Consider the following 56033-nt stretch of genomic DNA (forward strand, 5'->3'; position numbering starts at 1 on the left):
AAGCGCGGAACGGGGTTGCACTGCGCGATAGCTGAGCTGTTCCGCTCAGCTCGATGTCGGGAAATGACAGGCCACCTTGCGGCCGGGTCGGCGCTCCTCAAGCACGGGCCGCTCGGTGCGGCACCTTTCTGCCGCGACCGGACATGTGGCGCGCAACCGACGATGTCAGCGTCTCCGACGGCCCAAGCCACAGCAAGGCCAACGTGTCAGGGTCCTGTGCGTGCCGGCCGTCCTTCGTGTCAGCGCGATGCGCTTTAAGAACACCAGCAAAAAAGGCGGCGGCTACTCGAGCCACCGCCTTTCTCAATTTCCGAACGAAGAATCAGCCCTTGATGGAGGCCGTCAGCTCGTCATAGGCCTTGCAGGCGTCGGCCGGCGTGGTGGCGCCCTGATATTTGGTCGTCACAGCCTGCACCTTGGCGGTCAGGTCGGCGGCCTTGGTCGGATCCTTGGTGATCGCTTCCTGCAGCGCGGCGGTCATTTCCTGCGCCTTCTTGGCCGCGATTTCCTGCGTGCATTCAGGCGCCTTCGAACAGGCCGATGCGGCAAGCATGGCGACACCCACGCCGACGAGCAAAAACTTCTTCATGTCAGTCATTCTCCTCACGAAGGCAGAACTTGATCGTCGCTGCCTTCCAACGGCCGAAGCCTGGCGTCCCATAGCCGCCGATTGCGGCAAAACGCAACGTGTGCGGCGCATAAACCTGTGCAGCGCTGCTGCAACGGCGCGGACGGCCTGATTGAGGCCGCCCGTGTCAGACGAAGCGAGGTTTCAGCCACGAGGCTGCAGCAGCGCCAGTGCGGCCGTCGCCGCGGCAAGGACGGCGGTTAGGGTCAAAGGTCCCGTAGCGCCATAGGTGTCCACGACATAGCCGCCGACAACCGCACCGACGGTGATGGCAACCTGGAAGGAAGTGACCATCAGGCTGCCTGCTGCTTCCAGCGCATCAGGTGCCGCGCGAGACATATTGGTCGGCAGCACCACCGGCGCCATGCCGAAGGCGAAGCCCCACAGCGTAGCAAAGCCGAAGGCAACGCCGGTTTGCGCGCCCCAAAGCACCAAAGCGAGTGCCGCAAACGCCATCAACGCGGCGGTTACTGCGAGGGCCATGTGGATGTTGGTGTCGGCCAGGCGACCACCGGCAATATTGCCGATCACAGCGGCGATGCCGAACCCGAGCAGCGCCAGGGCAATCGGCCCGGTTGTGAGGAGCGTCACCTGTTCGAGGAACGGGCGCACATAGACCGAGCCGGCAAAATGCCCGGTCATCAGCAGAACAATGGCAAGCATGCCGAGTTGGATGCCACGCCGCCGTGTCAGCCGAAAGACGTCTGCAAGGCTGTTGCTTGCCGCCGCAGGCAAGGTCGGCAGGCTGAGAAGCTGCAGCAGCAGGGCAAGCGCGGCCAGCCCCGCCGTCATGGCCATGGCGCTGCGCCATCCCAGCCAGTCACTGATCAACGCACCCATCGACGGCGCGGCAATGGTGGCGAGTGAGACGCCGAGGGTCACGATCGCCATGCCGCGACCTGTCGCATTGGCGCCAACCAGCCGCGCCACGACGGCAACGGAAAGTGCCCAGAAAGCGCTAAGAGCGATCCCCAACCCGGCCCGGCCCAGCAACAGCAGCCAGAAATTGGGCGCCAGCGCCGCAAGAATATTGGAACCGACCGCCAGGGCCATGAGGCCAACCAGCACCGCCTTGCGGTTCAATCGACCGATGAGAACATTGCTCAACATGGCCGTCACGGCGCCAACGGAAGCGGTGGCGGTGACGACCTGTCCGGCCGTTCCCTCGCTGATGCCGAGATCGCGCGCCATCGGCGTCAACAGACCTGCCGGCAAGAATTCGGCAGACACCAGGGCAAAGCTGGTGGCCGCCAATGAAAGGACCGCGAACCAGGTGGCCGCGCTCCACGCGGCTGGTGCATCGGCATCAAGGCCAATGGCGGCGTCTTCAAGCTGTAATGTTGTGTCAGTCACGGGAAGATCTCCACAGTTTGGAGATCTTAGATAGGCGAGTCCGCCCGGATGTTATGTACCTTAAAATCCGAAATTCATATCCATTCGTCCGGGAATTGTGCGGCGCACAACGCCTGGCGAGACATTGGTGATGCGCTTGAACGCGCGGGCGAAGGACGCCTCGGAATCATAGCCCAAACGGGTAGCGACTTCGGCAACAGACAAGCCGTTTTGGCCCAGCAATTCGCGGGCAAGCTGCATGCGCAGGCGGGCGAGATAATGTGCGGCGCCCTCCCCCAATACCGCGCTGAAGCGCTCGGCGAAAATCGAACGCGATTGGCCTGCCACGCCGGCCAGGCTTCCCAGCGTCCAGCTGTGGCCGGGGTCGCGATGCATGGCCGCCAGAGCGCGCCCTATATGGGGGTCGCGGATGGCTGCAAGCCAACCGATGGTCGAGGCGCCGTTGCAATTGACCCAGCAGCGTATGAGCCTGGCTGTCAGCAAATCCGCCATACGCGACAGGATGGTGGCGCTGCCCATCTGCGGTTGCGCGGCCTCCACCGTCATGGCCGCCAGCAAAGGGCCGACCATCGGGTCATTGCCGGCCACGTCGCAACCCTTGATGAGAGGCGGCATCAACGTGATCAACGGATTGAGCGCATAGGAGCCGAGAGACATGGAGCCGCAGAAAAGGGTGCTTGTCGCGCCCGTTCCCTGCCGTATCACTTCGCAAACGTTGCCGCCCAACTTGATCACCTGGCAGCCCTCGAGCGAATCGCCCACCACGTCCGGCGCACTCGCCAGCCGATGGGCGATGCCTTGCGGCAGCAGCACCAGATCGCCATCGCGCAACTCCTGCCAGCCTTGCGCTTCGGTGTGAATCCAGCATGGACCCTGGCCGACAAAGTGAAAACGAAGCAGTTGTTGTTGCGGAAAGTCTATGCTCCATGGGTGCCGGAGTTCGCAGCGGCCATAGTTGACGCCACTCAAGCGAAAGTCTTGCAGAACTTCGCTGAGCGCATCCATCGGGATATGTGGCAGCGGCGACGGCCGGGACGAATAATCAGGCATTTGCCAGATATAGATACCGGCCGTCCGACAGGCAAGCGCAGACTGTTGTTCCACCGGGGAATCGCTGCCACGGCACCCTACCCATTCTGGCAGGCTTCCCGCCCTTGCCTCCCGCTCCCAGTGCATGCAAGGAGTGCTGTCGGACACAGGGACAAGAGGCATGGCAGCGGAAGCATCGGGCAGCGATCTCATTCAGGTGGTAGCGCTGCTTGCCGCAGGCGTCGTCGCCGTTCCGATCTTCAAACGCATGGGGCTGGGCTCGATCCTCGGCTATCTCGCCGCGGGCGTGGTCATCGGCCCGTTCGGTATTGGCATTTTTTCCGAATCGGAAGCCATCCTGCATGTCGCCGAACTCGGCGTGGTCATGTTCCTGTTCATCATCGGGCTGGAGATGCAGCCGTCGCGGCTATGGGGCCTGCGCCGCGAGATTTTCGGCCTCGGCGCGCTGCAGGTCGGCGTCTGCGCATTGCTGCTTACCGGTGTTGGTCTCGCCGGCGGCTTTCCGATCGCGCAATCCTTCGTTGCCGGCGCCGGCTTCGTCCTGACCTCGACGGCGATCGTCATGCAGCTTCTCGAAGAGCGTGGCGAGATGGCCAGCCCCAAGGGCCAGCGCATCGTGTCCATCCTGCTGCTCGAGGATCTGGCAATCGTGCCGCTTCTGGCGCTGGTCGCCTTCCTGGCGCCGGGCGGCGCCGAGATGACCCTGCAGCAGAGGCTGGCCGAAATCGGCATCGGTCTTGGCGCCATCGTCGGGCTGGTGGTGGCCGGCCGCTATCTGCTCAACCCGTTCTTCCGCATCCTGGCCGACGCCAAGGCGCGCGAAGTCATGACGGCGGCAGCACTTCTGGTCGTGCTGGGGTCGGCGCTGGTTATGCAGCTTTCCGGCCTCTCGATGGCGATGGGCGCCTTCCTGGCCGGCGTGCTGTTGTCGGAATCGACCTTCCGCCACCAGTTGGAGGCCGACGTCGAGCCATTCCGCGGCATCCTGCTTGGCCTGTTCTTCCTCGCCGTCGGCATGTCGCTCGACCTGCATGTGGTGGCCGACAACTGGCGGCTGATCGCCGTCTATGTCGTCGCCTACATGGCGATGAATGCGCTCGGCATCTATCTCGTCGCCCGCATGCTGAAGAGCGGTCATCGTGAAGCGCTGGAACGCGCCGTGATCATGGCGCAAGGCGGCGAATTCGCCTTCGTCCTCTATTCGGCCGCGGCGGCGGTTGGCATCATCGACAGCCGGGCCAACGCAACGCTGACCGCTATCATCATCATCTCCATGGTGCTGACGCCGCTGGCCATCATTGCGCTCAAATATTTGACGCCGCGCGACGAGCAGTCGCTTGAAGGCGTCGACATCGCCGACGGCCTTACCGGCAGCGTGCTGGTCATCGGCTTCGGCCGTTTCGGCCAGATCGCGAGCCAGCCGCTTTTGTTGCGCGGCATCGATGTGTCGATCATCGACAATGATGTCGAAATGATACAGGCGGCCGCCGATTTCGGCTTCAAGGTCTACTATGGCGACGGCACGCGGCTCGACATTCTGCGCGCCGCAGGTGCAGGCCGCGCGCGCGCCGTGCTGATCTGCGTCGACAAGCCGGACGCCACGGTGCGCATGGCGGAACTGATCAAGGCGGAGTTCCCGTTGCTGACTGTCCTGGCGCGTGCCTTCGATCGCGGCACCGCCCTGTCGCTCATCCGCGCCGGGGTCGACTTCCAGCTGCGCGAGACCTTCGAATCGGCCCTCGTCTTCGGCGGTTCCGCGCTCGAGGTTTTGGGCGTCGAGCCGGAAGATGTCGCCGATGTCATCGAGGATGTGCGACGGCGCGACAATGCCCGACTGGAGACGCAGCTGGCCGAAGGCGTCCGCGCCGGGCAACGTTTCCTCAGGGGCAATACCGGCACGCCGATCCCGACGCCGCTGACGCAACCGCGCCGGCCCGGCCAGGCGCTGAACGAAGAGACGGCCGGCGTGCTGCACAAGCCCGAGCCCGCCGATCAGGGGGAAAGCTGATGACCGCATCGGATGAGCGCGCGCTCGCCGTCACCAAATTCTGGCGCGAGGCCGGCGAAGACGCGTGGTTCGAGAAGAACGACGTCTTCGACGCGGATTTCCGCAGCAGGTTTCTCGACCTGCACTTTGCCGCCGCGCGGCGCGAGTGCGACGCATGGTCGGAGCATGCCGAGGGTTCGCTGGCGCTGATGATCCTGCTCGACCAGTTTCCGCGCAACTGCTTTCGCGGCTCAGGCCATATGTACGCCACCGATCCGCTGGCACGGCACTTTGCCGCCAAGGCGATTGCGGCCGGCCATGACCTTTCGCTGGAAGAAAACCTGCGCGTCTTCCTGTACCTGCCCTACGAACATTCGGAACTGCCCGCCGACCAGGACAGATCGGTCGAGCTCACCACCGCCAGGGCGCCGGAGTATGTGAAATACGCCATCGAGCACCGCGACATCATCCAGCGCTTCGGCCGCTTTCCGCACAGGAACAAGATGCTTGGCCGCGAGACGACGGCGGACGAACAGGCATTTCTCGATGGCGGCGGCTTCTCCGGTTAACCCAGCCACCAATCGCGGCCGGAAGCCAGCCGCTCTATGCCTGACGTATCGACGGCGCTGAGCCGCTCGGTCACGCTCCTGCCGCCCACCGCCAGATCCGGCGCGATCTCTGCCAAGGGCGCCAGCACGAAGGCGCGCTCCACCATTCGGGGATGCGGCACCTCCAGCCCGGTTTCGTGGATTGTGCGGTCGCCGAACACCAATATGTCGATGTCGATCAGGCGCGGACCCCAGCGCTCCTCGCGCACCCGCTTCAGCTTGCGCTCGGCCTCGAGGCAGAGGTCGAGCAGCGCCCTTGGCGCCAGCGAGGTCGAGATTTCGGCAGCGGCGTTGAGGAAATCCGGCTGGTCGAGCTTGCCCCAGGGCGGCGTGCGGTAAAGTGAGGAGACGGCGACGACGCGCGTGCTCTCGTCGGCGTCGAGCAGGCGCAGCGCCGCCGCCATCGAGGCCGAGGGATCGCCGAGATTGCCGCCAAGGCTGAGATAGACCGTGTTATTGTTACTCTGGCCAGACAACGGTCACCTCGACGTAATCGAGCACGCCGGGCACCGGTGCGTTGGGTTTGCGCACGGTGATCTCGGCCTTCCTGATCTGCGGGAACCGTGAAGTCAGCGCCTTCGCCACTTCGAGCGCCAGCGCCTCGATCAGGAAGCGGCGATGTCCAGTGACGATCTTTTCAATCACCGTGAAGGCGATGCCGTAATTGACGGTGTCCTCGATGGAATCATCCTCCAGCGGGCGGCTGGGCTCGACCGTCAACTCGGCATCGACATAAAAACGCTGGCCAAGCGCCTCTTCCTCATCCAGCACGCCGTGCCGGGCAAAGAAGGCGCAGTTCTTCATGCGGATGACGTACATTTCTTACTGTCCTGGGCTCAGCGTCCTGGCTTTTCGCGCGCCAGCATAGCATCGCCGACCGCCAGTGCGTCCACGTTGATTGCGACATCGTGGACGCGAAACAGATCGGCGCCCTTCAGCCTCAGAATGACACTGGTGGCTGCCGTCCCGGCGGCGCGCGCGCCGGCTTCGCGGCCGGTGACGGTGCCGATGAAGCGTTTTCTGGAGGTGCCGGCCATCAAGGGAAAACCGAGCTCCTTAAGCTCGGAAAACCGCGCCATCAGGTCGAGGTTTTCCTCAGCCGTCTCCTTGGCGAAGCCGAAGCCGGCATCGAGTACGATATGATCGTCCGCAACGCCGCTGCGCCTGGCGACTTCCAGCGAAGCCTTGAGGAACAAAAACTGGTCGGCGATGACGTCGGGCAGTTTTTGCCGCCCGCGCCCGGTATGCATGATGACCAGTCCGGCGCCGGTCTCGGCGGCGACGCGGGCGATGCCGGGTTCACGCTGCAAGCCCCAGACATCGTTGACGATATGCGCGCCGGCGGCGACGGCGAGGCGCGCGGTTTCCTCGCGATAGGTGTCGACCGAAATCAGGGCTTCGCCTGAACTGGCGAGCGCGGCGATGACCGGCAGGATGCGGGCCTGCTCTTCTTCAGGCGTCACGGGCGAGGCGCCGGGGCGCGTCGATTCCCCGCCGATATCGACGACGGCGGCGCCTTCTTCCACCATGCGGTGCGCCTGCGCCACCGCCTGGTCAGGCGTGATGAACAGTCCTCCATCCGAAAAACTGTCGGGCGTGACGTTGAGAATGCCGACCACAATGGCTTTCTCGCCAAGGTCGAGATGGCACTTATGCGCCAGTTGCCATCGCCTTGTCGTCATTGTCCTTCAACCATGTGTCTCATTGGCATGTGGCTCATTGGCATGTGGCTCATCGAGCGCTTGCAATCCATCAACGATGCGTGATCGGTGGAAGATCAATTCCGTTGCGCCGGCAACGGCCGTAAAGCAAGGTGAGTGAAGAGGCAACATGATGAAACGACCCCTGCTCTGCGCCCTGATGCTGGCTTTGACCGTCCTGCCGGCGAATGCTGCCAATCTGGTGAAGACTTACAGCTATTTTGCCATCGGCGGCAGCACGCTCGATGACATCGAGACGCAATTGTCGAAGCATGGACCCGAGGTGAAAAGCACCGGGATGCGGCATCCAGGCGCCACCCAGATGGCGTTCACCACCCGCATCGGCTACGCGCAAACCGCAGACACCTGCCGCATCGCCAAGGCCGCCGTTACCGTCAAGGTCAAGGTCATCCTTCCGGAGTGGCGCAGGCCGCGCAAGGCCGATCCCGATGTCAGACTGTTCTGGGACACGCTGTCGGCCGACATCAAGCGCCATGAGGAGCGTCATGTCGAGATCGCCAAGAACCACGGCCGTCTGCTCGAAGACGCGCTGAACGCGAGCTTTGCGCAAAAGACCTGCGCCGGGGCAAAGGCGAAGGCGGCGCAGATCACCGCGGCCGAACTCGCCAGGCATGACCAGGACCAATTGCGCTTCGACCGCGTGGAAGGCGTGAATTTCGAAAGCCGCATCCTGCGGCTGCTGCGCTACCGCATGCAGCGCGTCGAGAAGGGCCAGCTTCCGCCCGGCTGAAACACGGACTGATACCAAGCCAATTCTGCCGAAACATGAGGCCAGCCCCAGAAAATTTTCGGGCATAGGTCGAAATCGGCCTATACGGGACGACATATGTCAGGCTCGCAAGATATGTCAGGCTGGCAAGGCGCGAGCTTCGAAACACCAGATCAAGACCAATTGAGGCGGCGCGTAGCGGAGCGGCCATTTGGCGCCGCGCAATCGCTCTCAAACTTTATGGATGAAATGATATGGACCAAGCTGTCGACAAGCCGGCTAGGCTGCCTCCCGCCGCACCGCTGACGGAAAGCGAGAAGAACGTCATCATCGCCGGCATCCTTTTGTCGATGCTGTTGGCGGCGCTCGACCAAACAATCGTCGCGCCGGCCATGCCGACCATCGGGCGTTCGCTCGGCCATGCCGACTACCTGCCGTGGATCGTGACCGGCTATCTCCTGACGGCGACGGCCATGGCGCCGCTCTACGGCAAGATTTCCGACGTCTATGGCCGCCGGCCGACCGTCTATGCGGCGATCCTGATCTTCCTTCTGGGATCGCTGGTCAGCGCCATGGCCCCCAACATGTTCGTGTTGGTTGTCGGCCGGGCGATCCAGGGTGCGGGCGGCGGCGGCCTGTTCGCCCTGGCGCAGATCGTCATCGGCGACCTGGTGCCGCCGCGTGAACGCGCGCGTTATGCCGCCTGGATTTCGGGCACCTGGGCTGTCGCCAGCATCGCCGGGCCTTTGCTCGGCGGCGGATTTGCCGAACATCTGCATTGGTCGCTGATCTTCTGGATCAATATCCCGCTCGGCATCTTGGCCATGGCCATCATCAACAAGCCGCTGCGCAAACTGCCGGTCGCCGCAAAGCGGCATCGCATCGACGCGCTGGGCGCGCTGCTTCTGGTGGTGGCGACGGCATTGCTGCTTTTGGCCCTCAATTGGGGCGGCAGCGCCTATCCATGGGTCTCCCGCGAGATCGTCGGCCTGCTCGCCTGTTCGGCGGTCTTCTGGGGTGCGTTCGCGCTCAGGCTGATGCGTGCGGCCGAGCCGCTGATTTCGCTTGAAGTGCTGAGCAATCCGATCGTGCTTGCCGGCACGGCGTCGATGTTTCTGCTGCAGGCGGCCAATATCGGCCTGTCGGTGTACCTGCCGGTCTATCTGCAGTCGATCATCGGCCTGTCGGTCAGCCAGTCGGGCCTTGCCATGCTCGGCCTGCTGCTCGGAACGGTCGCCGGCGCGACGTTCAGCGGCCGCACGATACCGCGCTTCTTCCACTACAAGCGTATCGCCATGGTCGGCGTTCTCTTCGCCATTATCTGTCTTGGCGTGCTCAGCCTGGTCGCCGGCCGCGCCTCGCTGCTGGTGGTCGAGCTCTTGACCATCTGCATCGGCCTTGGAAGCGGCACCACCTTCCCGGTCGCCACCGTATCGGTGCAGAACGCCGTCGACCGCGCGCATCTCGGCGTTGCCACCGGCGCGCTGACCTTCCTGCGTTCGCTGGGCAGCGCGCTCGGTGTCGCCATGCTCGGCGCCGTCGCGCTCGGCTATGGCCTGCCGCTTGCCGGCGAAGGCGCGCCGGCTGCCGGACAGATCGTCTCGGCGACGCCCTTCATGATGATCTTCCTTGCCGCGGCCGTCACGCTCGTGCTGGCGCTGATCACGCTGGCGCTGATGCCGGAGAAGTCACTGCGCGGCCGCGACGACGCCGAGGCGCCGGTCGTTCTGGTGGAGTGATCCGGAAAGCCCTGTAGGACCTACTCCACGACGCCGAGCTTCTTCTGCAGGCTCGTCGACGACGTCGTGTACTGGAAGACGATGCGTTCGCCGGGGCTGATGATGCGCTTGGCGGCCTGCGCCATCAGCGCCACCTCGTGAAAACCCGACAGGATCAGCTTCAGCTTGCCTGGGTACCAGTTGATGTCGCCGACGGCAAAGATGCCTGGCACCGAAGTCTGGAATTTCTCGGTATCGACCGGAATGAGGTTCTCATGAAGGTTGAGCCCCCATTCGGCGATCGGGCCGAGCTTCATGGTCAGGCCGAAGAACGGCAGCATGCGCGTGCACGGCACCTCGATGTCGCCGTCAGGCCCGCCCTTGATGGTAGCAGAGGCCAGCTCGCCGTCGGCGCCGGTCAGGCCGCTCACCTGGCCGACCCGGAACTCCAGCTGCTTCATCTCCTGCATGGCATACATCTTGTTGACGCTGTCGGGCGCCGCCCTGAATTCCGCGCGCCGGTGGACCAGTGTCACGCTTTTTGCCACCGGCTGCAGGTTCAGCGTCCAGTCGAGTGCGGAATCGCCGCCGCCGACGATGACGAGGTCGTGGCCGCGGAATTCCTCCATACGGCGCACCGAATAGAAGACGCTCCTGCCCTCATAGGCCTCGATGCCGGGAATGGGCGGCCGTTTGGGCTGGAACGAGCCGCCACCGGCGGCGATCACCACCACCTTGGCTTCGAACACCTCGTTCTCGTCGGTGGTGACCCGAAATGAGCCGTCGTCCAGCTTTTCCAGGCTGGAGACCATGCGGTTGAAGGTAAAATCCGGCTTGAACGGGTGAATCTGCTCCAGCAGTCTGTCGACCAGCCCTTGCGCCGAGATCGAGGGCCAGCCTGGAATGTCGTAGATCGGCTTTTCCGGATAGAGTTCGGCGCATTGGCCGCCGGGCCGGTCGAGGATATCGATCAGATGGCACTTCATGTCGAAGAGGCCGAGTTCGAACACCGCGAACAGGCCGACCGGCCCCGCCCCGACGATGAGTGCGTCCGTCTTGATTACATCGGTCATGCCAGGCGAGCCTCATTGTCAGACTGGGGCGAAACTGGCGCGAGACTGCATGAGCATTGGCCCGCTGCCAAGCGGCGGCGGGAAAAATCAGATGCTACGGGAGATCAACCCTGGCGAGCCGGCACGCGCACGACGAGGCCGTCAAGCGCGTCGCGCACCTTGATCTGGCAGGACAGGCGCGAGTTCGGCTGGACGTCATAGGCAAAGTCCAGCATGTCCTCTTCCATCGCCTCCGGCTCGCCGACCTCGGCCGTCCAGGCTTCGTCGACATAGACATGGCAGGTCGCGCAGGCGCAGGCGCCGCCGCATTCTGCCTCGATGCCCGGCACCGCGTTGCGGATCGCATTCTCCATGACGGTCGAGCCGTTTTCGGCCTCGACATCGAAAGGAGTGCCGTCATGGGCAATGAAGGTCAGCTTGGTCATTTGTCACCTGAAGGGAGTCCCAGCCGAGATAATCACTCCGCCGGACAAGTCAACTGCCGCGCGAAAGCGCCGCTTTGTGACGTTTTTTCGGAAAGGTGGCCAAAGCACGCCCTGGCCCCGTCGATTCATCCCGGTGGCCGCTGCCGAGCGGCAGCCATTACCGGCTGATGGCGGCGATGAAATCGCGCACTTCCTCGATCAGGGCGCCGAGGCGCTTGAGGATGCGCGCATCTTCCGGCTGCTGTTCGATCGAGGTGGCGCAGTCGGCGATGGCAAAGGCGCCGACCCCGCGCGCCGAACCTTTCAGCCCATGCGCCAGAAGCAGTCGCTCCCTGACGTCGGCATCGACTATTCTGTCCCGGACGGAAAGCGCCTGCTGTACGAACAGTGCCAATACCTCCTGTTCGAGGGCGCGATCGCCCATTGTCTGACGGGCCAGGTGGGCCAGATCCACTGGGCGCGAACGGGCCGGTCCCGACGCATCGCCGCCCGGCATTGAGAAGGCAATGCCGCTTTCACCGCGTACCAATTTGAAACTCCTTGTGCCGATCGCCGAAAAAACTAAGCGATTTCCGTCGCCAACGCGTTAATGAATGGGCTGGAAAATTGTTGCCGCTGAGGCGGTTAGATCACGTTGTCGTTAACCTTATATTTAAAGTTTTACGTATCTCGCGGAATGCATGTTTTCTTTACCCCTGTGTGTCATTACGATACGAAGGTCCATTTTTAGCCTCCTGCGTGGGATAAGACGAGCCAGAATCAGGCAAAAATAAGAAGTCCCTCGGCAGCTAGTACAGGGTAGCGAAGGCATGGCGAAGAAACCAACGACGACCAGAACTCTCGACAGCGACGTAGCCAGGGAACTCGAAAAGGCACTAGACCTCGATCTCAGCGGAGACGGCAGCGGCGATCTCGATATCGCGGCGTCGATGGAAGATCTGGAAGCGCAGATATCGCAGGCCGCGGACGAACTGGCGCGCGAAGGCCGCCCCCAGAAGCCCGCCCCCGCTCAAAACGCGCCCGTCCAACAAAACCAGAGTGCGAAGCCGGCAGCCAAGCCCGCCGAGCTGCGCCCGGTCGAATCGCGCAACAGCGCTCAGCCAGCCGGCTTCAAGCCGGCAAACGATGACCGCCAAAAAGATTACAAGACGCTGCTGCACAGCCTCAACCGGCGCGCGTCTAGCACGATCTATTGGGTCGTGGCGTTCGTGTCGCTGGCCTGGATCGCCGGCGCCGGCGGCCTTGCCAATTTGCTGTTTGGCCCCAGCATCTGGAAAATTCGTACATTCGATCAAATCCTGGCCCGCCCTGAACTGATCGGCCTGGCGATCGCGGCAATCATACCGGTCGTCCTGTTTTGGGCCTTCGCGGCGATGATCCGCCGCGCGCAGGAAATGCGCATTGCCGCGCAGTCGATGACGGAAGTGGCTTTCCGTCTGGCGGAGCCGGAAAACCTCGCCCAGGATCGCGTGATGATGATCGGCCAGGCCGTTCGCCGTGAAGTGGCGGCGATGGGCGAAGGCATCGAGCGCACGCTGGCGCGCGCCGTCGAACTCGAAACGCTGGTCCACAGCGAGGTCAACCAGATCGAACGCTCCTATTCGGAGAATGAATCGCGCATCCGGTCGCTGGTCGACGGGCTGGGCAGCGAGCGCGAAGCCGTCGTCACTCATGCCGAGCGCGTGCGCGCCTCGATCACCGGCGCGCATGAAACGCTGAAGGACGAGATCGGCGCGGCCTCCGACATTATTCGCGACTCTATCCTCAACGCGTCGACCAAGCTGTCGATGACGATCACGAATTCCGGCGACACGCTGATCGACCGCATCAATGAAAGCTCGATGTCGATCTTCGATTCCGTCGAAACCCGGCTGGATTCGATCACCGACAGGCTGTCGACATCGGGCGAAGCCTTTGCTTCGCTGCTCGACACCCGCATCGCCAAGCTGACGGACACCACAGACGGCCTGACCCGGTCGCTGACCGACCTGCTCGACGACCGCACCACCGGTATGGTGTCGCTGCTCGGCGGCGCCGCCCGCACCCTGAGCTCGGAATTCGAGTCCAGCCTGAACGGCATCGAGCGGACGCTGGCCGAGCGCGGCCAGGCGCTGATCAGCGAATTCCAGACCCGCGCCGAAGCACTCGATACCGGCACGCAGAAGCTCAACGCCGCGCTCGAGGCGCGCGCCCGCCAGATCAACGAAACGCTGGTCGAGCGCGCCCGCGAGATCGCCCACACCTTTGCCGAGAGCAAGGATCATTTGTCGGCCATGATCGATCAGGGCAAGACCCAGATCGGCGCCGACATGGCCGACATCGTCTCGTCGACCTCGTCGATGCTCGAAGCCCGCGCCAGCGATTTCGCCGGCCGGATGGAAGCCGCCCGCCATGTCGTGTCGCGCTCATTCGACACCGACATCCAGCGTCTTGCCGATGCCCGTGTCGGCATCGAGGACGCCGTCGAAAACCACAGCCGCAAGCTGTCCGAAAGCCGCGAACGCATGGCGGCTGCCATGCAGGCGGACCTGGCGAAGTTCGCCGAGGGCCGCGCCGGCATCGATGCGGCCGTAACGAACCAGGTGCAGAAGCTGGCCGAAGGCCGCAACCTGATCTCGCGCGCCCTGGAAGAGGATCTGCGCAAGGTCAACGAGTCGCGCGCCGCCATCGACGCGTCGCTGGGCAGCCATCTCGAGCGGCTTGAAGAAGGCCGCAACCGGCTCAACCAGGCTTTGCATGAAGACTCCGGAAAACTTGTGCAAGCCCGTACGATCATTGACGAAATGGTCGCCGGGCATGTCGGTAAGCTGGCCGAAGGCCGCAACATTCTGTCGCGCGCCCTGGAAGCCGATCTCGGCAAGCTCGCCGACAGCCGCGCCTCGATTGACGGGCTGGTCGCCGGCCAGGTTGAAAAGATCGCCGAAGGCCGCGCCATCCTGACCAAGGCGCTCGAAAACGACATTATCGGCATCAAGGGCGTGATCGAGAACCACTCTGCGAAACTGGCCGAGGATCGCACCGAACTCAGCAAGGCGCTGGAGAACGACCTGTCCGGCATCAGAGGCCTGCTCTCCGACCATTCGAGCCGGCTTGCCGACGATCGTGGCCTGTTGTCACAGACGCTCGAGGCCGACCTCGCCAAGCTCGCCGAGAGCCGGTCGAGCATCGACGGGCTGGTCGCCGGCCAGGTCGAGAAGCTGGCCGAGGGCCGCGATATCCTCAAGCGCGCGCTCGAAGCCGACCTCAACACCATCAAGGGCGCCATCGCGGGTCATTCCGACAAGGTGGCGGAAGAGCGCGGTCAGCTTTCCAAGGCACTGGAGGCCGATCTGCAGAATGTGAACAGCCTGATCGCCGACCACTCGAACCGGCTTGTTCAGGATCGTTCGACGCTATCCCAGGCGCTTAAGGATGACCTTCAGAATGTGAACAGCCTGATCACCGACCACTCGAGCCGGCTTGTCCAGGATCGTTCGACGCTATCCCAGGCGCTTCAGGACGATTTGCACAATGTCAGCGGCATCATGGCCGATCATCAAAACAGGCTCGTCCAGGACCGTTCGGCGCTCTCAAAGGCACTGGAAGACGACATCGCCAAGCTGGCGGAGAGCCGCTCCAACATCGATGGGCTGGTCGCCGGACAGGTCGAGAAGCTCGCCGAGGGCCGAGACATCCTCACACGGGCGCTCGAAGCCGATCTCAATGCGATCAGGAGCGCCATTGCCGACCAGTCGCAGAAGCTGAGCGAAAACCGTGGCGAGTTCGCACGGGTGCTGGAAGCGGATTTGGAAAATGTCAACAGCCTGATCGAGGGTCACAGCGACAAGCTCGTCCGGGATCGCGCGACGCTGTCGAAGGCTCTCGAGGACGACCTCGCCAAGCTGGCCGAGAGCCGGTCGAGCATCGACGGACTGGTCGCAGGCCAGGTCGAGAAGCTGGCCGAGGGCCGAGACATCCTGAAACGTGCGCTGGAAGCCGACCTGCAGAAGCTGTCGGCAAGCCGCGGTGAGGTCGACGACATCATCGCCGGCCATGTCGGCAAGTTGGCCGAAGGCCGCAACATGTTGACCCAGGCGCTGGAAGACGATCTGGCAAAGCTCGCCGACATACGTAAGGATGTCGACCGCTCGCTGTCGGGCCATATCGACCAGATTGCCGGCAGAAGCACCGATATCTCGGCGGCAATCGCTGCCGATGTCGAGAAGATCGAGCAGGCCTTCAGCAAGCAGACCGGCATCATCGAAGAGCGCGCCGGAACCATGGAGCGCGCGTTGTCGGTGGGTGTCGACAATGTCCGCAGCGTGCTTGAAAAGAGCGCCGTCTTCGTTGCCGGCGCGCTCCGCGAGAAGGTCATGGAAGTCACCAGCGCGCTGCACGAACAGGCCGGTGCTGCCTTCAGCGACGCAGACCGCAAGATCGCCGAGCGTGCCGAGCAGACCTCGGCCGCCCTTTTGGCCCGGGCCGAGGACATCGCCCGCACCTTCGAGGACGCGGATCGCCGTCTGCACGCACGTGCCGAGGACACATCGAGCGCCCTGCTTGCTCGCGCCGAGGATACGACGAATGCCTTGCTTGCTCGCGCCGAAGACACAACGAGCGTGCTGCTTGCCCGACATGACGAGACGTCGAACTCGCTGCTCGCCCGCGCCGAAGAAACGGCCGGACGGCTGGCTGCCCGCGCCGGCGAGATCGCCGGCACGTTCGACGCCGCCGACCAGAAGCTGGTCGCGCGCGCGGTGGAGACGGCGCAGTCGCTGGCCGACCGCGCCGGCGACATCCTGCGTAACTTCGAGGGCGCCGACCAGCGGCTGAGCATGCGCATCGGCGAATCCGCCGAAGCGCTGGCCGCCCGCGCCTCGGACCTTGGCCGCATCTTCGACGCCGCCGACCAGCAGCTGATCTCGCGCATTGCCGAGGGTTCGGACGCGCTGTCGGCACGCGCCACCGAGATCAGCCGCATCTTCGACGAGGCCGATCACCGCCTGGTGTCGCGCATCGCCGACTCCACGTCGACGATCGGCGAGCATGCCGACAACATCGTCGGTGCCTTCGCCAGCACCGAGCAGCGCGTTGCCGAACGCGCACGCCAGACCGGCCAAGAACTTGCCGTCCACGCCCGCGAGATGGAGCAGGCTCTTGCCGGCGCCGACGAGCGGCTGGCCGCGAGCGTTGCGTCTGCAGCTTCGCGCGTCGAGGAACAGGTCGCCAGCGTCGAGAACCGCCTTCTTTATACGACGGAGACGATGGGCCAGAAGCTCAACGAGCAGGTTTCCAGCGCAGAAGCTCAGCTGATCTCGCGCGCCAACACGATTGCGGAGACTTTTACCGCAGTCGGCCAGCACATCGGCCAGAGCACCAACGACGCTGCCAAGACCATCGGCACCAATACCCGCGAGCTCAACACGATGCTGGCGGCGCGTTCGGCCGAGATGGCGAAGATCCTGGACGAAACCGCGCGGCCGCTGGTCGAGCGCTTCGCCCAGGGCGGCTCGGAACTGCAAAAGAGCATGGAAGAGGTCACCGAACGCGCGACCGAGAAGCTGCGCAGCGAAAATGCCGCCCTCGTCAACGCGCTCGCCAGCCGCACCGCCGAAACGCTGTCGGCCGTCGAAGGCGCGCGCTCGTCGCTCGCCGATAGCGTCGCCGACCTCATCGGCCGCATGAGCGTCTCCAGCTCGCAGCTTGGTGAGCTGATCGAACAGGCGGCGATCAACCTCGGCCAGGTTGACGAACGTCTGAGCGGCAGCACGCAAAGCTTCGCGGCAACCACCGAAAAGGCCGCGCAGACCTTCGCCAGCTCGGCACGCCTGGTCGATTCGAACACGACGCGGCTTACCGAACTGTCGTCGTCGACCCTGCGCGAAGTGGCCTCGATCGCCACCAAGTTCGACGAGCACAGCCGCTTGCTGTCCTCGGCTTCGGATCTGTTGAGCTCGGCGCAGAGCAATCTGGAGCACACGCTTGAGCGGCAATCGTCGCTCGAAGATCTCGCCGTCGGCCTGGTCAAGAAGTCGGAAGACCTCGAGAAGGTGATGCGTTCGTTCGAAAACCTTGTCGGCCAGACGATGCAGAATGCCGAAGGCAAGACGCTGGCATCAGCCGACAAGATCCGCATCGCCATAACGGAAGTGGTCGATTCGGCAACCAGCCGGTTCGCCGATGCGACCGAGGAGATGCGGCGCACCGCAAGCTCGATCAAGACCGAGCTCGACCTCACCCGCGCCGAGCTCAAGAAGGGCGTCATCGAGATGCCGGAAGAGGCCAAGGAATCGACCTCGGCGATCCGCCGTGCCGTTGCCGAGCAGATCAACGCGCTCAAGGAACTTTCGGATATCGTTGCGAAATCGGGACGCGGCGGCGACAATGCCGAACCGCGCGCCCTGCGCCCGGCGCCGCAGGCGCCAGTGCAGCGCCCGGCCGAGCCGGTACGCCGCCCGCCGCCGGCGCCACAGCCGGAGCGCCCTGCTCCGCAGGCGCCGCTCGGCGGCCTGCGTGGCACGCTCGATATCGAACGCCCTGCCGAAGCACCGCGCCAGCGCGACGCCAACGCCCGCACGCCGCAAGGCGGCTGGGTGCGCGATCTCCTGACCGGGGCATCGCGCGAGGAGGAAGTCGCCAGGCCGGCAGCGCCCGCGGAAGCACCGCGTGCAACTCCCGCCCAGCGCTCGCCGCTGCATGTCATGGAGTCGCTCAACTCGCTCTCGGTCGATATTGCCCGGGCGATCGACCACGACGCCTCGATCGAGCTGTGGAACCGCTACCGGCGCGGCGAGCGTGACGTGTTCACGCGCCGCCTCTACACGCTCAAGGGCCAGCAGACCTTTGACGAAATCCGCCGCAAATATCAGGCTGAGGCGGAGTTCCGCGCCGCCGTCGACCGCTACTGCGACGATTTCGAGAAGCTGCTCAAGGACGTCTCGCGCAACGACCGCGACAACATCATGGCGCAGACCTACCTGACGTCGGACACCGGCAAGGTCTACACCATGCTGGCCCATGCGAGCGGCCGTTTGCACTAGCTACGATTGCTGCATCAAAATGAAAAAGGCGGGAAATTTCCCGCCTTTTTCGTTTGTCATGGATCGAACAATGACGAGCGCAAAGAACTCAGGCTGCCCTTGCTGGCGCGATGGACTGCAAGCTATGCCTCCAGCATGAGGAAATACGGTCGCACCTTTCATCTGCCGATATCGGTCGGAGCCACCAGCGACGACAAGGTCATGGCGTCGCTTGAAGGACTAAGGGTGGCTGATCTTGTGGTCACCGAGAAGATGGATGGAGAGAACACAACCCTTCATCGCGATGGCTCTCACGCGCGCAGTCCCGATAGCCGTTATCATCCATCCCGAGACTGGCTGAAGGCATTTGCAGCAAATGTTTTACCGCAACTTGCTGACGATGAACGGATTGTCGGCGAGAACCTCTATGCCCGACATTCGGTTGCGTATGATGCGCTGCCGTCATTTTTTCTTGGCTTTGCATGGATCATCGGGACCGAGATTCAACCGTGGGATTTGACCCTGGCCCGGTTTGAGGAACTGGGCATCACTCCTGTTCCCACGCTCTATCGTGGGCCTTTCAGCCCCAACCTCTTCGATGATCTGGCTGCGTCCCTGGATAAGGCCAAGCAAGAAGGCTTTGTGGCTAGGGTTGCCAAAGCATTTGCTGAGGCAGACATGCCCATTCGCATGGGCAAATATGTACGGGCAGGACATGTCCAGAGTGAAACCCACTGGATGAAGGCAGAACTGGTCACCAACCGTCTGGCAGGCGGCTAAGATTCCTGGGTCTCAAGCGCCTCGCCGGGTTCGGTCAGATCACCGAATCCGTCCAGCCCACAACATCCTTCGCCGCCTCGCCGAAGGCGCTGTCGAGCGCGTTGACATAGGCCGGATTGCCGCTGCCCGAGACGGGAGCGGATGCGGTGAAGCTCTTCGAGGCGCGCACCTCGCCGTTGCGGTCGTTCAGGATGCGCACGAAGAGATTGACCTCGGCATGCTCGCCACCATTGACGCGGACTTCGAAGGAGCGGATCTCGACGATCACCTGGTAGTCGATCGCCAGCCCCTCGCCCGGCTTGCCGACGCCGGCAAAGCTTCCGGAGCGCTGGAAGGTTTCGGCGAGCCTCGCCTGCACGATCAGCGGCAGCCGGTCGGCCCATTGCGCGCCCTTGAGATACTGGATCGAGCGATCTGACGGCTTGATGACGATGTTCTGGCTGTCCAGCGCCTTGAGCGCGGATGGCTGGGCGATCAGGATCTGGCGGCGGCTGTGGCCATGCGCGTCGATCGACGGGGCGGACAGCTCGAACGTATCGAGTGGCGCCGGCTTGCCTCCCAATGCCGCGCAACCAGCCAGCGTCAGGCCAAGCAAAACGACTGCCGATCTATACCCACCCAACCCGAACGTCACGCGTGATCCCCACTGTCCCCGGATCGTATGATGAATCCGCATCCGCGGTCCATGTAATTGCTGCGGGCGGGCACGGAAGTCAACGCCGTGCCCTGCCATCGAACTGCCGGACCTCGCCGTCGCCGCCCGACAGGATGCGCTGCGGGTTGCGGCTGAGATCGGTCACCGCCTCTTCGATGCGGCTGATCGAACGCCGGCTGTCCTGGACCAGCGCCTCGACATTCGACAGGCCCTGGCCCGAGAAGCGCGCAATATTGTCGGTGATCGTGCCAAGCCGGGCGTTCAGCGTGTCGGCGACCTGCTTGAACGACTTCAGCGTGTCCCTGGCATCGGCCATGACGCCGTCGGCTTGGCCCGAACCGAGCAGCGTATCGACCCTTTTCAGGATGCCGTCGACGCGCACCGAGGCATCGTTGAGGCGCGACGCAAGCTGTTTGGCGTCCTTGATCGTCTCGTCGATGTCGTCGGCCCGGTCGGCGAACTTGTCGGTCACCTTGGCGATGTCGGCGGCGGCCTTGTTGGCATTTTCGCTGGCCTTCTGAATGTTGGCGAGCGCCACGCGCACCTGCGCCGGATCGATGCCGTCGAGCACATTGTCGACCTTGGCCAGCGTGCCTTGCGTGCGCGTGGCGAAATCGTTGACCGAGCCGACCGCGGTATCGACGTTCTTGATCACGCCGTCGAGCTGTTCGCTGGTCTCCTTCAGATTGGCGGTGACGGCGTCCACATTGGCGACGATGCTCTTGATCTTGTCCTTGTCGACGGCATTGAGCAGGCTTTCGGCAGCCTTCAGCGTGCCGTCGAGCTTGCCGGAAACACCCTTCAGCTCATCCGACAGCGCGCTGACGGCGGTCAGGAACTTGTCGATGCCGTCGGCATTCCTGGCCAGCGCATCGGAAAATGTCTGGGCGTTCTTGACGGTCTGGGTCAGCGGCCCGCGCACATCCCTGGTGAAACCTTCGAGTTCGGAAAGCACCTTGTCGGCACGGGTGAAGATATTCTGCGCCGTCTGCAGCAGGTTGGTGACCGCCGATGGATTGGCGACGATCTCGGCGGTCCTGCCTTCCTTTGCCGCCTCTTCCAGGAGATTTGGTTCCTTTGGATCGGCGCCCTTCAATTCGATGTTGACCTGGCCGGCAAGGCTGGCGATGCCGATATCGGCCTGCGTCGATTTGGTGAGCGGCGTTGTCTGGTCGATCTCGGTCGTAGCAATGGCGGCATTGGGGTCATTGCGGTCGAAATAGACGCGCTTGACCACCCCGACCTTGACGCCGTTGAACAGCACCAGACTGCCGGGGCCGAGGCCGGAGGCCGAACCCTGAATGCGCACGCGCAGCTCCGCCGTCTCGCCGCGATCACCGATCTGGGCGGTCCAATAGACGAACCCGAACGCCGCCAGGATTGCAGCCAGGGTGAAAATGCCGACAATTACGTAGTTGGCTCTGGTTTCCATTGCCCCACTTATGTCTATGCGCGCGCGGCAAGATCAAGTTGCCGAGCGCGTTTTCCGCGGAAATAGGATTTGACCCACGGTTCTTCGCTTTTCAGCATGTCGTCGATCGTGCCTTCGACCAGGATTTTCTTGTTGCCGAGCACCGCCACGCGGTCGCAAGCGGTAAACAGCGTGTCGAGATCGTGCGTCACCATATAGACCGTCAGATCCATCGTATCGCGCAGCTTGACCACTAGTTCGTCGAATTCGGACGCGCTGATCGGGTCGAGGCCGGACGTCGGCTCGTCGAGGAAGACGATGTCGGGGTCGAGCGCCAGCGCCCGCGCCAGGGCGGCGCGCTTGATCATGCCGCCCGAAAGCTCCGAGGGAAATTTTTGCGCGGCGTCCGGCGGCAGGCCGACCAGTTCGATCTTGAGCAAGGCCAGCTCGTCCATCAGTTTCTTCGGCAGATCGAGATATTCGCGCATCGGCACCTGCACGTTTTCCTGCACGGTCAACGCCGAAAACAGGGCGCCGTGCTGGAAAAGCACGCCAAGCCGCATATCGATGCGCAACCGTTCGATGTCGCTGGCCTTTTCGAGGTCGAGGCCAAACAGCTTGATCGTGCCGGACTGCTTGTGCAGCAGGCCGAGAATCGTGCGCAGCAGCACCGATTTGCCGGCGCCCGAGGCGCCGACGAAACCGAGGATTTCGCCGCGCTTGATGTCGAGCGCCAGTTTGTCGAGGATCAGCTTGTCGTCCAGGGCAACGGTGATGTCGCGCACCGACAGCACGATATCGTCTTCTTCCATTCCCTGCACAGCCTTGGTCGCCTTTGAGTTTCTGCGCATCATGTCAGAACTCGATCGATGCGTAGAAGATGGCAAAAAGGCCATCGAGGATGATGACAACGAAGATCGATTTCACAACCGAGGCGGTGACGTGCAGACCCAGCGATTCGGCGCTGCCGCCGACCTTCATGCCTTCTACGGAAGCAATGGTGCCGATGATCATGGCCATGAACGGCGCCTTGATCAGCCCGGCGAAGATGGTGCTGATATCGATCGCGCCGCGCAGCCGGTCGATGAAGGCCGTCGGCGCAATACCGGAATAAAGCCAGGCGGCTAGGATGCCGCCGCCAAGAGCGGCAAAATTGGCGACGATGGTGAGACAGGGCAGCGCGATCACCAGCGCCACCAGGCGCGGAAACACCAGCACGCCGATCGGGTTGAGGCCGATGACCTTCAGCGCGTCGACCTCCTCGCGCATCTTCATCGAGCCGATCTCGGCGGTGATGGCGCTGCCGGAACGGCCGGCGATCATGATGGCGGTCATCAGCACGCCGAGCTCGCGCAGGATCAGCACGCCGACCAGATCGACAACGAAAATGTTGGCGCCGAAATAGTTGAGCTGGTAGGCGCCCTGCTGGGCGACGATGGCGCCGACGATCGCCGACATCAGCACCACCACGGGGATGGCGCCGACACCCATGCGATCGATCTGGTTGAAGATCGCCGCCGGATTGATGGCATGGCCGCGCCCGAGCTTCATCTGGGCGCCGCCGATGGTGGCGCCGAGGATGTTCATCGAGGCGAGGAAATCGTCGCGCATCTCATAGATGCGGCGGCCGACCGCCTCCAGCCCGCGGAGGATGATGTTGGGGCGCCGGACGCCGCGCGATTCGGGCTCGCGCCGGACAGCTTCGCCAACGGCGCCGAGCAGGATCGAGGCGACATCGCTTTGCCCCTGCATCTTGATCTCGACACCCTTCTTTTCGAAGACACTGACCAGGCGATCGATCAGCCAGGCTCCGGCGGTGTCCATCTTCTCGATGTGGGAAAGATCCAAAGCGAGCGTCTGGAAGCCTTTGCGCTGCTCGATCTTGCGCATCTCGGCGTCGATCAGCGCCACTGTCGTCGTCGTCCAGATGCCGGAGAAAGCGCAGCCGAGGACGCCGCCCTCCTCGCCGACCGCAACGCGGGGCTGGTGGTCGGCCTCCTTGGCGGCGTTGCCGCTTGCGTCGCGTTTGCCGATGGTCAACATGGCGTCCTGTTTAGCCTGACGGGTCGTACCTGTCGATTTGCCGACGACGCGTTGTCGCATAGCCGGAGCAGAAAATTATGGCGCGTGTCATTTCGGTTGAGGCCGAGCGTTTTCCCATTGCCGGCACCTTCACCATCTCGCGCGGGTCGAAGACCGAAGCCGAAGTCATTACCTGCACGATCAGTGATGGGGACAATCGCGGATGGGGCGAATGCGTCCCCTACAAGCGCTATGGCGAGACCATGGAGGGGGTGCGCGACGCCATCGAGGCCATGCGCCGGCAGATAGAAGGCGGCATCAGCCGCAAGGAACTGCTCGATGCGATGCCGGCGGGTGCTGCCCGCAACGCCATCGATTGCGCCTTGTGGGACCTGGAGGCCAAGATCAGCGGCGTTGCGGTCGCGGACGCCATCCACGTTGTGCCCTTGTCGGCGCTGGAGACGGCCTACACGCTGTCGCTGGGCGAGCCGGAGGCAATGGCGGCGCAAGCCCGCGCCAATGCCGGGCGGCCGCTGCTCAAGGTCAAGATTGGCGGCGACAACGACATGGCCCGCATCCGCGCCGTGACCGAAGCGGCGCCCGACAGCCGCATCATCCTCGACGCCAATGAAGGCTGGATCGATGCCAACATCATCGAGAATCTCGCTTTCGCCGCCGAACATGGCATAGCCCTGATCGAACAGCCGCTTCCCGCCGGCCATGATGCCATCCTGCGCCACATCGCGCATCCGGTGCCGATCTGCGCAGACGAAAGCGTCCACGAGGCGAAGGACCTCGAAACGCTTGTCGGCCTCTATGACGCCGTCAACATCAAGCTCGACAAATCCGGCGGCCTGACCGCCGCCCTTACCCTTCGCAACCGCGCCCGGGAGCTGGGATTCGGCGTGATGGTCGGCTGCATGGTCGGCACGTCGCTGGCGATGGCGCCGGCAGTGCTTTTGGCGCAAGGCGCCGACTTCGTCGACCTCGACGGTCCGCTGCTGCTTGCCCGCGACCGCCAGCCCGGCCTCGTGTACCAGGGGTCGCTGGTGTCACCGCCTGACAGGATGCTGTGGGGCTGAACGCGCGGCGAGCCCGATCAGCGCCAGGCCGACGATGGCGATCGGGATCATCGCCAGGAAGCCGTCGACGCCGTAGCGCTCGTAAAGCGGGCCGGACGCCAACGTCACCGCCGCCATGAAGAAGCCGTTGAAGAAATAGGCAATACCTTGCGCCGCACCCGTGCGTTCTTCCGAAACCGTTTCGCCGATCATCTTCTGCAGGCCGATCAACACCATCGCCACCGACACCGAATGCAGGGTCTGCACGCCGAAGAAACCGGCAACGCCAAGCCCGAGTGGCCAGATCAACGGAAAGGCGATCCAGCGCACGATGGAGCCGACGCCGGCGATCAGCATCACCTTGACGACTGAGACGGAGGCAAAAATACGGTTGAAAAACACGAACATGCAGACCTCGGCCACCACGCCCCAGGCCCACAGCAGGCCAACGACGGAATCGCTGATGCCGACCGATTTCCAGTAGATTGAGACAAAGCCGTAGAGGAAGGCATGGCTGGCGGTGATGATGCCGACGCCGAGGGTGAAATACAGGAAATACCGATTGAGAAGGCTCGGCGCCTGATGCTGGATGTCGGCGGCCGATAGCGGCGAAGCCCGGCGCGGGCGGCCAAGCCGCGGCGCCAGCAATCCGGCGACGAGCGCGGCAGACAATGCCGCAAAGATGATTACCGGCACGGCCTGCGGGCTCGTCCAGGCGAGGATAAAGCCGCCTGCGACATTGGCGCAGAGATAGGAAATCGAGCCCCATTTGCGCATCGCGGTGTAGTTCGAGCCGAAGCGGCGCACACCCGACAGTGCGAGCGAATCGGCGATCGGCGAATGCGGCGTCCACACCACCGTCAGCGCCAGCGATACGGCAAGCACCATGGCGTAGGTCGGGTTGAGGAAATAGCCGGCGGAAAGCACCATCGTCGCGGCCACCAGCGCAATATAGACATCGGCCCTGTCCTTCGCCCGGTCCGCCAGCGCGGTCAGCAGCGGCGTCGTCACCACGCGCAGGAACATCGGCGCCGCCAGGATGATGGCGATCTGCTCGGCGTGGAAACCCTGGGCATGCAGCCACAGCGGGAAATAAGGCACATGCGTTCCCAGCGACACGAACAATGTCGCGAAGATCAGGCTCATACGCAGTTCGAAATGGCGCGGTTTGACGAGTTGTTCAGGCGAGAGCGGCGGCAGCGACATGAATCGATCCAATTACGCTGCACAAAGGGCTGCAACGCAGATCGATCCCTTAACATGCGCGAAAGCGGTCCGAAACTGCCTGGACCAGTCGATTAACAGGAGGGTTATGCCGCTTCGACGACCCTGTCTTCGATCAGCAAGGGGATGAACGGCTCGTCCGGTACTTCGGGCAGCACCAGCGCCCAGTGGATGATCTCCATCTTGCCATCGAAATGTTCGACCACCGCCGTGCAGCTCTCTACCCAGTCGCCGGTGTTGATGTACTGCACATCCTCATAAGTCTCGATGGCGGCGTGATGGATGTGGCCGCAGATGACGCCGTCGACATGCGAGCGGCGGGCCTCCTCGGTCAGCACCGTCTGGAACGAGCCGATGAAGTTGACCGCGTTCTTGACCTTGACCTTGGCCCAGGACGAGAACGACCAGTAAGGGAGACCCAGCAAATGGCGGAGCTTCGTCACCACGCGGTTGACCATCATCGCGGCGTCATAGGCGTAGTCGCCGAGGTAGGCCAGCCAGCGTGCATTGTGGACGACGGTGTCGAACTGGTCGCCGTGGATGACCAGCAGGCGCCTGCCATCGGCGGTTTCGTGGATGGCGCGGTCGGCAACGACGATGCCGCCGAAATGCACGCCTTGGAACTGGCGCGCGAATTCGTCGTGATTGCCGGCGATATAGGTGATCGAGGTGCCCTTTCGCGCCTTGCGCAGCAGTTTCTGGACGACGTCATTGTGGCTCTGCGGCCAATGCCAGCTGCGCCGCAGCCGCCAGCCGTCGACGATGTCTCCGACGAGATAGATGATATCGGCGTCGTGATACCGCAGGAAATCGATCAGGAACTCGGCCTTGGCCGCCTTCGATCCGAGATGCAGGTCGGATATGAACATGCTGCGGAAAGTGCGGGTTTCTGTACCGGACATCAGATCGTCACCGTTGCTTTCGCGCAGGCTATGCCCCGATTCATGCAACAACCGTATGACGGTTGCGATTGGGCCAGCCAAAGGGCTAGCGTGCCGCGCCATTCACAGGAGAAAATCGTCATGGATCTTGGCATCAAGGGCAAGAAGGCCATCGTCTGCGCATCGAGCAAAGGGCTTGGCCGCGGCTGCGCCACGGCGCTGGCCGAGGCCGGTTGCGATCTCGTTGTCAACGGCCGCAATGCCGAGCTGCTGGCAAAAACCGCAGCCGAACTGCGCGAACGCTACGGCGTGAAGGTGACCGAGATCGTCGGCGACGTCTCGAAACCCGACGTGCAGCACGCGCTCCTTGCCGCCTGCCCCGACCCGGATATCCTGGTCAACAACAATGGCGGCCCGCCCTTGCGCGATTTCCGCGAGCTCGACCGCGCAAAGATCCTCGAAGGCGTGACGCAGAACATGGTGACGCCGATCGAACTGGTGCAGGCCGTGATCGACGGCATGGCCAAGCGCGGCTTCGGCCGCATCGTCAACATCACCTCGCTGTCGGTCTACGTCCCGATTCCCGGCCTCGATCTGTCGTCCGGCGCGCGAGCCGGGCTGACTTCGTTCCTCGCCGGCGTGGCACGAACGGTGATCGACCGCAACGTCACCATCAACAGCCTGCTGCCGGGCAAGCTCGACACCGACCGGCTGCGCGGCCCGCATGAGGCCGGCACGATGGAAGACCCGGCAGCGGCCGCAGCGCGCAAGACCCGCATCAGCGCCGACGTTCCGGCCAAGCGGCTCGGCACGCCGGAAGAGTTCGGCCAGATCTGCGCCTTTCTGTGCTCGGTCCATGCCGGTTATCTCACCGGCCAGAACATCCCGGTCGATGGCGGCCTCTATGTCAGCGCGTTCTGAAGGGCTCGATGGATAATCGGCAGGATTTCAGCGCAATCATCTGAAATAGTTCGATCTTTCCGGACCGGGTTGTTTTAGCCGCCCTTGCGTCATTTGGCGTCGCGAAAAACCATTTTTGCGTGCTAAAAGGCTGCAAAGCAGGTTTGAGGGAGCGGCCGCATGGAAGGCGAGAACAAGAAAACGGCACGTTCGGACCTCGACGAAGCCGCCCTCTACTTCCACAAGCATCCAAGGCCGGGAAAGCTCGAGATTCAGGCAACCAAGCCGCTCGGCAACCAGCGCGATCTGGCGCTGGCCTATTCGCCGGGTGTTGCCGCGCCCTGCCTCGAAATCCGCGACAATCCGGCAACCGCGGCCGATTATACAGCGCGCGCCAATCTGGTCGGCGTCGTCTCCAACGGCTCGGCCGTGCTCGGGCTCGGCAATATCGGCCCGCTCGCCTCCAAGCCGGTGATGGAAGGCAAGGCGGTGCTGTTCAAGAAATTCGCCGGCATCGACGTCTTCGACATCGAGATCGACGCGCCGGGCATAGAGCGCATGGTCGAGACGATCTCGGCGCTGGAGCCGACTTTCGGCGGCATCAATCTCGAGGACATCAAGGCGCCCGAATGCTTCGAGGTCGAGGCGCAGTTGAAGGCCCGCATGGGCATTCCCGTCTTCCATGACGACCAGCATGGCACCGCCATCATCGTCGCCGCCGCCGTGCTCAACGGGCTGGAATTCGCCGGCAAGACCATTTCCGACATCAAGATCGTCACCTCAGGCGCCGGTGCGGCAGCGCTCGCCTGCCTCAACCTGTTGGTCTCGCTTGGCGCCAAGGTAGAGAACATCTGGGTCACCGACCGCTTCGGCGTCGCCTACAAGGGCCGCACCGACGAGATGGATCGCTGGAAAGACCCCTATGTGAAGGACACCGAGGCGCGCACGCTGGCCGATGTGATCCCTGGCGCCGACGTTTTTCTCGGCCTGTCGGCCGCCGGCGTGCTGAAGCCGGAATTGCTTGATCATATGGCGCCTAAGCCGTTGATCCTGGCGCTGGCCAACCCCAATCCCGAAATCATGCCGGAGGTCGCGCGCGCCGCTCGTCCGGACGCGATGATCTGCACCGGCCGTTCCGATTTTCCCAATCAGGTCAACAACGTGCTTTGTTTTCCTTACATCTTCCGCGGTGCGCTGGACTGCGGCGCCAGCGCCATCAACGAGGAGATGAAGATGGCCGCGGTCCGGGCGATCGCCGCGCTTGCCCGCGAAGAACCGTCCGACGTCGCCGCCCGCGCCTATTCCGGCGAGACGCCGATCTTCGGACCCGACTTCCTTATCCCCTCGCCCTTCGATCCCCGCCTGATCCTGCGCATCGCGCCGGCGGTGGCCAAGGCTGCCTGCGACACCGGCGTCGCGACCCGGCCGATCACCGACTTCGCCGCCTATATCGACCAGCTCAACCGCTTCGTCTTCCGCTCCGGCCTAGTGATGAAGCCGGTGTTTTCCTCGGCCAAGGCGTCGACCGCCAAGCGCGTCATCTATGCCGACGGCGAGGACGAGCGCGTGCTGCGCGCAGCCCAGGTGGTGCTGGAGGAAGGCATTGCCGAGCCGATCCTGATCGGCCGCCCGCATGTCATCGAGGTCAGGCTGAAGCGCTACGGCCTGCGTATCAAGCCGGGCGTCGATTTCGGCCTGATCAACCCGGAAGACGATCCGCGCTACCGCCATTATGTCGACCTGTTGATCGAGCTTGCCGGCCGGCGCGGCGTGACGACGGAGGCCGCGCGCACCATGGTGCGCACCGACAATACGGTGATTGCGGCACTGGCGCTGAAGCGCGGCGATGCCGACGCCATGATCTGCGGCCTCGAGGGCCGTTTCGAGCGGCATCTGCGCAATGTGACGCTGGTCATCGGACCACGCGCGGGCGTCAAGGACCGCGACCTGTCGACGCTGTCGATGCTGATCTCGCAGCGCGGCATCATCTTCCTCACCGACACCCATGTCTCGGTCGACCCGACGGCCGAGGAAATCGCCGAAATGACCATATTGGCGGCGGAGGAAATCCAGCGCTTCGGCATCGAGCCGAAGGCAGCGCTGCTGTCGCATTCGGATTTCGGCTCGCGTGATTCTCCCAGCGCGCTGAAGATGCGGCAGGCAGCGGCGATCCTGGCGCGCGTTGCGCCCGACCTGCAATGCGACGGCGAGATGCATGCCGATTCAGCCCTGTCGGAGCATCTGCGCCAGCGCGTCTATCCGCATTCGCGGCTGAAGGGCGAAGCCAATCTCCTGGTGTTCCCCAACCTCGACTCCGCCAACATCACGCTGACCGCGCTGCGCACGATGATGGACGCGCTGCATGTCGGGCCGATCCTGCTTGGCACCGACAAGCCGGCGCATATTTTGACGCCGTCGGTGACCTCGCGCGGCGTCGTCAACATGACGGCGCTTGCGGTGGTCGAGGCGGCGCACAAGGCACAGGCGGTGGTTCATTTCAACTGACGCCGTCAGGCAGGCACGAAACGGTAATGCCCGGTCTGCTTGAAGGCGAACAGCGTGTCCTCCTCGCGGGCGCCCGACCCGATATTGTGGATGACCAGCGGCCTTCCCGGCACGTCCGCCGAGCGTTCGGATGAGACGATGACGATGTGCGGCAGGTTGCCGGGCAGCATCTGGGTGACAAGATCGCCCGGCTGAAAGTCGGCAGGATCCTCGCTTACGGCCAAGGAAGCACCCTTGCGCCCGAAAAAGGCGGCAAGGTTGCCGACCCGTCGGTGATCGATGTTGCGGTCGGTCGCTTTCAGACCCCAGGTCTTGGGATAGGCGGCGAAATTGGCGGCCATATCCTCATGCACCAGTTTCTGCAGGTCGAGATTGAAGGCGCGGCGATAGGCGCGCACAATGACATCCGTGCACACGCCCCTATCCGGCGCGACGTCGCCGCCGGGATAGCCGAGGCGGACATAGGCCGGGTCGTAGAAGGTGGTGACGCCGATCTGCTCACGCCCGGCTTCGACCAATTTGCTGCGCCAGTCCGGAGCGGCTGGATTTTCCTGCGCCCGGACGGCGGGCGCCGCCAGGCACAACAGACCGAACTGCAGCGCGGTTCGACGGGTAATCGCGATCATGCCAGCTCCCCGGGGCATTGCTGGATCGTGGGATAATTCCGGGGCGATTGCGCCTTTTTCATGCAGCGGTGAGATCGCACAGTTGCCGCCCTATCCAAACGCCTCCTGCAACGCGTCTATGGGCTAAGACCATCTTTGGTTGTAGATTGAGGGAACGGTTAACGGCGAATCCGGTAGACAGGCAGGCAAGCGGGGTTCGGGCAATGACGGGCGGACGATGGAGGCTGAAGCACCTGGCTGCGCTGCTCGGAGCGCTTGTGCTTTCGGCCGTCGCCACCACTGAACCGCAGGCCGCCTCCCGCGTTTGCCGTCAACTGGAAGCCGAGCTTGCTTCTTCATCGAATGGCGGCGGCAATTCCAGCATGGTGCGGAAGTATGACAAGGCCATCTCCCGCCAGTTCGAACAGCTATCAAAGGTGCGCGGTCGTGCGAGCGATGCGAATTGCGGGTTTTCGCTGTTTTCGCGCAATGTCAGCCAATGTGCTGCGCTGAACAGCAGCATCGATCGCATGAACGCCAATCTCGATGCGTTGCAAGCCAAGCGCGCGCAGCTTGCCGGCGGCGGCTCGCGGCGCGACCGCGGCCGCATCCTGGCCGCGCTCGACGCCAATGGCTGCCGTGACGAGCCCGCGCCGCGCCGGGAGCCGCTGCAGGAAGCCAGCCGCGAACCCGACGACGGCAATCTGTTCGACCAGCTTTTCGGCGGCAACCGGCAGATCGACACGCTCGATCAGCCCGATGATCCCGGCGAGGAGCGCAATGTGCGCCGGGTGCTCAATCAGCCCGGCGTGCCGGATTTCCCGACGGTCGGCGGCGAGTTCCATACGAGCTGCGTGCGCACCTGCGACGGCTATTTCTTCCCGATGTCGAACTCGGCTTCGCTCGGCGATTTCGAGCGCGACCAGAAGAATTGCGAATCGAGCTGCCCCGGCACCGAAATGCAGGTGTTCTATTCGCGCGGCATGGAAGACGATTCGGCCAACATGACGTCGTCGGTGACCGGGAGGCCCTACAGCGAGTTGCCTACCGCTTATCTCTACAAACAACCCAACCAGTCGCGGCCGCAGGCATGTGGCTGCAACGCGCAGGCCGGAAATTTCAAGATCATCGGCGGTAACCCGCCACCGCCCGAGCAGTTTCAGCCCGATATTGAGACCACGCCGTTCATTCCGGTGCCGGCGGCCAAACCCGATCCGGGCGCGGATCCGGAGACGCTGGCGAACGTACAAGGCGGGCTCGACCGCGCCGCCATCAAGCGCCTTGCCGTCAAGCCGGTGGTGTCGCCGGTGTCGCTGATCCCGCCGGACCAGCGCAAGGTCAGGGTCGTCGGGCCAGCGTTCCTTCCCGACCCAGCAGCGGCAATAGATCTGCAAGCTCCGGCCCGGAAGCAAGTCCGGTAAGCGCCAGCCTGAGCGGCATGAACAGCGCCTTGCCCTTGCGGCCGCTGGCTTCCCTGATCCTGGCCGTCCAGTCTTTCCAGACCGTACCGGTCCACGGCTCTTCCGGCAACAGGTCGAAGGCCTGCTGCAGGAAGTCGCGATCCTCGTCGGAAAATTCCGGCGCGGGCTGCGGGCCGTCGGCAAGGATGCGCCACCAGCCGACCGCGTCGCTCAGCCGGTCGAGATTGCCGCGCACCGCCAGCCAGAACGGCTCGGCCTTGTCGCCGGAGATGCCGAGCACGATCAGCCGATCCCGCGCCTCGGAAAACGGCATGTGGTGCATGAGCGCACGATTGAGCACGAACAGCTCGTCCGGGTCGAATTTGGCCGCCGATTTCGACGTGGCGGCGGGATCGAAGCGCGCGGCCAGTGCCGGCATGTCATGCACCGCTGCGACATTTTCCGAGGTGCCGACAAGGACGGCCAGCGAAGCCACAGCCATCGGTTCGATGCCCTCCTCGCGCAGGCTTTCGATCGACAGCGCACCGCTGCGCTTCGACAGGCCCTCGCCCGAGGCCGTGGTCAAGAGATTGTGGTGGCCGAAGACAGGCGGCTCGGCGCCCAATGCCTTGAACAGCGCGATCTGCACGCCGGTGTTGGTGACGTGGTCGTCGCCGCGGATGACATGACTGACCCCCATCTCGATGTCGTCGACGACCGAAGGCAGCGTGTAGAGATAAGTGCCGTCCTCGCGCCGCAGCACCGGATCGGACAGTGAGGCCAGATCGACGGTTTCCTCGCCGCGCACCAGATCGTTCCAGTGCACTTCGGTGCGTTCGGGCTGCAGCGGATCGCTGGTGAAATTCGGCAGCAGAAAGCGCCAGTGCGGCCGGCGGCCATCGGAGCGGTATTCGGCGATCTGCTGCTGCGAAAGCGCCAGCGCCTCGCGGCCATAGACCGGCGGCAGGCCGCGCGTGCGGCGCACCTTGCGGCGCAGGTCGAGTTCTTCGGGGGTCTCGTAGCAGGGATAGACAACGCCGGCTCTCTGCAGCCGCTCCACCGCCGCGTCGTAAGTTTCGAAGCGCCGCGACTGGTATTCGGTGGCGTCGGGAAAAATCCCCAGCCAGTGCAGGTCGTAGAGGATGGCGTCGGAAAATTCCTGCCTCGAGCGGGCAATGTCTGTGTCGTCGAAGCGCTGAATGAAACGGCCCTTGTTGTTCATGGCAAACAGCCAGTTGAACAAGGCGGTGCGGGCATTGCCGATATGAATGCGGCCGGTTGGTGAGGGGGCAAAACGGACGGTAACTGTCATGGGCGGGGCGTAACGGATGCTCTTGGAATTGACAAGACGCGCCCCCGCGCGACGCCAAAGACATAATGCACGCCAGCTAAAATGAAAAGGCTGTGAGCCAGAATCCGGCCGGGCCTGTCTCGGGTGAACCGCTCACCAGCGGTCCACGCCGGCAGAATCGGGCTTTCCTCAGCCGCTTTTTGTCCCCGTTATCCACATATGTGACACACAAGATGTTGGGGTCACAAAAGCTACGCAAACGAATCCTTGACGACGCAAACCGAGTCGCCTTTTATGTGCCATGTGCTCTTGTTGAGGGCGCGACCGGAGAGTTTCGAGCCCGGTCATTTTCCCGGATTTTGTGCGTTTTGGCCATGATTTCCGCCTGTTTACGAGGCTGGCGGAAGCGTTGGATCGTGGGGGCTTCGGGAGCGAAAAGGGAGATTTGTCGGACTGGAATAAATTGTCTGTTAACGCTATATTTAGTGTTTGCAGGCAGGTTCGACGCTAGATAGTGTGAATTTCCCTCGGTCGAGGGAATCGAGGAAAAATTCAGTTTTGAGGGACCCGCAGGGTTCGGCGCAGAGTTGGAACAGCGGCATCGTAAGAAGCTCGACCAGCAAGGCGACGAAGACTGCCACAAGGAGAGCCGGTGTTTTCGAACGCCGGCAGACGGCGGACATGCGCGTTTCGCATTGGGGGCAGAAATCCCCGGGGAAAAGCGCTATATATAGACAAAAGGGACCGGACCAATGCGCATCGAGCGTCGTTTCACCAAGCCAGGCCAATCAGCTTACGCGGAGATCGAATTCCGCAAGGCGCTTTCGGAGATCAAGAATCCGGACGGCTCGGTGGTGTTCCGCTTGGACAATATCGATGTGCCGGCGCAGTTCTCGCAGGTTGCCGCCGACATCCTGGCGCAGAAGTATTTCCGCAAGGCCGGCGTGCCCGCGCGCCTGAAGAAGGTCGAGGAGAACGACGTCCCCTCCTTCCTGTGGCGCTCCGTCGCCGACGAGGCCGAGCTTGCCAAGCTGCCGGAAGCCGAGCGCTACGGTTCCGAAATCGACGCCCGCCAGGTCTTCGACCGGCTGGCCGGCACCTGGACCTATTGGGGCTACAAGGGCGGCTACTTCAAGTCGGAAGAAGACGCGAGCGCCTTCCGCGACGAACTCGCCTATATGCTCGCCACCCAGCGCGTTGCGCCGAACTCGCCGCAATGGTTCAACACCGGTCTGCACTGGGCCTACGGCATCGATGGTCCGAGCCAGGGCCACTATTATGTCGACCCGTTTACCGGCAAGCTGACCAAGTCGAAGTCCTCCTACGAGCATCCGCAGCCGCATGCCTGTTTCATCCAGGGCGTGCAGGACGATCTCGTCAACGAAGGCGGCATCATGGACCTGTGGGTGCGCGAAGCGCGCCTGTTCAAATACGGCTCGGGCACCGGCTCCAATTTCTCCATGCTGCGCGGCGAAGGCGAAAAGCTGTCGGGCGGCGGCCGTTCGTCCGGCCTGATGAGCTTCCTCAAGATCGGCGACCGCGCGGCGGGCGCAATCAAGTCGGGCGGCACCACGCGTCGTGCGGCCAAGATGGTCATTGTCGACGCCGACCATCCCGATATCGAGGAATTCATCGACTGGAAGGTCAATGAAGAGCAGAAGGTGGCGTCGCTGGTCACCGGCTCCAAGATCGTGAAAAAACATCTCGAAGCGATCATGAAGGCCTGCATCAATTGCGAAGGCCATGATGACGATTGCTTCGACCCGTCGATCAACACCGCGCTGAAGCGCGAGATCAAGGCGGCCAAGAAGTCGGCCGTGCCGGAGAACTACATCTACCGCGTCATCCAGTTCGCCAAGCAGGGCTACACCGCGATGTCGTTCAAGACCTACGACACCGACTGGGATTCCGACGCCTACCTCACCGTTTCCGGCCAGAACTCCAACAATTCGGTGTCGCTGAAGGACAACTTCCTGCGCGCCGTCGAGGACGACGCCGACTGGCATCTGACCGCCCGCAAGGACGGCAAGGTGCTGAAGACGCTGAAGGCACGCGACCTCTGGGAAAAGATCGGCTACGCCGCCTGGGCTTCGGCCGATCCGGGCCTGCATTTCAACACGACGATGAACGACTGGCACACCTGCGCTTCGGCCGGTGCGATCCGGGCCTCCAACCCGTGCTCGGAATACATGTTCCTCGACGACACGGCCTGCAACCTGGCCTCGATCAACCTGCTGCCTTACCGCAATGCCGACGGCACGATCGACATCGCCGCCTATGAGCACACGGTGCGGCTGTGGACCGTCGTCCTCGAAATCTCGGTGATGATGGCGCAGTTCCCGTCGAAGGAGATCGCCAAGCAGTCCTACGAATACCGCACGCTCGGCCTCGGCTATGCCAACATTGGCGGCCTGCTGATGACGTCCGGCATCCCCTATGATTCCGACGAGGGCCGCGCCATCTGCGCAGCGCTCACCGCCATCATGACCGGCACTGCCTATGCCACCTCGGCCGAGATGGCCGGCGAGCTCGGCGCCTTCGCCGATTACGACCGCAATGCGCAGAACATGCTGCGCGTCATGCGCAACCATCGCCGTGCCGCCTATGGCGAAAAGCAGGGCTACGAGAAGCTCGCCGTCAATCCGGTGCCGCTGGTCGCGTCCGACCTGAAGCAGCAGGAACTGGCCGCGCACGCCAAGGCTGCCTGGGACCGCGCCATCGAACTCGGCGAGGAGCATGGCTACCGCAACGCGCAGGCGACCGTGATTGCGCCGACCGGCACGATCGGTCTCGTCATGGATTGCGATACCACCGGCATCGAGCCCGACTTCGCGCTGGTGAAGTTCAAGAAGCTTGCCGGCGGCGGCTATTTCAAGATCATCAACCGCGCCGTGCCGGAAGCGCTGCGCACACTGGGTTACTCAGAAAGCCAGATCGCCGAGATCGAGGCCTATGCGGTCGGTCACGGCAACATGAACCAGGCGCCGGCGGTCAACCCCGGCTCGCTCAAGGCGAAGGGCTTCACCGACGACAAGATCGCGGCGCTCAATGCAGCACTGAAGTCGGCCTTCGACATCAAGTTCGTCTTCAACCAGTGGACGCTCGGCGCCGACTGGGTGAAGGAGACGTTCGGCTTCACCGACGAGCAGCTCAACGACTTCTCGTTCGAGATGCTGCCGGCGCTCGGCTTCTCCAGGAAGGACATCGAAGCCGCCAACATCCATGTCTGCGGTGCGATGACGCTGGAAGGCGCGCCCTTCCTCAAGGCCGAGCATCTCGCGGTGTTCGACTGCGCCAGCCCGTGCGGCAAGATCGGCAAGCGCTCGCTGTCCATCAACAGCCACATCCAGATGATGGCGGCGGCACAGCCTTTCATCTCCGGCGCCATCTCCAAGACCATCAACATGCCCAACGATGCGACGGTGGAAGACGCCAAGGGCGCCTACATGCTGTCGTGGAAGCTGGCGCTGAAGGCCAACGCGCTCTATCGCGACGGCTCGAAGCTGTCGCAGCCGCTCAATTCGTCGCTGCTCGCCGACAGCGAGGACGACGAGGACGATGCGGTCGAGCAGTTGATCGCGGCGCCCGCTTCACAGCGTGCCGTGCAGGTCACCGAGAAGATCGTCGAGCGCGTCATCGAACGCCTCTACCGCGATCGTGAAAAACTGCCGAATCGCCGCAAGGGCTACACCCAGAAGGCAGTCGTCGGCGGCCACAAGGTCTACCTGCGCACGGGCGAATTCGACGACGGCCGCATCGGCGAGATCTTCATCGACATGCACAAAGAAGGCGCCGCTTTCCGGGCGATGATGAACAACTTCGCCATCGCCATCTCGCTTGGCTTGCAATATGGCGTGCCGCTCGAGGAATTTGTCGAGGCCTTCACCTTCACCAAATTCGAGCCGGCCGGCATGGTGCAGGGCAACGACGCGATCAAGAATGCGACGTCGATCCTCGACTACGTGTTCCGCGAACTCGCCGTGTCCTACCTCGGCCGCCACGACCTCGCCCATGTCGACCAGTCGGATTTCGACAAGACGGCGCTCGGACGCGGCATCAACGAAGGCAAGGCGACGCCGTTCTCGAAGGGCCTTACCCGCGGCGCCTCGCCGGTCAAGTTGGTGTCTGGCCTAGGTGGCGAACCCAAGGGTTTTGCCGGATCACCTGCCGCGGCCCCTGCCCGGGTCACCCCAACTGCGTTCTCAGGCTCCAATGTGTTGGCGCTTAAACCAGCAAGCGACGAAGCCATCGCCTACAAGCGCGACTATGAGGAGCGAGCCAAGGAACTGGTCGAAGATATTGTTTCCGAGGAGGCAGCCGACCTCACCGGTTTGTTCACCGACGAAGCAGCGAAAGAAGCGGCCGAGGCAAAGGCGCTTGCCTCCACACGGCGGCAGCAATCCTTGATGCAAGGCTACACCGGCAACGAATGCTCGGAATGCCACAACTTCACCATGGTACGGAACGGCACCTGCGAGAAGTGCGATACTTGTGGTTCGACGAGCGGGTGCAGCTGAGAACTCATGCCGCCTCGGCTTACAGTCCGCGAAGTCATTCGCCTGCTGGAGACCGACGGTTGGTATCTGGTTGCAACCAAGGGCAGCCATCGCCAATATAAGCACAAAACCAAAGCCGGCCGCGTCACCGTGGCCGGCAAACCGTCTGAAGAGGTTGCGCCAGGAACACTGAACAGCATCCTCAAGCAGTCCGGTTTGAAGGAGTGATTGTATGCGTTACGCGGTGGTGATTGAAAAAGCAGGCAACAATTTCTCTGCCTATGTGCCGGACCTACCCGGCTGCATCGCAACTGGTGCTACCGTGCCAGAAGTAGAAATCGAAATTCGCGACGCTATACGCTTTCACATCGAGGGCTTGCGCGCCGATGGGCTGGAGGTGCCCAAAGGAATCAGTCTCGCTGAATATGTAGAGGCATAAGCGGTAGCCTTCAGGACAACATCCTATCCCGGCACCCGCAGCGTCTGCTCGTCAAACAACGGCTCGTCCTGCCCCGCACGCACAAACAGCAGCTTGTGCCCCTCGCCCGCCGGCACCTCGAAGTACTGGATGCCGTCGGGCATTTCGCCCCAGTCGCCGCAGGGTGGTTCGGGAACGTCACCACTCACCACCGCTTTCAGCTCTTTGGCATAGGCAGCATCGGGGCTGAATGTGTAGCGTTTGACGCCGGCGGGCACGGTGCCCTCGGTGTAGGGCGTCAGCACGCAGCGGGCGCTGACTGATTTGTCGGTCTTTTCCAGCAACAGGCGCAGCACCGCAGGCTCGGCGGTTTCGCCTGCCTTGATATCGAATACCTCGACCAGTGGATCGGGCGCGCCGCCATCGCTGTATTTGATGGCGAGCGCATTGCCGGCGAACTCGAAATGGATCTGGCGGAAGCCGAAATCGCAGCGCTGCGCCCAAGCGGCCAGCCCAACCGTCTTGTCGGCCATTTTTTCCCAGACGCATTTGTCGATCGGCGGGCGCGACGGCGACGGCTCGTCCGCATATGCAGCGGCTGATATCGCCGCGGCGGCAAACAGCACGCAAATCCAGACAATCGATCTCATGGCGCTATTCATCGCTGCATCCTGTCAATGTGAAGGCATCCCAGGCCGAGCCGTCCGGATTGGCATTGGCGAAATCGGCAAATTCGGTGAAGCCCGCGCCGAAATCGGGCAGCAACAGCCCTTTCGGCGCCGGTGTCGCTTCGCGTGAATTCAGCTGCTCGGCTCCGCCTCCGGTCAAGGCATAGACCTGGCCCATCCATATCCGGCACATCCCGCTGCCGTCCTCCAGCCCCACTTCGCGGTCGTCGTCGGTGCAGGCATGGCGGATGGTGCCGAGCGGAAACGAATTTTTGCCATTGGTCCAGGTGATGTCGGCCGGCAAGCGCGTGTCGGTGTTGGGCACGGTCACCGAAAACGCTTCGGCCGTCAGTGCCGCCGGCTCATTGTTCAGCGGCCGGAATTGCATCACCGCGCCCGAACGCGGCTCGCGGTAGGTGGCATGGCTGAGCAGACATTCCTTTGCGCTCGCTGCCTGCACGGCGTCGAGCAGAGCCAGGCAAACGACGGCCAGCCTGCGGACGATCATTGGATGTCTTGTCATGAAAGTGGGCGCCTCAGATAAAACCGACCAGCCAAGCCGCGCCGCCCAGAAACGCGGCCGAACAGACCCACAGCAGCCAAAGCCCGCGCACCCTGCATTCGAGCACTGCCGAGGCGGGGTTGGCTGGGTCGTAATGCACGTCGACCTTGCCGCCCTCGGCATAGCTGCGCGCCTGGCCGCTGATTAAGCCGGGCATTGAAGCGGTGACCGTGGCGCCGAAGGTTACGCGATCGGAGGTGTAGCGCTGGCCGGCGACGCCGTAGCTGTAAACGATGCGGGATTTGAAGACGGTGCTCCAGCGTCGATGGCCGCTGTAGTTTCGCAGCGCCTGCAGGCCGGAGGAGTCAATGCGGCCGGCGGCGACCGGCCATTTTGCCGCCTGCTCGGCAAGCGACTTCTGGACGAAGGCCATGCGCAGGATCATCAGGCCCATGAACAGCAGCAGCGCTCCGGCGCCGAGGTTCTGCGGCTTGGGCAGGTGCGGCCGGATCGCCTCCAGCACGCCACCGAGCGAAAACACCAGCACCACCGTGCCGATCACCAGCCCGGCCGAGAGCTTGACCATGAACTTGAAGGCGCCGTCCGGCAGGGTGCGTTCGATCACGGCCTTGCCCGGATCGGCCGGATTGTAGAAGACGGTCACTTCAGCGCCGGTGGGAAACTGCGCCAGGGTTTCGGTGACTTCGAAATTCCCCAGATTCTCCTTCACGCTGTAGCGCGAGCTTTGAAATTTCTTTTTACCGACCTTCTATTCGAAGGTGATCGCCGGAAAATTGCGCATCTCGGTGGTGTCGCTGCTGTCCGAGCCGACGCCCGACCTTCTGACTTCACGCGCCTCGACGCGCGACGAGATGATCTTGCCCGGCGCCGGCAGCCAGTGGCTCATCGCCTGCACCTCGCGCCATTTGACGAAGGTGATGAACGACAGACCGCCCGCGATCGCGCAGGCAAATCCGACAATCAGAAATTTGAGCTCTACGTCCACCGCGTCCCCCAGGAGTGCCGGAAGCTGCAAATAGATAGCACGGCGAAGGCAATGTCTTGATTATTCGCAAAGGACGAACCGCCCTTCCTCGGGTATCGAAGCCCCCTCAACTTTGTTAAGAGTCGCCCAAACTGTTAGGAGCCATGAGACCAGGATGACAGCACTGCGCGTTCTCTCGGATGCCTTCATTCCGGAACTCCCGAACCACTACAAAGGCAAGGTCCGCGAGAATTACGATCTGCCGGATGGCCGCCGCATCATCATCGCCACCGACCGGCTGAGCGCCTTCGATGTGATCCTGACCGCAATACCGCTCAAGGGAGAGCTGCTGACGCAGACGGCGCGCTACTGGTTCGAGGAAACGGCGGATATCTGCCCCAACCATGTGCTCGATTATCCCGACCCCAATGTCGTCGTCGGCACCAGGCTCGACATTCTGCCGGTGGAAATCGTCGTTCGCGACTATCTCGCCGGCACCACCAGCACTTCGGTGCTGACGAAATACAAGAACGGCGAACGCGATATGTACGGCATCCGCCTGCCGGACGGATTGCGCGACAATGAGAAGCTGCCGCAGGCCATCATCACGCCGACCAGCAAGGCGCTCGATGGCGGTCACGACGAGCCATTGACGCGCGACGAGATCCTGACGCGCGGCCTGTTATCGGAAGAGCAATGGGACACAGTCTCGCGCTATGCGCTGGCGCTGTTTGCGCGCGGCAAAGCGTTGGCCGCGAAGCGCGGCCTGATCCTGGTCGACACCAAATATGAGTTCGGCACGAACAAGGATGGCACCATCATCCTTGCCGATGAAATCCATACGCCCGACTCAAGCCGCTACTGGCTTGCGGCAAGCTATGAAGAGCGTTTCAAGGCAGGCGAGCGGCCGCAAAGTTTCGACAAGGACTTTATTCGCGCCTGGGTGACCGCGCGCTGCGATCCCTACAAGGATCGTATTCCGAAAATCCCCGCCGAGCTCATCGAGCAGACATCGCGGGTTTACACGCAGGCCTTTGAGACCATCACCGGCAAGACCTTCACCGCCGATATCTCGGGAAAGACGGTGCTGGACCGCATTCGCGAGAACCTGCGACCTTATTTCTGACGGCGGCTGGCGGCCGCCGGTCAACTTGCCGAGGTCGCGGACACGGACGGTTCTGGCGGAGCGCGCCACGTGCCGAGATATGATCCGCACAGGATGAGCGCGAAAGCCGCTACAATGCCGATATCGAGCGGCTCTGAAAGGACGAGCACGCCGGCTGCCACGGAGACGGCGGGCGCCACATAGGTTATGACGACCGCCCGTTCGGGGCCGATCTCCCGCACCAGCAGAAAATAGGTGGCGAAGGCGATCGCCGTGCAAAACACGCCAAGACCGAGGATTGCGCCAACCACCGTTGTCGACGGCATGGCCGCCGGCCAGGCCAACGCCGCCGGCACGGCGTAGATCAGCGCGGCCCCTGCCAGACAGACTGCCGTCAGCGAGGTTGCCGGCACATCGTTCAGCCAGCGCGACGCGATGATCGAACCCGAGGCATAGCAGGCCGCGGCCATGAGAATCTCGACGACCGCGAGAAATCCGCCACCCAAGGTCGGCAGCGCCAGCACGAAGACACCGGCAAAACCGAGGAAAAGACCGGTCCAGCGGCGTATCCCCAGCCGCTCATCCGAGCCCATCAGCTTTGAGAGCGCGACGGTTACCGCCGGCGTCATGGCAATCAGCAGTCCGGCGGTGGAACTGTCGATGCTGACTTCGCCATGGGTGATCAGCCCCCATGGCAGGATCATCTCGACCAGACAGAATGCGGCGACCGCCGGCCAATGTGTCTTCAGCCATCCGAAACTGCGCTGGACAAGGACGAAGGGCAGCAGCGCCAGGGCGCCGACGGCTGTTCGGGCAAAGACCAGGAAGGGCACCGACACCTCGGCAACCGCCAGCTTGATCAACAAATAGGGAATGCCCCACAGGAGGCTGAGCAGCACGAACAAAAACAGTCCGCGGCGCGTCATGACGGCCTCACAGCCAGAAAGGTGGTCCACTCTTCGCGATCGCGGCCGACGTTGAATTCGTCTCCGACAAGAACCAGCCCGGCGTTTTCAAGGCGGGCCGCGAAGTCGTCCCTGCGCCAGTAGACCGTATGATATTCGCCGCTCTTCTCGCCATCGCCAATGCGCATCGAGACGAGGAAGGCGCCGCCCGGCCGCAACGACCCGGCAATCTTGGCAAGCACCTGGTCGGCCTGCTCGCGCGGCACGTGGATCAGGACGCACAATGCGAGCACCGCGTCGTAGGGGCCGCCGAGATCGTCGGTGATGAGATCGAGAAACTCACCATGCTTGCCGCGTGCGGCCTGCAACTCGAGAAACCGCTTCGTTGCGTCTGTGCGCCGAACCTGGACACCGAGCCCTTCGACGAAGTCCGCATCGTATCCGGGCCCCGAACCGACTTCCAGAATCCGGCCACCTTTGCCGGCGATCTTCACCAGGCGCTTCAGCCATTTCTGTTCTCTTTGGTTCGGAACGTGCCGCACCAGAGCGTCGTAGCGTTCGGCATAGTCCTCATAGGCGTTGATCGTTTGGCGGCTCTTCGCCAGATCCTCGGATGGCACAGTCATCTTTCCCTCCCCTGGTCAAAGAGCTTGCTTAGCCAATGGTGCCGGGAGGCACGCGTCCGTCAAGCATACCGATATCCCTGAGGAAATGATCCGACAGCGAGCGGCGGTCGAGCAAGCCGCGCTTGCGAGGCCTGAACGGCGCGGTGAAGAGGTCGAGCACCGGGCGGCGAAGCGTGTTGTAGAGAGCGATGGTGGTGGTCATTGCCGTATCCTCAGGGTTTGATCCGATGAATGCAGCATGCCGTTTTCCGGGCTTGGTTTCCAATCGAACGTCGCGTAGTATGCATCAGCGGGATTGATGCGTCATGAGCTGGGAACTACCACCATTAGGAGCCATCAGGGTCTTTGAAGCCGCGGCCCGGCTGGGCAGTTTCACCAAGGCAGCCGAAGAACTCGGCATGACCCAATCAGCTGCCAGCTATCAGATAAAGGTGCTGGAAGAACGTGCCGGAACGCCGCTTTTCATAAGAAAAACAAGGCAGATCGCGCTGACCGAGGCCGGACAGCAGCTGGCGCCGCACGCAACAGGCGCGTTCTCGACCCTGGCCGACGCATGGGTCGCCACCAAGGGTGGAGCGACCGGCGTGCTGTCGGTGACGACCATGGAAACCTTCGCATCGAACTGGCTGGCCGTATGGCTTGGAACATTCCAGCTGATGCATCCCGATCTTGCCGTGAAGGTGAATACATCGCACGGGCTGGTCGATTTCACGCGCGGCGACATGGATGTCGGCATTCGCACCGGCAGTGGAAAATGGCCGGGCCTGACGGCTCACTATCTGTTCAAGGCGGACTATACGCCGATGCTCAGCCCGAGACTCGCCGAAAGCGTCGGCGGCATCCACCGCCCCGAGGATCTCTACCAAGTGCCGCTATGCTGTGCCGACGATCCCTGGTGGGAAATCTGGTTCAAGGCTGCCGGCGTGCCGTTCGAGCCCGATCGCGTCATCGCTGGCCCGAAGCTGGGTACGCAGGCCTATGATGCGATGGCGGCGCTGACCGACAAGGGCGCCGCGATCCTCACCAGAAACCTTTACAGCGCCCTGTTGGAAAAGGGCCAGTTGATACAGCCATTCGGCGTGCTTGGATCGGACGGCGACGGCTATTGGCTGGTGCATCTGGAGAGCCGCCGCAACGCGCCCAAAATCAAGGTGTTTCGCGACTGGGTGCTGGCGCAGACGGCAGAGATACGCGAACGCGAAAAGCGCGACAGCCCTCTAGGCACCGCGATAAAACTCGCCCCCGCCTCAACCCTCAGTCCTTGAAGGTCAACCCGTATCTTGCAACCTGTTCCTTCGGCATATCCGCAAGCGCCTGGCGCGTGGTGTAGCCGCCATAGATCACCTTGCCGTTCTTGATCATCCAGTCCTCGACGTCGGCCTCGGTCACCGTCATCCTGTCGCCCATCTTGTACTTGTTGCCATTGACCGGGACGTCGGCGAGCAGGCCGATATAGGAGCCGTCGCTGTAGCCGACCAGCTGCAGCCAGATATGCTCGGTGGCGCCGTTCTGGGTCAGCGGGAATTTTACCGTGTAGGTGCCGGGTGTGCCGGCGTCCATCAATTCGTGGAAGCGCTTGAGGGTCGAGCGGCCGCTGTCCTTGGCGGCCTGCATCGCCTTGTCCTCGGTGGAATAGGACACGACGTTCTGCTTCGACTCGGCCAGCGAAGTGCCACTTCCGCCCGGCATGTGGCCGAGCGAGCTGAAAAACCCGTAGCCGACAGCGGCGGCAAGAGCGACAGCCACAACTGGATTGCGCATGGACCCCTCCGAAACCCGATCACGGGCACGTTACCGGAAGGCTGTTGCGATACCGCTAAAGGACACAGTGAGCGGATCGTTAGCGAGACGCTGAAAATTCAACCCAAGCCGCAGCGGCAGGCAGCGCAGGCGCACCGGCACCGGCCTGACGTTCAGTCGGCGTCGGCGACGGTCGTCTGCCCGCCTGCCCATGCCCACCAGGCGCGCTCGTCGCCATGGAAGACGTTGAGGTCGATGCGGCCGGTCACGCCGTGCGACAGGCCGGAGCCGGAGTACTGCCAGAACAGCCATTTGCGGCCGGGATAGACTTTTGAGGGATGCCGCGCCACGGCGCGCAGCCAGAACGGATAATCGAGAAACGCACCCTTGAGATTGTCGCGATAGAAATCCGGTGCGGTGTAGATGATGGGCCGCTGGCCGTAATGGCGCTCCAGCTTGTCCATGAACACCTTCATCTTTTCCAGCACGGTGGCCCGCGAAGGCTGCCGCTTGCAGGAGGATTCGCCGTTCCATTCGACATCGATCACCGGCGGCAGCGCGCCTTCGACCCTTGGCACATTGCGGATGAACCAGTCCGCCTGCTCGCCGGCGGTGCGGCACCAGTAGAAGAAGTGATAGGCGCCGCGCTTCAGCCCGGCGGCATCGGCATTGCGCCAGTTCTTCATGAACATCGGGTCGAGATGGTCGCCGCCATCGGTCGCCTTGATATAGGCGAAGTTGGCGCCCTGGGCACGCAGCTTGCCCCAGTTGACATTGCCCTGCCAGCGCGAGACGTCGACGCCGTGGACGGCAAGGTAGCGTGGCGAAGCCTTGCCGAAATTGATCGGCTTGGCGTCGCGGAAACCGTAGCGGGTGACCGGCGAGGCCAGCATGGCCGGCGCCGCGCGCGTCAACCGCTTCGGCGCAGACATCAGAGCGGCGGGCTCGAGCTGTGGTCTGGTGCTCCCCTGCGGCGTGCCCGCGACGATGGCCTCTTCTTCCTCGACCATGGAAAAGGGCGGCGCATTGTCGGCCACAGCGTTGTCGGCCACCATGTCGGACCGCATCGGCGCGAGGTCGGCGGTCTCCGCCGGAGCCGCTGTGACCGGCGCGCTCGGACGCACGACCGAACTGGTCGTCTCGTTCGACGGCTGCAAGCCATCGACGCCCGCTGTGGACGAACAGCCGGCAAGCCACAGCGATGCCAACATGAAACTGACGACGCCTGAAATCCGCATCTGGACCTGTACGCAAAACACAACAGACCGAAGGCAAACAGACGCCGCCGGACAAACCGGCCTCGATTACTAACGAGAAATTACCAACAAAGTTTGAATCAAGTTGTTAGGAATTGGCCCTCTTGTCTTCTCCCCCTGTGGGAGAAGGTGGATCGGCGCGTAGCGCCTAGACGGATGAGGGGTGTTCCAGCGGAGTGAGGCGTTGGCGTTCCCTGGAACACCCCTCATCCGACCGAGCTTCGCTCGGCCACCTTCTCCCACAAGGGGAGAAGGGGAAGCCCTTACCTTCCCAGCCATTGCTGCATGCAGCTTTTCGCCACCACATGCGCCGGTGGCACGGCGTCGGCGGCCGGGCGGCGGGCACGTTCGAGCAGCAGGCGAACCTGTTCGGGGCGCACGCGGTCACGCTCCATCACGAGGAGGACCATCGGATCGCTCAAAAGCTCGTCCAGGGTGCTGATTCTGTCGCTCATCGGTCGTCTCCTCGATACCGGCCCGCAGACGATAGATAGGCAGGCAATCATGGCCCGCCAATGACGCTTTGCCGGCTATGTCGTGGTTTCGGGATTAATTTCCGGTAAGGCCGGCGTCAATTCGGAGGCGGCGCGCCTTCATGGTGCGGCAGGCCGTCATCGAGCTGCAGCCAGGGCTGCTTCGAGGCGGTCCACATATGCATTTCCGGCTTGAACAGCGAGGGATCGTCGAGCGAGCCGGTGGTGATGCCGACGATGCCGGCGGAGTCGCGTCGGGAAAACAGCGTGGTGCCGCAAGCGGCGCAAAAGCCGCGCTTGAGGTCCGGAGAGGTGTTGACCGTCGCCACCTCTCCCTCGACCGTGACATCGTCGATGCGAAACAAAAGGCGGGCGTTGAACGCCGCGCCTATGACCTTCTGGCAGCACCGGCAGTGGCAGACGCGCTGGTTGAGCGGCGCCGCCTCAGTGCCGTAGCGCACTGCCCCGCAATGGCATCCGCCCTGGTATTTCGTCATCATTCGAACTCATCACACTGAAGGTCTCTTGATGATATCGACAGGTACCTTTCGGTCAATTGAAAAGCCCTGATGGCGCCATCGATTGCGCCGATAGGACCAATGGCTGCGCCAAGGCTCCGTAGCTTCGCAGGCACAAAAAAGCCGACCGCCTCTTCGAGACGGCCGGCATGTATTTTCAGGCAAGCTATTTCGTTTCGCTGAGGACTTCGTCCCAGGTCTTCACCTTGGTTTCGCCATTGAGGAAGGGCAGTGCCGCGGCCGTCAGCTCCGGTGCGAAGAAGACGTCGTAGTGGGTGCGATTGGGAATGATGGCCAGCCGGTTCTGCGACAGGTTCTCACGCATCCAGCCGGCATCCTTCAGCCCGCCGCCGATCATCTGGTAGAACCTGATCTCGTGCTCGGGCTTGTACATGTCGCTGTCGCCATAGGCCAGCATGACTGGCATCTTCAGCTTCGCCACATCGGCGGAATAGTCGTAATCCTTGCGCATGAAATTGCCCAGCGCATCGAGCAGTTTAGGGAAATCGTCGGGACGTGGGGCGACGGCGACGTAGGATTTGTACATCGGCGTGTCCTTCATGAAATCGGCGGCGGCCGCGCTCACCTGCGCCTGCTGGCCGCGCATCTCGTCATAGAAGCCATTGGCGGCGAAGCCGGTCGAGACCAGGACCAGCCGGCGCACCGTCTCGGGATGCTGAACGGCCATGCGGAAGGCGACGCCGCCGCCCAGCGAATAGCCAAGCACGTCGACCTTGTCATAGCCGAGCGCCTTGACGATACCAGCCATGTCGTCGCCCATCCCCTCCAGGCTGAAGGGTCGCTCGCCGAGCGCGGTGCGGCCATGGCCCTGCAGGTCGACGGCAATGATGGTGCGGTTTTCCGCCAGCTTCGGCAGCAGCGGCGCGAACATGTCCGACGTGCCAAGGCCGCCATGCAGCAGAAGCAGCGGTTCGCCCTTGCCATAGACGGCATAGTAGTAATTCAGGCCGTCGATCGGCAGCAAGCCGGACTTTTCCGGCTTCGGCATGGCTGTTGCCTCGGTGGTCATGGCGGGCTTGGTCTCCTCTGCATTGGCTGGGCCGGGCGCTGCAAACAAGGCAGCGACCGAGGCAAGAATGGCGAAATAGATTCGTCTGGACATGTCGGTCTCCTCAGGTTCCCCCCAAGGACGAGCGAGCACGCCGCGTGCCGACATGCCCTGCGAAAAATCCGCGGAAGAATGACCGGTTTGGCTGTTGTCGATCGGTCGCGCGCCTCAGTGGCGCTTGGCCTGCACCAGATAGGCGTCGATCTCGGTCTCGCCGAGCCATTTGGCGGCTTCCAGCCGGTGCAGGCCCTCGACCAGGATGTGGCGCTTGCCGTCATGGCGAACCTGGATCGGCGTCTTCATGCCGTTTTCCAGTATGTCTTCGGCCAGATGCCGGACCGTTTCGGGATGCAGCGTCTTCTTGCGCGCCGTCGGCACGTAGATTTCGTCGACCTTGACCTTCTGCACTCTCAGCATACCGGCTCCCGAGGCGGAAAATGCCGCCTCGCCTGAGATAGTCGGTTTGCCGGGTGCGGCCAAGAGCGGCCAAGCAATTGTGTCGTATGCAATTGCTGGCCCGATCGTTTCCATTTGACGCTTGGCCGGCAGATGGCCGAAATGGCGGCCTGTTACTTTTCCGGTGTTCATGACCCAACTGCCGACCGAATTTCCCGATTTCGGACTGACGCCCGAGCAGCGCCGCGAGGCAGTGCGCGGCCATTACTATGAATGGCCGGGAATGGACGGCGAGCGGGGCGAGATCTGGTGCTATTCTGATCGATTTTCCTACCGCGCCGGCGAGACCGTGACGCTGCATGTCAGCTCGACGGCGCCGCGCTTCAGCATTGTCATTGTCCGCGACGGCGGCAGCGAGACAAAGGTCTTCGAGCAAACGGGGCTTTCGGCGCGCTGGCAGGATACGCCCGACCAGTGCTCGGTCGAAGGCTGCGGCTGGGAGGCGTCTTTCGAATTTCGCATCAGCGACGATTGGCCATCCGGCGCCTATCGGCTGACGCTGACGGCGGACGGGCGCGAGCCCATCCATTGCCATCACCTCATCATCGTCGCGCCCCTGCCCGGCAGAAAACCCGGTCGCGTGCTGCAGGTGGCGGCGACCGGCACCTGGCTGTCCTACAACACATGGGGCGGCTCCAACGCCTATCAAGGCATCACCGGCCCGGGCCGCGACCAATATGCGCGCATGGTGTCGACCCAGCGGCCCTGGTGCCGCGGCTTCGTGGTGCTGCCCAAGGATGCGCCGCGCGTGCCGCTGGAGGTTGCGGTGCCGCCGAAAACAGTGCCGCGCTATCCGCACATGGAATGGGCGTACGCCACCGGACATTCGAAGAAATACACCTCCTCCGGCTGGGCGAGCTATGACAGCCACTTCTTCCGCTTTGCCGAGCGCGCCGGCTATGGCGTCGATCTCGCCAGCCAGCACGATTTGCACTTCTCGCCCGAAATCCTCGATGGTTATGACTGTGTGGTCTTCGTCGGCCATGACGAGTACTGGACCTGGGAGATGCGGGATACCGTCGACAGCTACGTTGAGCGCGGCGGCCATGCGGCGCGCTTTGCCGGCAATTTCATGTGGCAGACAAGGCTCGAGGACGAAGGCCGCCGGCAGGTCTGTTACAAATACCGCGCGCGGGCCGAGGACCCCGCCTATAGCAGCGACGTCACCCGCGCCACCAATTCCTGGGAAGCGCCGGAGATCGGCCGTCCCGGCGCTATGACCTTCGGCCTCAACGCGACCCGCGGCGTCTATGCCGGCTGGGGCGGATGCGCACCGCGCGGCGTGCGCGGCTTTCCGGTCTATCGGCCCGAGCACTGGGCCTTTGCCGGCACCGGCATGTACTATGGCGACCTGCTCGGCGCCGACAGCCATGTCTATGGCTATGAAGTCGACGGGCTCGATTTCGAGATCCGCGGCGGCCTGCCCTATCCGACACCGGACAGCGGTGCGCCTGACGGGCTGCAGGTGCTGGCCGTCGGCATGGCGAGCCAGGTCGAGGAAAGCGCCGACATCCCGATCGAGGACCAGTTTCTCACCGACGAGGATGGCCGCTTTACGGCCGAAACGCTGTTTGGCGAGGCGACCGACGCCAATCTGGAAAAGGTCAAACGCGGCAACGGCATGATCGTCAATTTCCCGCGCGGCAAGGGCGAGGTTTTCCACGCCGGAAGCTGCGAATGGGTGGCCGGCCTGCTCAGGCAGGATCCGATGGTCGAGCGCGTGACCAGGAATGTAATCGACCGCTATCTCGGAAAGACCTGACATGCAGAAGCCCTCATCAACTGGTTCAGAAACGCGCGCGCCATCGCACCTGTTCTACCTCTCCAGCCTGCGCCGGCCGCTGATCGACCGCGCCGAAGGCATCTATATGTGGACGCAGGACGGCCGCCGCTTCATCGACGGATCGAGCGGGCCGATGGTCGCCAATATCGGTCACTCCAACCGCAATGTGCTGGACGCCATGAAGCGGCAGATGGACCGCGCCACCTTCGCCTACCGCCTGCATTTCGAGAACGAGCCGGCGGAAGAACTGGCGCGGGAGCTCGCCGGCAAACTGCCGGAGGGCATGGACCGAATCTTCTTCGTCTCCGGCGGTTCGGAGGCGACGGAATCCTGCATCAAGCTGGCGCGGCAATGGGCGGTCGCGACCGGCCAGCCGAAGCGCTGGAAGGTTATCACGCGTTTTCCCTCCTATCATGGCGGCACGCTGGGTTCGCTTTCGATAACCGGCGACGATGCGCTGGCCGAAACGTTCACACCGATGATGCGGGTGATGCCGACCGTGCCGGCGCCGACGGCATGGCGCGACCGCGACAATCTTTCGATGGAGCAGCGCGGCGTCCGCTATGCCGACATGCTGGAGGAGAAGATCCAGGCCGAGGGCCCGGACAGCGTGCTCGCCTTCATCATGGAGCCGATCGGCGGTGCGGCGACTTCGGCCCTCGTCGCACCGGACAGCTATTATCCGCGTATACGCGAGATCTGCGACCGCTACGGCATCCTGCTCATCCATGATGAAGTGATGAGCGGCGCCGGCCGCACCGGAAAATTCCTTGGCGGCGACCATTGGAACTGCAAGCCTGACATCGTCGCGCTGTCGAAGGGGCTTGGCTCCGGCTATGCGCCGCTCGGCGCGCTGGCCGCCCCGATGCGGCTGGTCGAGCCGCTGCTGGCGTCGGGCGGCTTCCAGCATGGCCACACCTATGCTGGCAATCCGCTCGCCTGCGCGGCCGGGCTCGCCGTGCTCGGCGAAATGGACCGCCTCGACCTGATCGCCAATGCCGCCGCGATGGGCGACGTGCTGATGGACGGGCTGAAAGGGCTGGCGAAGCGTTTTCCGTTCATCGCCGATGTCCGAGGCAAAGGCCTGCTCACCGGCGCCGAGATGGTTGCCGATCCCGAAACTCTACGGCCGATCGAACAGGGCAAGAAAGCCACGCAGCGCCTGCTCGACCTCGCCTACGAGCGCGGGCTGATCATCTACGGCCGCAGGGTCAAGGGCGGTGTAGACGGCGACAATTTCATGGTGGCGCCGCCGATGATCGTCACGGCTGAAGAGGTCGGCGAGATCATTTCCATCATCGGCGATTCGCTGGAAGTTCTGGCCGCCGAACTCGACCTGCCGGTCGAAGGCTGAGGGCTAAAGAATGGCGCCGAGGAAAGTCATCATCACCTGCGCGGTCACTGGCTCGGTGCACACCCCGTCCATGTCGCCCTATCTGCCGGTGACGCCGGACCAGATCGCGACCGGCGCCATCGCGGCGGCCGAGGCTGGCGCCTCAATCCTGCATCTCCACGCCCGCGATCCCAAAGACGGCCGGCCGACCGCCGATCCTGAGGTGTTCATGCAGTTCCTGCCGCGCATCAAGCAAGCGACCGATGCGGTGATCAACATCACCACCGGCGGTTCGTCGCTGATGACGCTCGACCAGCGGCTGGCGGCACCACTGCGGGCCGAGCCGGAAATGTGCTCGCTCAACATGGGCTCGATGAATTTCGCGCTGTTCCCGATGCTCGACAAGCCAAGGGAGTGGCAGCACGAGTGGGAACCAAAGCTGCTCGAAGCCACCCGCGACACCATCTTCAAGAACACCTTTGCCGATATGGAAGGCGTGCTCGAAAAGCTCGGCAAGGGCTGCGGCACGCGCTTCGAGTTCGAATGCTACGATGTCGGCCATCTCTATTCGCTGGCGCATTTCCGCGACCGCGGGCTGGTGTCGGGGCCGCTGTTCATTCAATTCGTGCTCGGCATTCTGGGTGGCATCGGTGCCGATCCCGACAATCTCATCCACATGAAGCGCATTGCCGACAAGCTGTTCGGCGACAGCTACCAGTTCTCGGTGCTCGCCGCCGGCCGCCACCAGATGCCGCTGATCTCGATCGCAGCGGCGATGGGCGGCAATGTCCGCGTCGGGCTGGAGGACAGTCTCTACGACGGACGCCAGCTGGCGAAATCCAACGCCGACCAGGTGCGCAGGATACGTGGCATTCTCGATGGCCTGTCGTTGGAGGTGGCCACACCGGCGGAGGCGCGGGAGATGCTGGCGCTGAAGGGTGGGGACCGGGTGGCGTTTTGAGATGATTGATCTGCGATGATGGCGTTCTGGCACACCCCCCTCTGGCCTGCCGGACATCTCACCCCCAAGGGGGGAGATCGGATGTCACTGCGGCCTTCGCCAATCTCAATCGTTGCAAAATGGATGGCAGCGCCAAAGCTGCCAATCTCCCCCCTTGAGGGTGAGATGTCCGGCAGGACAGAGGGGGGTGCCTGGGCGCCTTGCCTATCGTGAGTACAGTCACCCTCCGCCCCGGCACCATCGACGACGTCGACACCATCCATGCCGCGCTGCTCAAGCTCGGCACCCATATCGGCGCGCATCAGGAGATCACGTCCACTGCCGACGATCTCCGCCGCTACGGCTTTGGCGACAAACCCGCCTTCTCCACCCTGATCGCCGAGATCGGCGGCGATTTTGCGGGGCTCTGCCTGCATTTCCCGATCTTCTCGACATGGATGGGGCGGCCCGGCGTCTATATCCAGGACCTCTATGTCGAGGACCGGTTTCGCGGCCGCAAGATCGGCGAAAGACTGCTGCGCCGGGTCGCGCGCGACTGCCGCCGGGATGGCGGCGCCTATCTCAGGCTGTCCGTCGACACCGACAATGACGGCGCCAAGGCTTTTTATGAGCGGCTGGGCATCGCCTGGTCGAGCTACGAGCAGACGCAGAAGATTGTTGGCGATGCCTTTTTCGCCTTTGCCGATGCAGCGCAGGATGGGGACGCGGAATGAAAGCCTTCTTTGCCGAGGAGCAGAAACGCCACGACCCGAAGGCCTTTCTGTCCAGCGGTGCGCCGCAGCCCAATCCCGAACAGCCGGAGCGGGTAGAGCGATTGTTAGCCGGCGCAAAATCCGCCGGATTGATGATCGAGCGGCCCAGGGAACATGGCCTAGGCCCGGTGGCGGCCGTGCATACGCCGGAGTATCTCGCCTTCCTCGAACACATTTTTGCGCGCTGGCAGCGCATCGAGGGCGCATCCGCGGAAGTCATCCCCAACATCCATCCACTGGCCCGCACAGGGTCCTATCCGGCCTCGGCGGTCGGCCAGGCCGGCTACCACATGGCCGACACCGCTTGCCCGATCTCGGCCGAAACCTGGCACAGCGCGCTGTGGAGCGCCTGGAGTGCAGTCGAGGCAGCCGAAGCGGTGATATCGGGCGCGCCTGCCGCTTATGCGCTCTGCCGGCCGCCCGGCCATCATGCCTTTGCCGATGTCGCCGGTGGCTTCTGCTTCATCAACAATTCGGCGGTCGCAGCCCAGGTGTTGCGCAAGCAGGCGGCGCGGGTGGCGATCCTCGATGTCGACCTGCATCACGGCAACGGCACGCAAGGCATCTTTTATACGCGTTCCGACGTCCTGACGGTGTCGCTGCACGCCGATCCGGTGCGCTTCTATCCGTTCTTCTGGGGCCATGCCGATGAGCGCGGCGAAGGTCCGGGCCTCGGCTATAATTTCAACCTGCCATTGCCGCGCAAATCAGCGGACGCGGCGTTTCTGGAGGCCCTCGAAGTGGCGTTCCAGCGTATCCGCGCCTTTTCGCCGGACGCGCTGGTCGTGGCGCTCGGTCTCGATGCGTTCGAGGGCGATCCGTTCGGCGGGCTTTCGGTGACCACGCCCGGTTTCTCGCGGATCGGCGAGGCAATTGCCAAGCTTGGCCTGCCGGCGGTTATCGTCCAGGAAGGCGGCTATCTCTGCGACGCGCTCGGCGACAATCTCACGGCGTTCCTCACCGGTTTCGGCGGCAAACAGCGATAGCTGACTAGCGCTGCTGCCTCAGCATGGCGATCACCCGGTGCACGCTTTCCAACGTCTCGTCGATCTCTGCCGCCGTGTTGTAGTGCGCAATACCGATGCGCACGACGCCCTGCTCGGCCGGAATGCCGAGATGGTGGACGATCTCCCAGGCGTAGTTGTGACCCGACCATAGAAAAATGTTCTCGGCATTCATCTGCCGCACGATCGTCTCTGGCACGATGCCGTCGACGGTGAAGGACACGGTCGGCACGCGCTCAATGACACGCTTCTGATCGGTGATGCCGCGGATGGTCAGGCCCTCAATGGCGGACAGCCCATCGATCAGCCCCAGCGCCAGCGGGTTTTCGTAGGCGATCGACACTTCGTATGCCTTTGCGATCTTTTGCCTTCGCGAACCGCCCTCGCCGGCCGCAGCACCGAGTTCGGCGAAGTAATCGACCGCTGCGGTAAGCCCGGCCATCAGTTCGATCTGCGGCGTGCCGAGTTCGAAGCGCTCCGGCAGGCCATTGGAAGAGCAACGGCATTTGTAGGGTTGCAGCGCATCGATGATGTCGCGGCGTCCCCACAATATGCCCATGTGCGGGCCGAAGAACTTGTAGGCCGAGCAAACCAGGAAGTCGCAGCCGAGATCCTGCACGTCGACCAGCCCGTGCGGCGCGAACTGCACGGCATCGACATAGACGAGCGCGCCGGCCTGTTTGGCGATAGCCGTCAGCGCCTTGACCCGGTTGATCGAGCCGGTGAGGTTCGACGCATAGTTCAGCGCAACGAGTTTTGTCCTGTCGGTAAGCAGAGCGCTGAGCGCCGCCTCCTCGACCTGCCAGCTGTTCTCGTCGAAGGGCAGGAAGCGCACCACAAGGCCGAGGTCCTCGGCCAGCTGCAGCCAGGGCGAGACATTGCCCTCATGATCCATGCGGGTGACGATGATCTCGTCGCCCGGCTTGAAGCCGCGGCCGAGCGTGCGCGACATGTGATAGGTCAGCGTCGTCATATTGGCGCCGATGATGATTTCCTCAGCGCTCGCTGAACCCAGGAAATCGGCCATCGCCGCATGGGCGCCGTCGACCACCTGTTGCGCGGCAAGCGTGGTTTCGAAATAACCGCCGAGATTGGCGTTGGTGGTGAGGAGGCAGCGCGCCACCGCATCGGCAACCGCCTGTGGCACCTGCGTGCCGGCCGGATTGTCGAGATAGATGCGCCGGCGGCCTTTGTCGGTCAGGTCCAGCGCCGGAAATTTTCCCCTGACGGTCTCGATCGGAAAATCCATTGCTGTCTCCTTCCCCTTGTGTTTTCTACGGAATTCCGCCCGGAGTGCCCGCTTACGGACAAGGATTGCCCACGCGCTGGTGGATCGCGTCGACGGCCTTCTGCATCTCGTCGGTCCAGGTCACGTCAACTGAGGACAGCGCCATCTCGAGCTGGGCAATCGTCGTCGCGCCGATGATGCTGGAGGTAACAAAGGGTCGGCTGGCGACATAGGCGTTGGCGAACAGCGCCGGTTCGAGGCCGAAGGAGCGCGCCAGTTCGTTGTATTCGAGCTGCGCCTCCGCCGCATTCGGCGTCTCATAGCGCTGGCCGCGGTTGAACAGCTGCGAGCGCGAACCTTGCGGCCGCGCGCCATGATCGTATTTGCCGGTGAGATAGCCTTGCGCCAGCGGCGAATAGGCGAGAAAGCCAACCTCTTCGCGGTCGCAGACTTCGGCGAGGTTCACCTCAAATGTGCGGTTGACGAGGCTGTATGCGTTTTGCAGCGAAACGATGCGCGGGCCGACGCCCTTGTCGGCCTCGGCGATGAAGCGCATGACGCCCCAGGAGCTTTCGTTCGACAGGCCGAGATGGCGGATCTTTCCCGCCTTCACCAGCTCCTCGAAGACTGCGAGTGTCTCGGCGATCGGCGTCTCGCCGGCCGGCGCCCCAACGGCATCGGCACGGCGCGGCACAGCACCCACGCGGGTCGGGTTGGCGCCCCAGGGGATGTCGCGCTCCGGCCAATGGA

Annotated in this window: 52 protein-coding genes (1 of these 52 only partly in view); 20 read left to right on the forward strand and 32 right to left on the reverse strand. The window is 63.2% G+C overall.

Going from position 1 to position 56033, the window contains the following annotated elements; genetic code table 11:
* Positions 1-322: 322 nt before the first annotated feature.
* From NLY42_RS22885 to NLY42_RS22895, 3 genes are all read right to left on the reverse strand, one after another.
* Entirely contained in the window at positions 323-589 is a 267-nt protein-coding gene (locus tag NLY42_RS22885; protein WP_023754918.1) for a hypothetical protein, read from the reverse strand.
* Between the two features lie 183 nt (positions 590-772).
* The gene (locus NLY42_RS22890) at positions 773-1981 is read right to left on the reverse strand and encodes an MFS transporter (protein WP_023754919.1); all 1209 of its coding nucleotides are present in this window, start codon (positions 1979-1981) and stop codon (positions 773-775) included.
* 60 nt (positions 1982-2041) lie between these two features.
* A complete protein-coding gene (locus NLY42_RS22895; RefSeq protein WP_023688656.1) occupies positions 2042-3031 on the reverse strand; it encodes an AraC family transcriptional regulator in 990 nt (329 codons plus the stop codon).
* 160 nt (positions 3032-3191) lie between these two features.
* Here NLY42_RS22895 and NLY42_RS22900 point away from each other — a divergent pair, with 160 nt between their 5' ends.
* Positions 3192-5039 carry a monovalent cation:proton antiporter-2 (CPA2) family protein gene (locus tag NLY42_RS22900; protein ID WP_023715853.1) on the forward strand — a complete coding sequence of 616 codons (1848 nt, stop codon included), beginning with the start codon at positions 3192-3194 and terminating at the stop codon, positions 5037-5039.
* Positions 5039-5587 carry a DUF924 family protein gene (locus NLY42_RS22905; RefSeq protein WP_023673500.1) on the forward strand — a complete coding sequence of 183 codons (549 nt, stop codon included), beginning with the start codon at positions 5039-5041 and terminating at the stop codon, positions 5585-5587. The genes NLY42_RS22900 and NLY42_RS22905 overlap by 1 nt, the downstream gene beginning before the upstream one ends.
* Here the strand turns inward: NLY42_RS22905 and folK are convergent.
* From folK to folP, 3 genes are read right to left on the reverse strand one after another with little or no spacing between them, the layout of a single operon-like run.
* Complete coding sequence (folK, locus tag NLY42_RS22910; RefSeq protein ID WP_023685987.1) at positions 5584-6102, reverse strand: 2-amino-4-hydroxy-6-hydroxymethyldihydropteridine diphosphokinase; 519 nt, start codon at positions 6100-6102, stop codon at positions 5584-5586. The two genes, NLY42_RS22905 and folK, sit on opposite strands and share 4 nt — an antisense overlap.
* The gene (folB, locus tag NLY42_RS22915) at positions 6086-6445 is read right to left on the reverse strand and encodes a dihydroneopterin aldolase (RefSeq protein ID WP_023673502.1); all 360 of its coding nucleotides are present in this window, start codon (positions 6443-6445) and stop codon (positions 6086-6088) included. The genes folK and folB overlap by 17 nt, the downstream gene beginning before the upstream one ends.
* Positions 6446-6462: 17 nt before the next feature.
* Entirely contained in the window at positions 6463-7308 is an 846-nt protein-coding gene (gene folP / locus NLY42_RS22920) for a dihydropteroate synthase (RefSeq protein WP_023752194.1), read from the reverse strand.
* Between the two features lie 148 nt (positions 7309-7456).
* On the opposite strand from folP, the gene NLY42_RS22925 reads away from it, so the two are divergent.
* The gene (locus tag NLY42_RS22925) at positions 7457-8077 is read left to right on the forward strand and encodes a DUF922 domain-containing Zn-dependent protease (RefSeq protein ID WP_031244661.1); all 621 of its coding nucleotides are present in this window, start codon (positions 7457-7459) and stop codon (positions 8075-8077) included.
* Between the two features lie 233 nt (positions 8078-8310).
* Positions 8311-9795, forward strand: coding sequence for an MDR family MFS transporter (locus tag NLY42_RS22930; protein WP_023754921.1), 1485 nt, complete (start codon positions 8311-8313; stop codon positions 9793-9795).
* Between the two features lie 20 nt (positions 9796-9815).
* Here the strand turns inward: NLY42_RS22930 and NLY42_RS22935 are convergent, their stop codons facing one another.
* The 3 genes from NLY42_RS22935 to NLY42_RS22945 all read right to left on the reverse strand — a co-directional run bounded on the left by NLY42_RS22935 (position 9816) and on the right by NLY42_RS22945 (position 11768).
* The gene (locus NLY42_RS22935; RefSeq protein ID WP_023673506.1) at positions 9816-10847 is read right to left on the reverse strand and encodes an NAD(P)/FAD-dependent oxidoreductase; all 1032 of its coding nucleotides are present in this window, start codon (positions 10845-10847) and stop codon (positions 9816-9818) included.
* A 104-nt stretch (positions 10848-10951) separates the two neighbouring features.
* Positions 10952-11272 (reverse strand): 2Fe-2S iron-sulfur cluster-binding protein, encoded by a 321-nt coding sequence (locus NLY42_RS22940; RefSeq protein ID WP_023707481.1) that lies wholly within the window; start codon positions 11270-11272, stop codon positions 10952-10954.
* Between the two features lie 157 nt (positions 11273-11429).
* A complete protein-coding gene (locus NLY42_RS22945; RefSeq protein WP_023706163.1) occupies positions 11430-11768 on the reverse strand; it encodes an Hpt domain-containing protein in 339 nt (112 codons plus the stop codon).
* A 313-nt stretch (positions 11769-12081) separates the two neighbouring features.
* Between NLY42_RS22945 and NLY42_RS22950 the strand changes: the two genes are divergently transcribed.
* Both NLY42_RS22950 and NLY42_RS22955 read left to right on the forward strand, forming a co-directional pair.
* Positions 12082-18291 (forward strand): apolipoprotein A-IV repeat region-like domain-containing protein, encoded by a 6210-nt coding sequence (locus NLY42_RS22950; protein ID WP_286488825.1) that lies wholly within the window; start codon positions 12082-12084, stop codon positions 18289-18291.
* Between the two features lie 6 nt (positions 18292-18297).
* Positions 18298-19050: an RNA ligase family protein gene (locus tag NLY42_RS22955; protein WP_245263525.1), complete on the forward strand. Its 753-nt coding sequence runs from the start codon at positions 18298-18300 to the stop codon at positions 19048-19050.
* 34 nt (positions 19051-19084) lie between these two features.
* Here the strand turns inward: NLY42_RS22955 and NLY42_RS22960 are convergent, their stop codons facing one another.
* Genes NLY42_RS22960 through NLY42_RS22975 form a run of 4 tightly spaced genes read right to left on the reverse strand, consistent with a single transcriptional unit; the run spans position 19085 to position 23159 of the window.
* Positions 19085-19726, reverse strand: coding sequence for an ABC-type transport auxiliary lipoprotein family protein (locus NLY42_RS22960; RefSeq protein WP_444849013.1), 642 nt, complete (start codon positions 19724-19726; stop codon positions 19085-19087).
* A 37-nt stretch (positions 19727-19763) separates the two neighbouring features.
* Complete coding sequence (locus tag NLY42_RS22965; protein ID WP_023699351.1) at positions 19764-21137, reverse strand: MlaD family protein; 1374 nt, start codon at positions 21135-21137, stop codon at positions 19764-19766.
* A 14-nt stretch (positions 21138-21151) separates the two neighbouring features.
* Positions 21152-21970: an ABC transporter ATP-binding protein gene (locus tag NLY42_RS22970; protein ID WP_023684944.1), complete on the reverse strand. Its 819-nt coding sequence runs from the start codon at positions 21968-21970 to the stop codon at positions 21152-21154.
* 1 nt (position 21971) lies between these two features.
* Positions 21972-23159 (reverse strand): MlaE family ABC transporter permease, encoded by a 1188-nt coding sequence (locus NLY42_RS22975; RefSeq protein WP_023708615.1) that lies wholly within the window; start codon positions 23157-23159, stop codon positions 21972-21974.
* 77 nt (positions 23160-23236) lie between these two features.
* Here NLY42_RS22975 and dgcA point away from each other — a divergent pair, with 77 nt between their 5' ends.
* Positions 23237-24220 (forward strand): N-acetyl-D-Glu racemase DgcA, encoded by a 984-nt coding sequence (dgcA, locus tag NLY42_RS22980; RefSeq protein WP_023690143.1) that lies wholly within the window; start codon positions 23237-23239, stop codon positions 24218-24220.
* On the opposite strand, the gene NLY42_RS22985 is transcribed toward dgcA, so the two are convergent.
* Both NLY42_RS22985 and NLY42_RS22990 read right to left on the reverse strand, forming a co-directional pair.
* A complete protein-coding gene (locus tag NLY42_RS22985) occupies positions 24191-25405 on the reverse strand; it encodes an MFS transporter (RefSeq protein WP_023754400.1) in 1215 nt (404 codons plus the stop codon). The genes dgcA and NLY42_RS22985 overlap by 30 nt on opposite strands.
* Before the next feature lie 104 nt (positions 25406-25509).
* Positions 25510-26325 (reverse strand): UDP-2,3-diacylglucosamine diphosphatase, encoded by an 816-nt coding sequence (locus NLY42_RS22990; protein ID WP_023694171.1) that lies wholly within the window; start codon positions 26323-26325, stop codon positions 25510-25512.
* Between the two features lie 120 nt (positions 26326-26445).
* On the opposite strand from NLY42_RS22990, the gene NLY42_RS22995 reads away from it, so the two are divergent.
* Together NLY42_RS22995 and NLY42_RS23000 are read left to right on the forward strand one after the other, a co-directional pair.
* Positions 26446-27225, forward strand: a complete 780-nt coding sequence (locus NLY42_RS22995; protein ID WP_023694170.1) for an SDR family oxidoreductase — start codon at positions 26446-26448, stop codon at positions 27223-27225.
* A gap of 159 nt (positions 27226-27384) precedes the next feature.
* Positions 27385-29709 carry an NADP-dependent malic enzyme gene (locus NLY42_RS23000; protein WP_023694169.1) on the forward strand — a complete coding sequence of 775 codons (2325 nt, stop codon included), beginning with the start codon at positions 27385-27387 and terminating at the stop codon, positions 29707-29709.
* Between the two features lie 5 nt (positions 29710-29714).
* Here the strand turns inward: NLY42_RS23000 and NLY42_RS23005 are convergent, their stop codons facing one another.
* A complete protein-coding gene (locus NLY42_RS23005; protein WP_023711449.1) occupies positions 29715-30335 on the reverse strand; it encodes a DUF1287 domain-containing protein in 621 nt (206 codons plus the stop codon).
* Between the two features lie 203 nt (positions 30336-30538).
* Between NLY42_RS23005 and NLY42_RS23010 the strand changes: the two genes are divergently transcribed.
* Entirely contained in the window at positions 30539-31735 is a 1197-nt protein-coding gene (locus NLY42_RS23010) for a DUF2865 domain-containing protein (protein ID WP_023711450.1), read from the forward strand.
* Here the strand turns inward: NLY42_RS23010 and gltX are convergent.
* Positions 31653-33026 carry a glutamate--tRNA ligase gene (gene gltX / locus NLY42_RS23015; protein WP_023684934.1) on the reverse strand — a complete coding sequence of 458 codons (1374 nt, stop codon included), beginning with the start codon at positions 33024-33026 and terminating at the stop codon, positions 31653-31655. The genes NLY42_RS23010 and gltX overlap by 83 nt on opposite strands.
* Before the next feature lie 731 nt (positions 33027-33757).
* Between gltX and NLY42_RS23020 the strand changes: the two genes are divergently transcribed.
* Genes NLY42_RS23020 through NLY42_RS23030 form a run of 3 tightly spaced genes read left to right on the forward strand, consistent with a single transcriptional unit; the run spans position 33758 to position 37940 of the window.
* Positions 33758-37522: a vitamin B12-dependent ribonucleotide reductase gene (locus tag NLY42_RS23020; protein ID WP_023754399.1), complete on the forward strand. Its 3765-nt coding sequence runs from the start codon at positions 33758-33760 to the stop codon at positions 37520-37522.
* 6 nt (positions 37523-37528) lie between these two features.
* Positions 37529-37729 (forward strand): type II toxin-antitoxin system HicA family toxin, encoded by a 201-nt coding sequence (locus tag NLY42_RS23025; RefSeq protein WP_023669047.1) that lies wholly within the window; start codon positions 37529-37531, stop codon positions 37727-37729.
* 4 nt (positions 37730-37733) lie between these two features.
* Positions 37734-37940 carry a type II toxin-antitoxin system HicB family antitoxin gene (locus tag NLY42_RS23030; RefSeq protein ID WP_023669048.1) on the forward strand — a complete coding sequence of 69 codons (207 nt, stop codon included), beginning with the start codon at positions 37734-37736 and terminating at the stop codon, positions 37938-37940.
* Between the two features lie 23 nt (positions 37941-37963).
* On the opposite strand, the gene NLY42_RS23035 is transcribed toward NLY42_RS23030, so the two are convergent.
* The 4 genes from NLY42_RS23035 to NLY42_RS23050 are packed head-to-tail and all read right to left on the reverse strand — an operon-like array spanning position 37964 to position 40095.
* Complete coding sequence (locus tag NLY42_RS23035; protein ID WP_245263524.1) at positions 37964-38569, reverse strand: hypothetical protein; 606 nt, start codon at positions 38567-38569, stop codon at positions 37964-37966.
* A gap of 4 nt (positions 38570-38573) precedes the next feature.
* Entirely contained in the window at positions 38574-39110 is a 537-nt protein-coding gene (locus NLY42_RS23040) for a hypothetical protein (protein ID WP_245263523.1), read from the reverse strand.
* A 13-nt stretch (positions 39111-39123) separates the two neighbouring features.
* Entirely contained in the window at positions 39124-39819 is a 696-nt protein-coding gene (locus tag NLY42_RS23045; RefSeq protein WP_245263522.1) for a DUF3592 domain-containing protein, read from the reverse strand.
* A gap of 39 nt (positions 39820-39858) precedes the next feature.
* Positions 39859-40095, reverse strand: coding sequence for a hypothetical protein (locus NLY42_RS23050; protein ID WP_245263521.1), 237 nt, complete (start codon positions 40093-40095; stop codon positions 39859-39861).
* A 163-nt stretch (positions 40096-40258) separates the two neighbouring features.
* Between NLY42_RS23050 and NLY42_RS23055 the strand changes: the two genes are divergently transcribed.
* Positions 40259-41200 carry a phosphoribosylaminoimidazolesuccinocarboxamide synthase gene (locus NLY42_RS23055; protein WP_023754396.1) on the forward strand — a complete coding sequence of 314 codons (942 nt, stop codon included), beginning with the start codon at positions 40259-40261 and terminating at the stop codon, positions 41198-41200.
* A gap of 20 nt (positions 41201-41220) precedes the next feature.
* Here the strand turns inward: NLY42_RS23055 and NLY42_RS23060 are convergent, their stop codons facing one another.
* From NLY42_RS23060 to NLY42_RS23070, 3 genes are read right to left on the reverse strand one after another with little or no spacing between them, the layout of a single operon-like run.
* On the reverse strand, positions 41221-42105 hold the full coding sequence (locus tag NLY42_RS23060) for a DMT family transporter (RefSeq protein WP_023669052.1): 885 nt from the start codon (positions 42103-42105) through the stop codon (positions 41221-41223).
* On the reverse strand, positions 42102-42710 hold the full coding sequence (locus tag NLY42_RS23065) for a class I SAM-dependent DNA methyltransferase (protein ID WP_023669053.1): 609 nt from the start codon (positions 42708-42710) through the stop codon (positions 42102-42104). The genes NLY42_RS23060 and NLY42_RS23065 overlap by 4 nt, the downstream gene beginning before the upstream one ends.
* 28 nt (positions 42711-42738) lie before the next feature.
* A complete protein-coding gene (locus tag NLY42_RS23070) occupies positions 42739-42912 on the reverse strand; it encodes a hypothetical protein (protein WP_023669054.1) in 174 nt (57 codons plus the stop codon).
* 103 nt (positions 42913-43015) lie between these two features.
* On the opposite strand from NLY42_RS23070, the gene NLY42_RS23075 reads away from it, so the two are divergent.
* Entirely contained in the window at positions 43016-43975 is a 960-nt protein-coding gene (locus tag NLY42_RS23075) for a LysR family transcriptional regulator (protein WP_023669055.1), read from the forward strand.
* On the opposite strand, the gene NLY42_RS23080 is transcribed toward NLY42_RS23075, so the two are convergent.
* The 6 genes from NLY42_RS23080 to NLY42_RS23105 form a co-directional block, all read right to left on the reverse strand.
* On the reverse strand, positions 43965-44471 hold the full coding sequence (locus tag NLY42_RS23080) for a DUF2314 domain-containing protein (protein ID WP_023669056.1): 507 nt from the start codon (positions 44469-44471) through the stop codon (positions 43965-43967). The genes NLY42_RS23075 and NLY42_RS23080 overlap by 11 nt on opposite strands.
* A gap of 152 nt (positions 44472-44623) precedes the next feature.
* Positions 44624-45688, reverse strand: a complete 1065-nt coding sequence (locus NLY42_RS23085; protein ID WP_023669057.1) for a glycoside hydrolase family 25 protein — start codon at positions 45686-45688, stop codon at positions 44624-44626.
* 281 nt (positions 45689-45969) lie between these two features.
* On the reverse strand, positions 45970-46161 hold the full coding sequence (locus NLY42_RS23090) for a hypothetical protein (protein WP_023669058.1): 192 nt from the start codon (positions 46159-46161) through the stop codon (positions 45970-45972).
* Between the two features lie 116 nt (positions 46162-46277).
* Positions 46278-46676, reverse strand: a complete 399-nt coding sequence (locus tag NLY42_RS23095; RefSeq protein ID WP_023754395.1) for a GFA family protein — start codon at positions 46674-46676, stop codon at positions 46278-46280.
* Positions 46677-46863: 187 nt separating this feature from the next.
* Entirely contained in the window at positions 46864-47820 is a 957-nt protein-coding gene (locus NLY42_RS23100) for an alpha/beta fold hydrolase (protein ID WP_023756447.1), read from the reverse strand.
* Between the two features lie 114 nt (positions 47821-47934).
* Entirely contained in the window at positions 47935-48183 is a 249-nt protein-coding gene (locus tag NLY42_RS23105; RefSeq protein WP_023669061.1) for a ParB N-terminal domain-containing protein, read from the reverse strand.
* Between the two features lie 169 nt (positions 48184-48352).
* On the opposite strand from NLY42_RS23105, the gene NLY42_RS23110 reads away from it, so the two are divergent.
* From NLY42_RS23110 to NLY42_RS23130, 5 genes are all read left to right on the forward strand, one after another.
* Positions 48353-49984 (forward strand): N,N-dimethylformamidase beta subunit family domain-containing protein, encoded by a 1632-nt coding sequence (locus tag NLY42_RS23110; RefSeq protein ID WP_023754393.1) that lies wholly within the window; start codon positions 48353-48355, stop codon positions 49982-49984.
* Position 49985: 1 nt separating this feature from the next.
* Positions 49986-51359, forward strand: a complete 1374-nt coding sequence (locus NLY42_RS23115) for an aminotransferase family protein (protein WP_023690163.1) — start codon at positions 49986-49988, stop codon at positions 51357-51359.
* A 10-nt stretch (positions 51360-51369) separates the two neighbouring features.
* Positions 51370-52299, forward strand: a complete 930-nt coding sequence (kce, locus tag NLY42_RS23120; RefSeq protein ID WP_023690164.1) for a 3,5-dioxohexanoate:acetyl-CoA acetone transferase — start codon at positions 51370-51372, stop codon at positions 52297-52299.
* 209 nt (positions 52300-52508) lie between these two features.
* The gene (locus tag NLY42_RS23125; protein ID WP_031196820.1) at positions 52509-53012 is read left to right on the forward strand and encodes a GNAT family N-acetyltransferase; all 504 of its coding nucleotides are present in this window, start codon (positions 52509-52511) and stop codon (positions 53010-53012) included.
* A complete protein-coding gene (locus tag NLY42_RS23130; protein WP_023754392.1) occupies positions 53009-54037 on the forward strand; it encodes a histone deacetylase family protein in 1029 nt (342 codons plus the stop codon). The genes NLY42_RS23125 and NLY42_RS23130 overlap by 4 nt, the downstream gene beginning before the upstream one ends.
* A gap of 4 nt (positions 54038-54041) precedes the next feature.
* Here NLY42_RS23130 and NLY42_RS23135 read toward each other — a convergent pair whose 3' ends face one another.
* Both NLY42_RS23135 and NLY42_RS23140 read right to left on the reverse strand, forming a co-directional pair.
* The gene (locus NLY42_RS23135) at positions 54042-55304 is read right to left on the reverse strand and encodes a cysteine desulfurase-like protein (RefSeq protein ID WP_023754391.1); all 1263 of its coding nucleotides are present in this window, start codon (positions 55302-55304) and stop codon (positions 54042-54044) included.
* A gap of 52 nt (positions 55305-55356) precedes the next feature.
* Positions 55357-56033, reverse strand: partial view of an aldo/keto reductase gene (locus NLY42_RS23140; protein WP_023754390.1) — the 3' portion only. It continues 391 nt past the right edge of the window; only the last 677 of its 1068 coding nucleotides appear in the window; the start codon falls outside the window, past its right edge; it ends in the stop codon at positions 55357-55359.

The sequence above is a fragment of the Mesorhizobium sp. C372A genome, assembly GCF_030323245.1.
GTDB lineage: Bacteria > Pseudomonadota > Alphaproteobacteria > Rhizobiales > Rhizobiaceae > Mesorhizobium.

Excerpts from the sequence above, each read along its gene's own strand:
- NLY42_RS23080 (WP_023669056.1), bottom strand. The coding sequence starts at position 44,471 with ATGCGCAATCCAGTTGTGGCTGTCGCTCTTGCCGCCGCTGTCGGCTAC.
- NLY42_RS22995 (WP_023694170.1), top strand. The coding sequence starts at position 26,446 with ATGGATCTTGGCATCAAGGGCAAGAAGGCCATCGTCTGCGCATCGAGC.
- NLY42_RS23065 (WP_023669053.1), bottom strand. The coding sequence starts at position 42,710 with ATGACTGTGCCATCCGAGGATCTGGCGAAGAGCCGCCAAACGATCAAC.
- NLY42_RS23070 (WP_023669054.1), bottom strand. The coding sequence starts at position 42,912 with ATGACCACCACCATCGCTCTCTACAACACGCTTCGCCGCCCGGTGCTC.
- NLY42_RS22990 (WP_023694171.1), bottom strand. The coding sequence starts at position 26,325 with ATGTCCGGTACAGAAACCCGCACTTTCCGCAGCATGTTCATATCCGAC.
- dgcA (WP_023690143.1), top strand. The coding sequence starts at position 23,237 with ATGGCGCGTGTCATTTCGGTTGAGGCCGAGCGTTTTCCCATTGCCGGC.
- NLY42_RS23115 (WP_023690163.1), top strand. The coding sequence starts at position 49,986 with ATGCAGAAGCCCTCATCAACTGGTTCAGAAACGCGCGCGCCATCGCAC.
- NLY42_RS22960 (WP_444849013.1), bottom strand. The coding sequence starts at position 19,726 with ATGCGGATTCATCATACGATCCGGGGACAGTGGGGATCACGCGTGACG.
- NLY42_RS22970 (WP_023684944.1), bottom strand. The coding sequence starts at position 21,970 with ATGATGCGCAGAAACTCAAAGGCGACCAAGGCTGTGCAGGGAATGGAA.
- NLY42_RS23000 (WP_023694169.1), top strand. The coding sequence starts at position 27,385 with ATGGAAGGCGAGAACAAGAAAACGGCACGTTCGGACCTCGACGAAGCC.
- NLY42_RS22935 (WP_023673506.1), bottom strand. The coding sequence starts at position 10,847 with ATGACCGATGTAATCAAGACGGACGCACTCATCGTCGGGGCGGGGCCG.
- NLY42_RS22945 (WP_023706163.1), bottom strand. The coding sequence starts at position 11,768 with ATGCCGGGCGGCGATGCGTCGGGACCGGCCCGTTCGCGCCCAGTGGAT.
- NLY42_RS22985 (WP_023754400.1), bottom strand. The coding sequence starts at position 25,405 with ATGTCGCTGCCGCCGCTCTCGCCTGAACAACTCGTCAAACCGCGCCAT.
- NLY42_RS22925 (WP_031244661.1), top strand. The coding sequence starts at position 7,457 with ATGATGAAACGACCCCTGCTCTGCGCCCTGATGCTGGCTTTGACCGTC.
- NLY42_RS22895 (WP_023688656.1), bottom strand. The coding sequence starts at position 3,031 with ATGCCTGATTATTCGTCCCGGCCGTCGCCGCTGCCACATATCCCGATG.
- NLY42_RS22950 (WP_286488825.1), top strand. The coding sequence starts at position 12,082 with ATGGCGAAGAAACCAACGACGACCAGAACTCTCGACAGCGACGTAGCC.
- NLY42_RS23010 (WP_023711450.1), top strand. The coding sequence starts at position 30,539 with ATGACGGGCGGACGATGGAGGCTGAAGCACCTGGCTGCGCTGCTCGGA.
- NLY42_RS22940 (WP_023707481.1), bottom strand. The coding sequence starts at position 11,272 with ATGACCAAGCTGACCTTCATTGCCCATGACGGCACTCCTTTCGATGTC.
- NLY42_RS23025 (WP_023669047.1), top strand. The coding sequence starts at position 37,529 with ATGCCGCCTCGGCTTACAGTCCGCGAAGTCATTCGCCTGCTGGAGACC.
- NLY42_RS22930 (WP_023754921.1), top strand. The coding sequence starts at position 8,311 with ATGGACCAAGCTGTCGACAAGCCGGCTAGGCTGCCTCCCGCCGCACCG.
- NLY42_RS23060 (WP_023669052.1), bottom strand. The coding sequence starts at position 42,105 with ATGACGCGCCGCGGACTGTTTTTGTTCGTGCTGCTCAGCCTCCTGTGG.
- NLY42_RS23100 (WP_023756447.1), bottom strand. The coding sequence starts at position 47,820 with ATGTCCAGACGAATCTATTTCGCCATTCTTGCCTCGGTCGCTGCCTTG.
- NLY42_RS22965 (WP_023699351.1), bottom strand. The coding sequence starts at position 21,137 with ATGGAAACCAGAGCCAACTACGTAATTGTCGGCATTTTCACCCTGGCT.
- NLY42_RS23090 (WP_023669058.1), bottom strand. The coding sequence starts at position 46,161 with ATGAGCGACAGAATCAGCACCCTGGACGAGCTTTTGAGCGATCCGATG.
- NLY42_RS23110 (WP_023754393.1), top strand. The coding sequence starts at position 48,353 with ATGACCCAACTGCCGACCGAATTTCCCGATTTCGGACTGACGCCCGAG.
- NLY42_RS23135 (WP_023754391.1), bottom strand. The coding sequence starts at position 55,304 with ATGGATTTTCCGATCGAGACCGTCAGGGGAAAATTTCCGGCGCTGGAC.
- folP (WP_023752194.1), bottom strand. The coding sequence starts at position 7,308 with ATGACGACAAGGCGATGGCAACTGGCGCATAAGTGCCATCTCGACCTT.
- NLY42_RS22900 (WP_023715853.1), top strand. The coding sequence starts at position 3,192 with ATGGCAGCGGAAGCATCGGGCAGCGATCTCATTCAGGTGGTAGCGCTG.
- folB (WP_023673502.1), bottom strand. The coding sequence starts at position 6,445 with ATGTACGTCATCCGCATGAAGAACTGCGCCTTCTTTGCCCGGCACGGC.
- NLY42_RS23105 (WP_023669061.1), bottom strand. The coding sequence starts at position 48,183 with ATGCTGAGAGTGCAGAAGGTCAAGGTCGACGAAATCTACGTGCCGACG.
- NLY42_RS23030 (WP_023669048.1), top strand. The coding sequence starts at position 37,734 with ATGCGTTACGCGGTGGTGATTGAAAAAGCAGGCAACAATTTCTCTGCC.
- NLY42_RS23130 (WP_023754392.1), top strand. The coding sequence starts at position 53,009 with ATGAAAGCCTTCTTTGCCGAGGAGCAGAAACGCCACGACCCGAAGGCC.
- NLY42_RS23005 (WP_023711449.1), bottom strand. The coding sequence starts at position 30,335 with ATGATCGCGATTACCCGTCGAACCGCGCTGCAGTTCGGTCTGTTGTGC.
- NLY42_RS22885 (WP_023754918.1), bottom strand. The coding sequence starts at position 589 with ATGAAGAAGTTTTTGCTCGTCGGCGTGGGTGTCGCCATGCTTGCCGCA.
- NLY42_RS22975 (WP_023708615.1), bottom strand. The coding sequence starts at position 23,159 with ATGTTGACCATCGGCAAACGCGACGCAAGCGGCAACGCCGCCAAGGAG.
- NLY42_RS22905 (WP_023673500.1), top strand. The coding sequence starts at position 5,039 with ATGACCGCATCGGATGAGCGCGCGCTCGCCGTCACCAAATTCTGGCGC.
- kce (WP_023690164.1), top strand. The coding sequence starts at position 51,370 with ATGGCGCCGAGGAAAGTCATCATCACCTGCGCGGTCACTGGCTCGGTG.
- NLY42_RS23035 (WP_245263524.1), bottom strand. The coding sequence starts at position 38,569 with ATGAGATCGATTGTCTGGATTTGCGTGCTGTTTGCCGCCGCGGCGATA.
- NLY42_RS23020 (WP_023754399.1), top strand. The coding sequence starts at position 33,758 with ATGCGCATCGAGCGTCGTTTCACCAAGCCAGGCCAATCAGCTTACGCG.
- gltX (WP_023684934.1), bottom strand. The coding sequence starts at position 33,026 with ATGACAGTTACCGTCCGTTTTGCCCCCTCACCAACCGGCCGCATTCAT.
- NLY42_RS23095 (WP_023754395.1), bottom strand. The coding sequence starts at position 46,676 with ATGACGAAATACCAGGGCGGATGCCATTGCGGGGCAGTGCGCTACGGC.
- NLY42_RS23075 (WP_023669055.1), top strand. The coding sequence starts at position 43,016 with ATGAGCTGGGAACTACCACCATTAGGAGCCATCAGGGTCTTTGAAGCC.
- NLY42_RS23040 (WP_245263523.1), bottom strand. The coding sequence starts at position 39,110 with ATGACAAGACATCCAATGATCGTCCGCAGGCTGGCCGTCGTTTGCCTG.
- NLY42_RS23085 (WP_023669057.1), bottom strand. The coding sequence starts at position 45,688 with ATGCGGATTTCAGGCGTCGTCAGTTTCATGTTGGCATCGCTGTGGCTT.